Source organism: Paenibacillus taichungensis (genome assembly GCF_013359905.1).
Classification (GTDB): domain Bacteria; phylum Bacillota; class Bacilli; order Paenibacillales; family Paenibacillaceae; genus Paenibacillus; species Paenibacillus taichungensis.
Genome location: NZ_JABMCC010000105.1, coordinates 1 through 57,671, shown reverse-complemented (window position 1 = coordinate 57,671; position 57,671 = coordinate 1). Strand labels below are relative to the sequence as shown.

General features: G+C 46.1%; 53 protein-coding genes (1 of these 53 running past the window's edge). 41 read left to right on the top strand and 12 right to left on the bottom strand.

What is annotated here, in order from left to right; translation table 11 throughout:
• A protein-coding gene (locus HP548_RS09970) for a Ger(x)C family spore germination protein (protein ID WP_099853420.1) crosses the window boundary here: on the bottom strand, positions 1–16 show its beginning. It extends 1,136 nt beyond the left edge of the window; the window shows 16 of its 1,152 coding nt (coding positions 1–16); it begins with the start codon at positions 14–16; its stop codon lies beyond the left edge, outside the window.
• On the bottom strand, positions 13–1,458 hold the full coding sequence (locus tag HP548_RS09965; protein ID WP_076289443.1) for a spore germination protein: 1,446 nt from the start codon (positions 1,456–1,458) through the stop codon (positions 13–15). The genes HP548_RS09970 and HP548_RS09965 overlap by 4 nt, the downstream gene beginning before the upstream one ends.
• 210 nt (positions 1,459–1,668) lie before the next feature.
• Here HP548_RS09965 and HP548_RS09960 point away from each other — a divergent pair, with 210 nt between their 5' ends.
• Complete coding sequence (locus tag HP548_RS09960) at positions 1,669–2,148, top strand: GNAT family N-acetyltransferase (protein WP_099853418.1); 480 nt, start codon at positions 1,669–1,671, stop codon at positions 2,146–2,148.
• A gap of 53 nt (positions 2,149–2,201) precedes the next feature.
• On the top strand, positions 2,202–2,822 hold the full coding sequence (locus tag HP548_RS09955; protein ID WP_246318013.1) for a TraX family protein: 621 nt from the start codon (positions 2,202–2,204) through the stop codon (positions 2,820–2,822).
• Positions 2,823–2,928: 106 nt separating this feature from the next.
• Here the strand turns inward: HP548_RS09955 and HP548_RS09950 are convergent, their stop codons facing one another.
• Together HP548_RS09950 and HP548_RS09945 are read right to left on the bottom strand one after the other, a co-directional pair.
• Positions 2,929–6,636, bottom strand: a complete 3,708-nt coding sequence (locus HP548_RS09950; protein WP_175381567.1) for an amino acid adenylation domain-containing protein — start codon at positions 6,634–6,636, stop codon at positions 2,929–2,931.
• Between the two features lie 46 nt (positions 6,637–6,682).
• Positions 6,683–8,425, bottom strand: a complete 1,743-nt coding sequence (locus HP548_RS09945; RefSeq protein WP_175381646.1) for a methyl-accepting chemotaxis protein — start codon at positions 8,423–8,425, stop codon at positions 6,683–6,685.
• 631 nt (positions 8,426–9,056) lie between these two features.
• On the opposite strand from HP548_RS09945, the gene rpiA reads away from it, so the two are divergent.
• The 13 genes from rpiA (at position 9,057) to HP548_RS09880 (ending at position 21,123) form a co-directional block, all read left to right on the top strand.
• Positions 9,057–9,725 carry a ribose-5-phosphate isomerase RpiA gene (rpiA, locus tag HP548_RS09940; protein WP_175381566.1) on the top strand — a complete coding sequence of 223 codons (669 nt, stop codon included), beginning with the start codon at positions 9,057–9,059 and terminating at the stop codon, positions 9,723–9,725.
• A 27-nt stretch (positions 9,726–9,752) separates the two neighbouring features.
• The gene (locus tag HP548_RS09935) at positions 9,753–10,352 is read left to right on the top strand and encodes a GNAT family N-acetyltransferase (protein ID WP_175381565.1); all 600 of its coding nucleotides are present in this window, start codon (positions 9,753–9,755) and stop codon (positions 10,350–10,352) included.
• A 14-nt stretch (positions 10,353–10,366) separates the two neighbouring features.
• The gene (locus HP548_RS09930; protein WP_024630132.1) at positions 10,367–10,825 is read left to right on the top strand and encodes a MarR family winged helix-turn-helix transcriptional regulator; all 459 of its coding nucleotides are present in this window, start codon (positions 10,367–10,369) and stop codon (positions 10,823–10,825) included.
• A gap of 174 nt (positions 10,826–10,999) precedes the next feature.
• On the top strand, positions 11,000–11,509 hold the full coding sequence (locus tag HP548_RS09925) for a response regulator (protein WP_175381564.1): 510 nt from the start codon (positions 11,000–11,002) through the stop codon (positions 11,507–11,509).
• Positions 11,510–11,567: 58 nt separating this feature from the next.
• Positions 11,568–12,539, top strand: a complete 972-nt coding sequence (locus tag HP548_RS09920; protein ID WP_175381563.1) for an alpha/beta hydrolase — start codon at positions 11,568–11,570, stop codon at positions 12,537–12,539.
• A gap of 56 nt (positions 12,540–12,595) precedes the next feature.
• Positions 12,596–12,946, top strand: coding sequence for a C1 domain-containing protein (locus HP548_RS09915; RefSeq protein ID WP_099853407.1), 351 nt, complete (start codon positions 12,596–12,598; stop codon positions 12,944–12,946).
• 18 nt (positions 12,947–12,964) lie between these two features.
• Positions 12,965–13,678 (top strand): class I SAM-dependent methyltransferase, encoded by a 714-nt coding sequence (locus tag HP548_RS09910; protein ID WP_175381562.1) that lies wholly within the window; start codon positions 12,965–12,967, stop codon positions 13,676–13,678.
• Positions 13,679–13,800: 122 nt separating this feature from the next.
• Entirely contained in the window at positions 13,801–14,787 is a 987-nt protein-coding gene (locus tag HP548_RS09905) for an N-acetylglucosamine kinase (RefSeq protein ID WP_175381561.1), read from the top strand.
• Positions 14,788–14,850: 63 nt separating this feature from the next.
• The gene (locus HP548_RS09900; protein WP_175381560.1) at positions 14,851–15,288 is read left to right on the top strand and encodes a GNAT family N-acetyltransferase; all 438 of its coding nucleotides are present in this window, start codon (positions 14,851–14,853) and stop codon (positions 15,286–15,288) included.
• 213 nt (positions 15,289–15,501) lie between these two features.
• Complete coding sequence (locus HP548_RS09895) at positions 15,502–15,960, top strand: MarR family winged helix-turn-helix transcriptional regulator (RefSeq protein ID WP_175381559.1); 459 nt, start codon at positions 15,502–15,504, stop codon at positions 15,958–15,960.
• Positions 15,957–19,124: an MMPL family transporter gene (locus tag HP548_RS09890; protein WP_175381558.1), complete on the top strand. Its 3,168-nt coding sequence runs from the start codon at positions 15,957–15,959 to the stop codon at positions 19,122–19,124. Before HP548_RS09895 ends, HP548_RS09890 begins: the two co-directional genes overlap by 4 nt.
• Positions 19,125–19,319: 195 nt before the next feature.
• Entirely contained in the window at positions 19,320–19,946 is a 627-nt protein-coding gene (locus HP548_RS09885; protein WP_076289455.1) for a GDSL-type esterase/lipase family protein, read from the top strand.
• A gap of 121 nt (positions 19,947–20,067) precedes the next feature.
• A complete protein-coding gene (locus HP548_RS09880) occupies positions 20,068–21,123 on the top strand; it encodes a phosphotransferase (protein ID WP_175381557.1) in 1,056 nt (351 codons plus the stop codon).
• A gap of 169 nt (positions 21,124–21,292) precedes the next feature.
• On the opposite strand, the gene HP548_RS09875 is transcribed toward HP548_RS09880, so the two are convergent.
• From HP548_RS09875 to HP548_RS09865, 3 genes are all read right to left on the bottom strand, one after another.
• On the bottom strand, positions 21,293–21,970 hold the full coding sequence (locus HP548_RS09875) for a tetratricopeptide repeat protein (RefSeq protein WP_175381556.1): 678 nt from the start codon (positions 21,968–21,970) through the stop codon (positions 21,293–21,295).
• A 17-nt stretch (positions 21,971–21,987) separates the two neighbouring features.
• Complete coding sequence (locus HP548_RS09870) at positions 21,988–23,976, bottom strand: GTP-binding protein (RefSeq protein ID WP_175381555.1); 1,989 nt, start codon at positions 23,974–23,976, stop codon at positions 21,988–21,990.
• Positions 23,977–24,112: 136 nt separating this feature from the next.
• Positions 24,113–24,994, bottom strand: coding sequence for an AraC family transcriptional regulator (locus HP548_RS09865; protein WP_175381554.1), 882 nt, complete (start codon positions 24,992–24,994; stop codon positions 24,113–24,115).
• Positions 24,995–25,195: 201 nt separating this feature from the next.
• Between HP548_RS09865 and HP548_RS09860 the strand changes: the two genes are divergently transcribed.
• Together HP548_RS09860 and HP548_RS09855 are read left to right on the top strand one after the other, a co-directional pair.
• Positions 25,196–26,710 (top strand): tagaturonate reductase, encoded by a 1,515-nt coding sequence (locus HP548_RS09860; protein WP_175381553.1) that lies wholly within the window; start codon positions 25,196–25,198, stop codon positions 26,708–26,710.
• Positions 26,710–28,224: a UxaA family hydrolase gene (locus HP548_RS09855; protein WP_175381552.1), complete on the top strand. Its 1,515-nt coding sequence runs from the start codon at positions 26,710–26,712 to the stop codon at positions 28,222–28,224. The genes HP548_RS09860 and HP548_RS09855 overlap by 1 nt, the downstream gene beginning before the upstream one ends.
• A gap of 110 nt (positions 28,225–28,334) precedes the next feature.
• Here HP548_RS09855 and HP548_RS09850 read toward each other — a convergent pair whose 3' ends face one another.
• The 3 genes from HP548_RS09850 to HP548_RS09840 form a co-directional block, all read right to left on the bottom strand.
• The gene (locus HP548_RS09850; protein ID WP_246318012.1) at positions 28,335–29,021 is read right to left on the bottom strand and encodes an AlkZ-related protein; all 687 of its coding nucleotides are present in this window, start codon (positions 29,019–29,021) and stop codon (positions 28,335–28,337) included.
• A gap of 18 nt (positions 29,022–29,039) precedes the next feature.
• Positions 29,040–30,011 carry a helix-turn-helix transcriptional regulator gene (locus HP548_RS09845; RefSeq protein ID WP_175381551.1) on the bottom strand — a complete coding sequence of 324 codons (972 nt, stop codon included), beginning with the start codon at positions 30,009–30,011 and terminating at the stop codon, positions 29,040–29,042.
• A 413-nt stretch (positions 30,012–30,424) separates the two neighbouring features.
• A complete protein-coding gene (locus HP548_RS09840) occupies positions 30,425–32,452 on the bottom strand; it encodes a beta-galactosidase (RefSeq protein WP_175381550.1) in 2,028 nt (675 codons plus the stop codon).
• Between the two features lie 133 nt (positions 32,453–32,585).
• Here HP548_RS09840 and HP548_RS09835 point away from each other — a divergent pair, with 133 nt between their 5' ends.
• The 14 genes from HP548_RS09835 (at position 32,586) to HP548_RS09770 (ending at position 51,224) form a co-directional block, all read left to right on the top strand.
• Positions 32,586–33,419 (top strand): AraC family transcriptional regulator, encoded by an 834-nt coding sequence (locus HP548_RS09835; RefSeq protein ID WP_099853385.1) that lies wholly within the window; start codon positions 32,586–32,588, stop codon positions 33,417–33,419.
• Positions 33,420–33,619: 200 nt separating this feature from the next.
• Complete coding sequence (locus HP548_RS09830; RefSeq protein WP_099853383.1) at positions 33,620–34,408, top strand: alpha/beta hydrolase; 789 nt, start codon at positions 33,620–33,622, stop codon at positions 34,406–34,408.
• Between the two features lie 99 nt (positions 34,409–34,507).
• On the top strand, positions 34,508–35,170 hold the full coding sequence (locus tag HP548_RS09825; protein WP_090895847.1) for an SGNH/GDSL hydrolase family protein: 663 nt from the start codon (positions 34,508–34,510) through the stop codon (positions 35,168–35,170).
• A gap of 15 nt (positions 35,171–35,185) precedes the next feature.
• Entirely contained in the window at positions 35,186–36,088 is a 903-nt protein-coding gene (locus tag HP548_RS09820) for an SMP-30/gluconolactonase/LRE family protein (RefSeq protein WP_175381549.1), read from the top strand.
• A gap of 363 nt (positions 36,089–36,451) precedes the next feature.
• Complete coding sequence (locus HP548_RS09815) at positions 36,452–39,535, top strand: X2-like carbohydrate binding domain-containing protein (RefSeq protein ID WP_175381548.1); 3,084 nt, start codon at positions 36,452–36,454, stop codon at positions 39,533–39,535.
• 282 nt (positions 39,536–39,817) lie between these two features.
• Complete coding sequence (locus tag HP548_RS09810) at positions 39,818–41,365, top strand: response regulator transcription factor (protein ID WP_175381547.1); 1,548 nt, start codon at positions 39,818–39,820, stop codon at positions 41,363–41,365.
• 19 nt (positions 41,366–41,384) lie between these two features.
• A complete protein-coding gene (locus HP548_RS09805; RefSeq protein WP_076289469.1) occupies positions 41,385–43,151 on the top strand; it encodes a cache domain-containing sensor histidine kinase in 1,767 nt (588 codons plus the stop codon).
• A gap of 366 nt (positions 43,152–43,517) precedes the next feature.
• Positions 43,518–44,810, top strand: coding sequence for an ABC transporter substrate-binding protein (locus HP548_RS09800; RefSeq protein WP_076289742.1), 1,293 nt, complete (start codon positions 43,518–43,520; stop codon positions 44,808–44,810).
• A gap of 152 nt (positions 44,811–44,962) precedes the next feature.
• On the top strand, positions 44,963–45,850 hold the full coding sequence (locus HP548_RS09795) for a carbohydrate ABC transporter permease (protein ID WP_072733438.1): 888 nt from the start codon (positions 44,963–44,965) through the stop codon (positions 45,848–45,850).
• On the top strand, positions 45,843–46,673 hold the full coding sequence (locus tag HP548_RS09790) for a carbohydrate ABC transporter permease (protein WP_076289470.1): 831 nt from the start codon (positions 45,843–45,845) through the stop codon (positions 46,671–46,673). Before HP548_RS09795 ends, HP548_RS09790 begins: the two co-directional genes overlap by 8 nt.
• Before the next feature lie 174 nt (positions 46,674–46,847).
• A complete protein-coding gene (locus HP548_RS09785) occupies positions 46,848–49,895 on the top strand; it encodes a glycoside hydrolase family 2 TIM barrel-domain containing protein (RefSeq protein WP_175381546.1) in 3,048 nt (1,015 codons plus the stop codon).
• Positions 49,896–50,035: 140 nt separating this feature from the next.
• Entirely contained in the window at positions 50,036–50,341 is a 306-nt protein-coding gene (locus tag HP548_RS09780) for a hypothetical protein (protein WP_076289472.1), read from the top strand.
• Positions 50,342–50,447: 106 nt separating this feature from the next.
• Positions 50,448–50,738: a hypothetical protein gene (locus HP548_RS09775; RefSeq protein WP_076289473.1), complete on the top strand. Its 291-nt coding sequence runs from the start codon at positions 50,448–50,450 to the stop codon at positions 50,736–50,738.
• A gap of 69 nt (positions 50,739–50,807) precedes the next feature.
• Entirely contained in the window at positions 50,808–51,224 is a 417-nt protein-coding gene (locus HP548_RS09770; protein ID WP_175381545.1) for a hypothetical protein, read from the top strand.
• A 232-nt stretch (positions 51,225–51,456) separates the two neighbouring features.
• Here HP548_RS09770 and HP548_RS09765 read toward each other — a convergent pair whose 3' ends face one another.
• Positions 51,457–52,719 carry a tyrosine-type recombinase/integrase gene (locus HP548_RS09765; RefSeq protein WP_079694770.1) on the bottom strand — a complete coding sequence of 421 codons (1,263 nt, stop codon included), beginning with the start codon at positions 52,717–52,719 and terminating at the stop codon, positions 51,457–51,459.
• A 14-nt stretch (positions 52,720–52,733) separates the two neighbouring features.
• The gene (locus tag HP548_RS09760) at positions 52,734–53,669 is read right to left on the bottom strand and encodes a LexA family protein (protein WP_175381544.1); all 936 of its coding nucleotides are present in this window, start codon (positions 53,667–53,669) and stop codon (positions 52,734–52,736) included.
• 207 nt (positions 53,670–53,876) lie between these two features.
• Between HP548_RS09760 and HP548_RS09755 the strand changes: the two genes are divergently transcribed.
• From HP548_RS09755 to HP548_RS09710, 10 genes are all read left to right on the top strand, one after another.
• Positions 53,877–54,143: a helix-turn-helix domain-containing protein gene (locus tag HP548_RS09755; RefSeq protein ID WP_079694768.1), complete on the top strand. Its 267-nt coding sequence runs from the start codon at positions 53,877–53,879 to the stop codon at positions 54,141–54,143.
• 16 nt (positions 54,144–54,159) lie between these two features.
• Complete coding sequence (locus tag HP548_RS09750; RefSeq protein WP_079694767.1) at positions 54,160–54,477, top strand: helix-turn-helix domain-containing protein; 318 nt, start codon at positions 54,160–54,162, stop codon at positions 54,475–54,477.
• Positions 54,470–54,703, top strand: a complete 234-nt coding sequence (locus HP548_RS09745; protein WP_175381543.1) for a hypothetical protein — start codon at positions 54,470–54,472, stop codon at positions 54,701–54,703. The genes HP548_RS09750 and HP548_RS09745 overlap by 8 nt, the downstream gene beginning before the upstream one ends.
• Positions 54,700–55,194: an ORF6C domain-containing protein gene (locus HP548_RS09740; RefSeq protein WP_246318019.1), complete on the top strand. Its 495-nt coding sequence runs from the start codon at positions 54,700–54,702 to the stop codon at positions 55,192–55,194. The genes HP548_RS09745 and HP548_RS09740 overlap by 4 nt, the downstream gene beginning before the upstream one ends.
• 5 nt (positions 55,195–55,199) lie before the next feature.
• Positions 55,200–55,451, top strand: coding sequence for a hypothetical protein (locus HP548_RS09735; protein ID WP_175381541.1), 252 nt, complete (start codon positions 55,200–55,202; stop codon positions 55,449–55,451).
• Positions 55,448–55,606, top strand: a complete 159-nt coding sequence (locus HP548_RS09730) for a hypothetical protein (protein WP_175381540.1) — start codon at positions 55,448–55,450, stop codon at positions 55,604–55,606. The genes HP548_RS09735 and HP548_RS09730 overlap by 4 nt, the downstream gene beginning before the upstream one ends.
• A complete protein-coding gene (locus tag HP548_RS09725) occupies positions 55,603–56,025 on the top strand; it encodes a hypothetical protein (protein WP_175381539.1) in 423 nt (140 codons plus the stop codon). The genes HP548_RS09730 and HP548_RS09725 overlap by 4 nt, the downstream gene beginning before the upstream one ends.
• 14 nt (positions 56,026–56,039) lie before the next feature.
• Positions 56,040–56,414, top strand: coding sequence for a hypothetical protein (locus tag HP548_RS09720; RefSeq protein ID WP_175381538.1), 375 nt, complete (start codon positions 56,040–56,042; stop codon positions 56,412–56,414).
• Positions 56,407–57,372, top strand: coding sequence for a DnaD domain-containing protein (locus HP548_RS09715; protein WP_175381537.1), 966 nt, complete (start codon positions 56,407–56,409; stop codon positions 57,370–57,372). Before HP548_RS09720 ends, HP548_RS09715 begins: the two co-directional genes overlap by 8 nt.
• On the top strand, positions 57,369–57,671 hold a 303-nt coding region (locus tag HP548_RS09710; protein WP_175381536.1), incomplete at its 3' end, for a Holliday junction resolvase RecU. The genes HP548_RS09715 and HP548_RS09710, both read left to right, overlap by 4 nt.

Here is a 57,671-nt window from a genome sequence, read left to right as displayed (position 1 = left end):
TCATTAACCTTTTCATGTCTTTTGCCTTTTCTTATTAGCATCTTCGTAAGCTGCAGGTCGCTTCTTCATTAAGAACCAGGGCACACGAACGATCGTATCTTTGATATCACGCAGCACGAGGGGGGCAAATGGCTGCATATATGGCACGCCAAATGAACGGAGACTAACCATATACCAATAAATCATAAAGATTGAAATCACGATGCCGAACAGACCCAATGTTCCACCCATAAAAAGCACCGGAAAACGAAGCAGCCGGAATGCCAGTCCGAGCTCGAAGTGCGGGATGATAAAGGCGGCAATCCCTGTGATGGACACCACAATGACCAGTGGAGCTGAGACTATTCCAGCCTGTACGGCCGCCTGACCAATAACAATCCCGCCAATAATGGACACCGTTTGCCCCAGCGGCTTCGGAATACGAATCCCCGCTTCGCGCAAACCTTCGAAGGTCACTTCCATAATGAGCGCTTCAATCAGGGCAGGGAAGGGAATGTTTTCTCTCGCAGAAGCGATCGTAATCAGCAGGTTGGTCGGAATGATTTCCGGGTGAAATGTAGTAACGGCGACATAAAAGGATGGAAGCAGAAAAGCTATAAAGGCAAACAAGAGACGAATAATCCTGATAAAAGAGGCAGAATAAAATCGTTGATAATAGTCTTCCGAGGACTGCATTAAAGAGAAAAAAGTAACCGGAATGAGCAGGGAGAAAGGTGTTCCGTCCTGCATGACCCCGATCCGCCCTTCAACCAGTGCAGCTGCAACCGTATCGGGACGTTCGGTATATTGATATTGTGGAAAAGGAGAGAGGGGATGGTCCTCCAGAAATTCAGATAGATAACTGACGCCCAAACTACTATCCATATCAATATTACCAAGGCTCTCCAATACATTTTCCAAAATGTCTGGCTTGCATAATCCTTGGATATAGACTACAAACACCTCGGTTTTGGTATATTTTCCAACGGTGAATTTGATCATCTTTAAATCAGGGTGTTTAATTTTGTGCCGAAGCAGAGACATATTCACATGAATATCTTCAATAAAGGCTTCCTGAGGGCCAACAATTACAACTTCGTTGGTTGATTCCGCTACGGAACGCCTTTGATAATTTTGAAGTGCAAAATGAATCATTCCCGAAATACCTTCGATGTATAAGGCTGCATTGCCCGATACGATATCAGTAACGATAGCTTCTGGTGAATTCGAGTGATGGCTGTTCAGTGTGAAAAATGATCCGGTCACGACACGAGTAATGAATTGATGATCTATTTCATTTCGAGAGGCTTCCTCAAGCAATGGTTTAACGATGGCTTCCCGCATAGTAGGGGTATCCACAATGGACTGAATATAGATGAGTTCACAATGAAAAGGTCCAATTTGAAAAGGCTGATAGATCATGTCGGCAACACCCAACAGACTAGCTCTAACCTGTTCATAGATATTGTCTTTTTCCATTTCAGTTTCGCCTCCCTATGCTGTAATGCTGAGCCTGTAATCTGACTATAGTGTGCGACGCTTCCAATGAAATATACTTTTAAGTTTAGATTATCGAAATATATTACAAACTTTGATGCAGAAGATGAATGGGGAGATCGTGAAATCTGCTTTAAAATAAGAGGGTGGAATTAAGCAGGGAGACGTTTTATATAAGGAGTTGAGTTAAAGATGGCGTATCGGATTAGACGTGCCGAGCTTAGCGATGTTAACGGAGTAGCACAGTTGTTCAATGAGTATAGGATGTTTTACGATCAGCTTACTGATTTGAACGGAGCGAATGAATATATTAGAGAACGTATGGAACGCAATGAATCCGTTATTTTAATTGCAGAATCGGAAGTGGAGTGCAGTTTGACGGATAAACTTTTAACGGGTGATTTTGGTGGATTTGTACAGCTGTATCCCAGCTTTAGTTCAGTGTCCATGAGGACAATCTGGGTACTTAATGATCTGTACGTACATGCGGATTATCGACAGAGGGGAATTGCGCGTAAGCTGCTGCAAGCTGCAAGACGATGGGGAAATGAGAGTGGAGCTGTGCGAATAGTGCTCTCTACGGCGATCAGCAACAAGAAAGCTCGGGCATTATATGAGTCGGAAGGCTATACGCTGGACACCAAGTTCATGTATTATGAACTTCAGATATAAGAAAGACTTGGAGAACCCTGAAGTTCAGGATAAGCAGGAGGGATTAGCACAAAATGATGCAATGGATAGCCATGATCACGATGTTGATCGATCATATAGGGGCCGTCTTTTATCCACAGGTGGGGGAGCTAAGAATCATAGGGCGGATTGCTTTCCCAATCTATGCTTTTGCCGTTTATATCGGTTATAAACATACTCGCAACGTACAAAAATACATATGGCGGTTGTTCTGGATAGCAGTGATCTCTCAATTACCTTTTATGGCGGCTTTTAATCATTTTTCGCTGAATGTGGTATGGACATTATGGTCTGCTCTACTTGTATTGCTTGTGCTCGATAAACTTCCGGTCCGTTTGCTGGGAATTCCGATTGTGATCGTGGCTGGTTTGGTCATGGAGATGACCCATATGGATTATGGTATGTATGGCTTACTGCTTGTATTGCTATTCCGTTACTTCCAGGGCCCAGTATTGGTAATGGCTCATTTGCTCTTAAATGTGCTCTATATTTACCTGCACAGCAGCTCTATTCAGATGTACAGCGTGATTGCTACAGCGGGAATTGCATTGGCCCAGTATTATAACGCAGGCTTCCGCCTGAAGGGTCCGCGTTGGATTTGGCGTTATTTCTATCCTGCACATTTGGCTGTCATTGCTTTGATCCGCTTGATTTGAGAATTCTTCACGAAGAAAAGAAGCCACCTTATCCGTCATCACTGACGTTGAGGTGGCTTCTTTATATTCATTAATGGATGCAATATAGGCATTCACTTTATTGAATTTATTCCATCGTTGGAGAAGTGCCAAACTGCGGTCGAACGGCCTTAGGGAAATAACCAATCTCGATGGCATGTTCCAGCATTTTTGAGATGAAACGGTCATCTGTTTTTGCACATATAATGCCGGCTGGTTCCACATAAGCAGTTGTTACAGGAGAGGCATACACGTATGCAGAATCCTTTGCACCGTCTCCTTCAAGCTGGGCGATAGCCAGTTGAAGCGCCTCAGGGTCCTTGCTGACACTGCCATCGAACAACCAGTTGGTATACTCTGCAAAAGGCAGAGTCTCCACTTCATAACCGGCCCGATTCACAGAACGAATCAGATCATCGTAGCTGATAGGCTCCGGATTACAGATGTGGAATACACGTCCTGCTGTATCCTGGCGTAATGCCAGATGTACAATGGCCTGACTTGCATAATTAATAGGTGTAAAATCAACCATCCAGTCGGCTGCCGGTGCTTTACCCAGCAATAACATTGCTTTAATCATACGATAAAAGGCATTACTATCGATATTAGATTGGAAACGACCCGTCTCGGAATGACATGTCAGGTTACCTGCACGATAGATGCTCACAGGTACACCTTCTTCAGCAGCAATCATAAGCACTTTCTCAGCTTCAAGCTTGCTGTCGGAGTATAGGTTTTCCACATGCAAGTCGGCTGGGAAGCGATCGTATTGCAATGAGGATTCCCACTGTCCACTGAGTGCAAGATCTTCCGGTATGCCCATCGTGGATACATGGTGGAAGGAGGCACCTGGCTTGCTACGAACGAGCTTAAGCAATGCGGTGGTTCCATCCACATTGGTTTTGGCGAATTGTGCTGCATCCCCGAAATGTCGTACATCCGCAGCACAGTGTATTACACGGTCAATTCGTTCTTGTACGTAAGTTGTCTGCTCGACTGAAAGACCAAGATTCGGTTGCTCCAGATCGCCTTCGATAATCTCGACGCGGGATACGAGGAGGGGTAGCAGTTCTGCTCCAAAGTAACTTTTCATAACGCTGCTCAGTCGTTCCATCGCAGAGCTTCCATCTGCTGGGCGGCGAACAAGAGTATAGATGCGTGTATTCGAAGTTAGAATCAACTGTTGCAGCACATGGGATCCAAGATATCCGGTAGCCCCGGTCAGGAGTACATGCTCGGGATTCAGAATTTCAGGATATCCAATCTGGGATTTCAGCTCTACAGGATGTTCAGACAATTGGGTAATTACGCCGTTATTCCCTGAGGAATGGGCAGTTTCTTCTGTAGTTTGAGCCAGCTTCTCCACGCGTTGCGCCAAGGCACGAATCGTCTTCTCGGCAAAAAAGTCGGCAATTTTCAGCAACGGATAATGCGGTTTAAGAATGACCAGCACATGGATGACCCGAAGAGAGTCACCGCCAATGGCGAAGAAGCTATCCTCCACACCAAAGTCATCGTGCTGAAGAATTTCTTTCCATGCTTCCAGAATAATCGCTTCGGTTTCCGTCTCTGGCAGTACCCGATCAGGTCGATCTTCATGACGCTCTACGTGAGGCAGAGCTACCATCGCTTTGCGATTGATTTTGCCTGTCGGTGCAATCGGCATTTCATCAAGCTGGCAGATCCATTTGGGTACAAAATAGGAAGGAAGCTTCACCGTTAGCTCCGCTTTAATGTCCGCAACGGAAAGTGTACTGCCATCTTTAGAAGTAAAGTATCCTACGAGCATGTTTTGACCATCAGATTCCTTCTTGGGAATCACGGCAACATCCTGAACCTGATCCAGACGGGCAAAATGATCCTCGATCTCTCCAATCTCAATCCGGTGACCCCGGATTTTTAACTGAGAGTCGCTGCGTCCTACATATTCCAGCAGTCCGCTATCGAGCATTTTGGCAATATCGCCAGACTTATAGATTTTCTCATCGATTGCAAATGGATTATCAACGAATGCCTGTTCTGTACGCTCCGGCTGGTTCAGATAACCTTTGGCCAGAGCGGGTGTTGCTATATATACCTCGCCAGGAACGCCTACCGGGCATAACTGCTGTTCTTCATTAACGATATACACTTTATAGTTATGAATCGGTCTGCCGATTGGAATGTTAACAACACTTTCCGGAACTTGCTCGCTAATTCGGTGAGTCGCTGTTGCTACTGTACATTCCGTAGGTCCGTATACATTGACGATATCAATTTGGTTGCCGAATTTGCGCTGGAAGGCGCGAACCTGCTCACCATACAGTGCTTCTCCAGCCACGGTAATGATTTTGACTTTGGCCAGCTTGTGGAAGCCTTCATCAGACAGGAAGGAAGCAAGCTGGTTGAAAAAGATGGTAGGCAGTATTGTAATAATCGTTGTACCTGTGCGCTCAATGGCACTTGCAAATTCTTCAACGGATACACGTTCTTCCGCCGACAACAGGTACAGTTCTGCTCCGTAGAACAAGGCGCCAATCGTATCCCACACTGATGCATCGAAGCTGTATGTAGCAAACTGGGTTAATACGTCACCTGGCTGAATATCGCAATCCCGTTGCACGACACTACCAAGATTGGCAACACCTCGATGGGCGATCAGTGCACCTTTCGGTTTGCCAGTAGATCCCGAGGTATAGATGATATACGCCAGGTCGTCTGGTTGAATATCCAGATTGGGATTGCTTGCTGCGAATCCGGCAAGGCGTCCATCCACGGCCAGGATTTGGCGAACGGTAGTAATTCCTGAGAATAACCGTGAAGCTTCAGGTAAAGAGGACTCTTTGGTTAGGACAAAGGATGAAGCTGTATCTTCGACAATATAACTGTTGCGTTCTTGTGGATGCTCAGGATCGACAGGGACGTATACTCCGCCAGCTTTAAGAATACCGAGCAAAGATATAATCGTTTCCAGACTCCGCTCCATAAAGATGCTGACGAATTCTCCTTTTTGCAATCCGTTGGATAACAGCACACGGGCTACCTGATTGGCACGTTCGTTCAATTCTCTATAGGTGTACCGGCCAGTTGGTGAAGTAATTGCTGGAGATTCAGGATATTCGGCTGCTGTTGCTTCGAACCAGCCATGAATTGTCTGATGCTCTGGTTCGAGAACGGCGGTATCATTCATTTCTCGGTATAGCAATCGGTCTGAAGCGGATAAAATGTCCACTGTACCGATGGCCTTGTCTTGGTCACGCAGCATAGCCAAAAGAAGAGTCTGATAATACTCTGCATATCTTGTGACCGTAGATTCATTTAGAAGTGAACTGTCATAGAACAGATCCAGTGTGAGCATATCCTGATCATCACGGATATTCCAATTTAACAATTGAGGAGCTTTAGGCAGCTGTACACTGTTATACATGAACAGCGTTTCCGGATTTCCTCCCGCTTGCAGCGTGTAATGAAGCTGGAGTTGATCGGAAATCTGATGAATCAGTTCATTAAAGGTTAATTTGCCTTGAATTTGCAATAACACAGGGGAAGCTGCCTGATCGGGAGCCAGCGTGCCGATGGCAAGTTCCTGCTCAGCTGATAAACGGAACAACAGGGCTGCGTAGGCAGACAATAATGCTGGATACACACCCTCTGACCCGAATTTTTGTTTCAGTTCCCGACCCAGGGACGATTCCAGTGAAAGATGAGCAGACTCATAAGTGAATGATTGTTGACGGCGCCCAAAATCCAGTGGAATCTGAAGAACCGGCAGGCTAGATTCCACTGTTTGGGGAGATGATGATTGATTTTCGACCACTTCAGTTGTTCCTCCTTGGTTCAAACCGTTCAAGTTGTGGGTTGAATTATTGTTTACTTACATTAAAATGTGAAATCAGTTCTTGCAGTTCCTCAGACATGCTGTTCAAACGGGTAGAGGAATCAACAAGTGTAATCAGTGATGCTTTTTGTTCATCAACAGATGAAGAAATCCGTTCACTATTGTCAGCTGTCTTACTCACACTCGCAGACAAATCATCCGCAGTTGCGGTCATTTCTTCTGTACCTGCAGAAATTTCTTCTGTAGCACTGGATACTTCCTGGATCTGATTCGATACTTTCTTGGCTGCTTCCAGAATCTCTTCGAACAACTGACCCGTTTGATCAGCTACGCTGAGCCCTGTATCCACTTCAGACGTTCCTTGTTCCATCGCACGAACGGCTTGTCTAATTTCAGCCTGAATCTCCTGGATCAGTACGGCAACCTGGCTCGTGGATTCTTCAGACTGCTCAGCAAGCTTACGTACTTCACCTGCTACAACCGCGAATCCTCGACCTTCTTCACCAACACGTGCTGCTTCAATCGATGCGTTGAGTGCAAGCAAGTTCGTCTGGCTGGAAATGCCTGAGATGATATTCAGAATATCGCCAATTTCCTGCGAGCGGCTCTCCAGAACCTGAATGGCCGATGCGGTGTTTTTAACAGATTCCGTAATCAGATTCATCTGTTCGGATACCTGACGAACCACACTGTTTCCTTGTTGAGATCGACGTTCCATCTCATAGGCCTCGTCAGCTACACTCGCTGAACTGCTGGCAATAGTCTGAATGACGACAGCCATCTCGGACATCGCACGGGCACTATCGCGGGTTGCCTGTTCCTGCGCACGAATGTTGGATGTAATCTGAGTAACATTACTATTAATAGTATCAGCATTCTCGCTGTTTCTCTCGGAGACTTCATACAGTTCCTTGGCAGACTCGTTAACTTCTTGCGAAGTGATTTGTACTTTGACGATGGTATCGTTGATCTTGCGAACCATGGTATTGAACTTTTCGTTCACAATGCCCAGATCGTCTTTGCCTGTCGGAATTTTGACATTCAAATTACCCCGGCTTACGTCATCAATCCCTTTGATCAGGTGACGAATAGGGGAGAGCGTGTTTTTGACAACAAGATATTGGATAATCAGGAACAACAGCAGGAACGCTACCAGGATGATTATTCCGTTCTTAAGCAATTTGTTCAGTCCGGCAGGTACTGCTGATGCGTCTGCATCGACTGCAAAGTAAGAGTAAATCTTGCCATTACTATCCTTGATCGGATAAGCAATGGTTGTCCAGGTTCCGAAGTCGTCGGAATAAAATGTGGTGAACGTTGGGCGATCCGTATTCACCATTTCTTTCAGTGCATTTGCCACAACGACAGGCTGTTCATACATGTCGCCGATATTTACATTTTCACTCTGGAAGGCTTCCTTCAGATTGGTTGGCATGGCAACCAGGGAAGTTAACCGCTTGTTATCTCCACCCAGCTCTACACCAAAGATGTAGGCTTGTGCAATGTTGGGATAATATTGTTGCATTTCATCGAAATAGGCACGCAATTTGGTTTGTGCTTTTCCATCGTAATTGGCTTCTGTAATAGCAGCCTGTACTTCGGTGGAATCAATGCCCTCTGCCCATTTTTTGGTGATTTGTTCTACTTGACCATGTAGCTGGTCAACGAGAATCGTTTTTTGAAAGTAATAGCTGCTGGCAATAAGTGCCACGCCGATAATAATGATGTTAGTAAATGAAAGTAACAGATTTTTGGAGAAAAAAGACATGCTTTTCCAACTTAATGATTTCACTAAAGTCCACTCCTGATCTTCTTTGAATTGATAATATGCTGAAGTCTTCATGATGCAAATTAAGTCATTCCCGTATCCCCTCCAAAGGTATAATATGCGACCATGGTCTTGGGTTTCTAGTCGCTATGTAGAGATATTTTTACCTAGATACCCATGGGTGTCTAATTATTAAAACACATCTATACTTAATATGTCGTATAAAATGTCGTCAAATTGAATAGTTTTGTTAAAACTTTTTTAATATTTTACGTATTTATGGACATATGAAGGAGTGATTTAGGTATTTAGAACTGTTTATTTAAAATAATTCCCATTTTTTAGTTTCATTCTGTATTCTATAACATGGTGGGTTAAAAAACATCCTAAAACATTGAAAAAATAGTGAAAACGACAGAAAACGGACTTTCTTCTGCCACACAAATCAGATATCAGGGAGGAGAAGCTAACCAAGAATGTACATAAGCAACATCAATGATACATGTGAAGCGGAGAAACAGGCCAAGTTTTCCAGTTCAACAAGTCATGCACAGATATACATCGGAAGCGGTTTTATCTATAATAACTACAGTATGCATTTCTCAAATCATGAGCAGGCGGGGGTTTATAGATGAATCTTAAACAGATAGCAGCTGAGCGCGCGGCAGAATATGTTCAAGATGGAATGAAGGTTGGATTGGGTACAGGATCAACGGCGTATTACGCTATTTGTCGAATTGGTGAGCGAGTACGTGAAGGGTTGAACATTCAGGCTGTAGCTACTTCGGAAGCATCGGACAAGCTCGCCAAAGAGTGGGGAATTCCGATCGTTCCATTTGATCAAATTGGACGTCTGGATCTTACCATTGACGGTGCAGATGAAGTTGATCCTGAGTTTAACCTGATCAAAGGTGGCGGCGGGGCGCTTTTGCGTGAGAAAATTGTAGCTGCAAACAGTGACAAACTGATTATTGTGGCCGATGGCAGCAAAGCCGTACAAAAGCTGGGGAAATTCCCGTTGCCAGTTGAAGTGGTTCCGTTTGCTTCAGAATGGACCTTTCAGGCGCTGGAGAAACTCGGATGTCATCCGGAATGGCGTATGGATGGGGATCAACGTTATCTTACGGATAATGGAAACCTCATTGCAGATTGCCGCATGGAAGCCATAGAACATGCTGCGGAGCTTAACGTTCAGTTAAATATGCTCCCAGGTGTTGTCGATAATGGATTGTTTATCAAAATGGCGGACACCGTCATTCTTGCGAAGGATGATGGCAGCATCGATGAGCGTCATCGTTAATGAACGGAAAGTGAGGTCATTGCATAGATGAGGGAAAACCCGTTAGTGGATGGTGAGATTGTTCTTCGATGTGTGGAGAAAGAAGATCTGACTGAACTCTATGAATTGATCTACAGTGAAGACGTACCGGAATGGAAGCAATGGGATGCGCCATATTATGCCCTTGAACATGAGAGCTACGAAGACTTCGAACGGAGCATGTTAAGAAGACTTGAAGCAACTCAGAGCAATGCTGATCCGGACTCCATTCGAATTATTGAGCTGAATGGACGAATCGTCGGTACAATCAGCTACTATTGGGAACATCGTCCATCCATGTGGCTGGAAATGGGAATAGTGCTGTATCGTTCAGCCCAATGGGGGCACGGGATCGGCACGCGAGTACTTCAGATATGGTCCAGCTACTTATTCGAGCAATTGCCCCTGGCCCGGGTTGGGTTGACGACCTGGTCAGGCAATGAACGGATGATGCGTTCAGCTTCGAAGGCGGGACTGCAGGTAGAAGGACGCATGCGCAAATGCCGCATCGTGGATGGCAAGCATTATGATTCGATTCGTATGGGAATGCTGCGCGAAGAGTGGGAGCAGATACGATCTTCAGGCGCAGGTCGAAATGTAAACAAGTGATGGAGGATTAAGAAATGCCGAACAACGAGGACAATCGGGAACTGTCTTTACAATTATTTGTGGTTCTCGCTCGCGCATATAATTCCGTTACATCCAGATCCAATCGGGATATCCAGAGTCATGGACTGAATACAACAGAATTTGGCGTGCTTGATTTGTTATACCATAAAGGGCCGCAGGCGTTGCAAAAGATCGGTGAAAAAGTGTTAATGTCCAGCGGCAATATCACGTATGTTGTGGACAAGCTTCAGAACAAAAATCTGCTGATTCGTCGAGCATCCAAGGAAGATCGGCGTGTCATATACGCTGAATTGACGGAGGAAGGAAGACATCTGTTCACACAAATCTTTCCTCAGCACCACCAGGTGATCATTGATGCGGTGGATGGGCTGGAACCTTCGGAAAAGGCGGATGCGATTCGTTTGTTAAAAAAGCTTGGTCTCGCCGCAGAGGGGAAAACTGACTTGCGTTAATAACGCAGGTCAGTTTTTTTATATGAATGTATGCCATTCGTCGTTCATGTATAATGAATAAATAGGTTGTATTTGAACGGGGACGATCGAGGCTGCTGAAGCTGCTGCAAGAGATTGAGAAAGCCTTTGTATAAGCAGTAGGGCTTAATTCGCGATTAGGAGAGTGATCATGTGATGTCTAATGAACATGGAGAGACGAACTCATCGCACAAAACGATTGAACCGTTATCCAATCAGATGGTTCACGGCAAGGGGAGCCAAGAGCAGAGTTGTATATCTCTTCCGATATCAATCTTGCTTGCAGATGATAACGCCATCAATCGGCAAGTTGTGAAGATGCAACTCAAAAGGCTGGGCATGACGCAAGTGGATGCCGTCTCTAATGGGGAAGAGGCTAGCGAGGCCTTTCTTAGCAATAAGTATAGTATGATCCTGATGGATAACATGATGCCTGTAATGGATGGACTGGAGGCTACACGTCATATCAGAGCCATAGAACAGGATAAGATGTGGCACCCTATTCCGATTATTGCGATGACAGGAAATGTGATGGATGGAGAGAAAGAGAAATGTTTTGAAGCCGGGATGAATGATTTTATTGGTAAACCCTTCACGCTTGAAGCTTTAAACAACGTGATTCAGAAGTGGCAACAAGCATCACAGCCCAGAGAAATTACGAAATGATAGATAGTATACATACTTGTTTCACGTGGAAGATCGACTGAAAGAGAGGGGGATGTTCATGTTATTATACAGCCTTGCGGTTCTGGTGCTGATCGTTCTTGCCTTACTATGGTTAGGTGGACTTTACTTCTTCAAAACCGCCATTCGGCGTGCTCCAAAATCATTTCTGGTTGACAATCCGAATCTGATGCCCGAACCGGATAACGAAATAATAAGCAGTGCGTCTGACTTGACGTGGCTTGATACGCAGCCAATCGAAGATATGTATGTTGAATCCCATGATGGATTAAAGCTGCATGGAACATGGCTTCCTTCCCCCAACGGATCGCAGCATCCAACGGTTATCCTGGCGCATGGTTATTCGGGAAAAGGCAGAGAGATGGCGGGCTTTGCCCGCTTTTATGCTGAAAAGCGGGGCTACAATGTGCTGATGCCGGATGATCGGGGTCATGGCCAAAGTGAAGGCAATATCATCGGATTCGGCTGGCTGGACCGTAGAGATTATGTTCAGTGGGTCCATTGGGTTCTGGGCAAGGTTGGCACAGAGACGGAGATCATCTTGCATGGAATTTCGATGGGAGGCGCTACAGTATTAATGACAGGTGGTGAAGCTCTCCCTGATCAGGTGAAGGCCATCGTATCGGATTGTGCGTATACCTCAGTGAAGGATGAACTGACCTTCCAGCTCAAGCAGCTATACAAGCTGCCCGCATTTCCGTTTATACCCGTTACCAGTCTTATCTCTAAATGGAAGGCAGGTTACTTCTTTGGGGAGGCATCGGCACTCAATCAACTCACCAAAGTTCAAGTTCCTGTTCTTTTTATTCATGGTGAGGCAGATAGGTTTGTTCCGACAGAAATGGTTTACAGACTATATGAAGCTTGTCCGACAGAAAAAGAACTGTTGACTATCCCCCGTGCGGGTCATGGAACAGCGTTTCAAGTGGATCGTCCCCGATACGAGGAGGTGCTGGAATCCTTTTTGACAAAGAACCTATCGAATTCTTCTGCAGTATCATCATTCATCTGATTCCAATAAAGCAACCTGGGTATTAAGTAGAAGATGTCCTTAAGGGGAGGTGCGAGATGCCATATACACCTAGAGTTTGTTCATATTGTCATGAAAAAATGGCAGAGAATGAGTTCAAATGCAAATCTTGCGGCAATCTGGTTACTACCAAAACGGTTCAGCCTGAACAACCGCACATGATTGAAAATGATGAATTGATATTGGATCGATATTCAATTGTGTTGCTTGTTCTGATGACACTGTTTCTTCCTCCGGTAGCCATGACCATCGGCGGCGTGATGTTATTTAGTGACAATACGTATAAGCAGGATACAGGTAAATTACTCGTAACTGGGGCATTTGTAGTGATGGTCATTCTCACCATTATTCTGTTTGCAGGTTCGGGGACATTGACGATTAATATCTAATCTATTGGAGGTGCTTTTATGGCAAATGAACAATTTGAGGCTGCACGGAAAGCAGAGGAAGGTTACCATTCTAACTTCTATCAGAATAATGAATTATTCGCGTCCGGTACCTGGATGGCGAGGCCCATGCCTATGGTTATGGATATGTTGGAGCGTCTACTTGCCCATAAGACGGAACTGCGAGTTCTCGATTTGGGATGTGGTGTAGGCAGACATACGATACCCATTGCACAGCGTCTCGGGCAAACAAACAGTGAAGTGATCGGGGTGGATTTGCTGGATGAGGCTGTAGATGGACTTCGCAAATATGCGAAAGAATATCAGGTTGATCATATCGTGCAAGCAGAGAAAGCAGATGTTGAGCATTACGCTATCGAGCCGGATCATTTTGATTATATTGCGGCTTGCTCTTGTCTGGAACATGTATCAAATAAACAAGCTTTAGTGGAAGCTATTGAACGTTTGCAAGCGGGAACCCGTACAGGCGGCATTCATTGTATCACGATGAGTACAAGTGTAGAGGAAAAGGAAATCAACACAGGACGGGAGCTTGAGCCGTTGATTGAATTGAATCTGCCCACAGCGGAGGCTATCGCATTACTGGAGAAGGCTTATACGGATTGGAATATTCTTCTTCAGGAACATGTAACACAGACGATCGAAGAGGAAAAATATGATGAACCGACACAGTTCCGTTGTGAACTGCTTCGTTTCGCTGCACAGAAGCAGTAGCAGCCTGCCGGGATCGCGTAGTAAGGTCCCGGCAGTTCGTATTACTCGGTAGCTTAATAGGAACATCACGAGAACCATCATGGGACAGGAGACATCATCACACCAGAACATGGGGGATCAGAATGAGTACATATGTGATTGGGATGGATGGCGGGGGAAGCCATACACGTGTAGCATTAGCCGATGAGAACGGAAAGGTTTTGACTTATGTGCAAAAAGGCGGTTGCAACCGCTATCATGATGCCAATGCAGAGCAGAATGTATTGGAGGGCATTGCTGAAGCCATTCGCGGAGCTGGGTTAGAAGTGAATCAGATTGCTTCCATTCAGGCGGGGATGGCAGGCCTGGATCGGCCTGAAGATACAGTCTGGGCTGAAGCGTTACTCGCCCAAACCGGTATATTAGGCAGAATCAGCGCAGTAAATGACACACATATTGCACATACGGCAGCTTTTGACGGTGAGCCGGGCATTGTAGCTATTGGAGGCACAGGCTCTCTGATTCTGGGTAAAACGGAACAAGGGACCTGGCTCCGCAATGACCAGTTTGGCCACTATGCGCCAACAGCAGCTCGCTTTTTGGCTTATGACGCGGTGCATTCCATCCTTGCGGGACGTTATGGTCCGCAGGACCAACCCTGGATCGAACAGCTATTAGCCTATTGGAATGTAACTTCGATTCCGGAGCTTGCTGCACTGGGCGTATCAGGTTTTGCTGAAAATAGACAGGCCATCAATCGGATATTTGGTCAAATGGCTCCTTTAGTTACCGAAGCAGCAGCCGAAAATATTCCCCTTGCGGTCAGAGTATGTGATTCAGCAGCGGATACGGCCGTTGTGGGTATTCTCATGCTAGCATCATGTTTTGAAGATCAACAGGTGCGCATGACGCTTACAGGAAGTTGTCTGAGTACACCTTATATGGTGGAGGCTGTTCGAAAGGGGCTGGATGCAGCCTATAAACCGGGTGGACAACAGATTCATTACATTACCAGCCATGTGCCGGCAGTCGGAGGTGCGCTGCTGGATGCATATCATTTGGCAGGAATTCAGGTGCCGGAAGGCATCACGTCTGATCTCCAATCGGAACTGAAACGGCATACGACTTGAACTTTTAAAGGCTAACGACTACAATACGATAACGGAATCAAGCAAGGTATAGGAGGAATCAGGGTGTTAATTCAATTGAAATCACGCATACAGGAGCCGGAAGTACAGGAGCTGTTGTCCTACTCGGTCTTTCCCGACCCGGATCACCTGAATCGTGCGTTAAAACAGTATGTTGATAAGGAAGAGCTGCATTTGGACGGTTATGAAGACGAAGGCCAGCTGATCGGTCTGATTGGATATGAATCTACAGGAACGAGTGAGATCACCATTCATCATATTGCAGTTCTGCCTGAGAATCGTTTTAAAAATTATGGTCGTGGCATGATATCACAGGTGCTGGCCAAATATAACCCCGACAGACTGATCGCAGAGACCGATGTGGAAGCTGTGGAATTTTATCGAAATACCGGATTCGTAGTGTACAGCCTGGGTGAGCTGTATCCGGGTGTGGAGCGATTCCGCTGTGTGCTGGAAAAAGACGAGGAGCAAGACGAAGACTAGTAACTGTCTACTACTGTGTAACGTAAAGAGAGCATAATCATAACAGGATGTTGGATTTGGCGAAGCAGCTGAGTCGGACGTCCTGTTTTTTGTCGTTTGTTTAAAAAAAAATAGGAAAAACGTATTGCTTTGCAATATAGTTTCATTATAGAATAGTTTCATTGGAGAATAGTTCTATAAGTGAACTATATTTTGAGGGAAGGAGAATGAAGAATGAACACACCAGATGCTAGAAGTTTGGTTAACCGCTATTTGGATGCTTCTTTCCTGGTAACCAAACGGTTTGATACCCAGATACGTGAACGCTTGGGGCAAACGATTACTACTGATCAGTTCTGTGCACTTCGTTTGATCGAAGAGAAGCCGTTATGCACGCCCTCTGATCTGGCAGAGCTTTTATGTGTGGGCAAGAGCAGTATCACTGCTCTGGTTAACAAGCTGGTGGATCGGGATCTGGTCCATCGGGCCGGGGATGAGCGCGACCGTAGAGTGGTCTATTTGACTCTGACAGACAATGGACGTGAAGTATACAAGGAAACGGAACAGGAAATACAGCAGCTTCTGGAGCCGTATTTGGTCCATTTCAAACCGGAAGAGGTTCAGAATTTCATTGAATCTTTTGAGAAGCTGGCAGCTCTACTAACGCATGAAGGAGGACAGGTGAACGAATGAGAACGATTTTGAAAGCGCGATGGTGGTTGATGGGGCTATGGGTTGTTGTGGCTGCTGTATTAATGTTCACCGCCCCTAACATGAGTGAATTGATTCGGGAAAAGGGGCAGTTTTCGGTTCCTGAAGGACACTCTTCCACCCAGGCAGCGGCGATTTTGGAAGAAGCTGCAGCACAAAAGGGTGAGCAGCAGGGCAGCCAGTTGGCTCTTGTCTTTTATAATCCGGATGGTTTGGGTGCCGAGGGTAAAGAAGAGGCAGAACAGGCCGTTAAGAAACTGGAGGCAGAAAAGGAGAAGCTTGGCATTCTGTCCATACTGGAGCCTTTCTCTCAGCCTGAATTATCAGACAAAATGATCTCTGCGGATGGCAAGACGATCTTGACGTCGCTTTCTATTGATCAGGGAGACCGTACAGTCAAGGAAATGCGCAAAGACCTCAATGAAGCTTTGTCATCGGTCAATGTGGAGCATTACATAACCGGTAAAGGTTTGATTGATGAGGATACGGTGGAAAGTTCCCAAGAAGGACTCAAAAAATCGGAGTACATTACTGTAGTATTTATTTTGCTCATCTTGTTTCTTGTATTCCGCTCTTTTGTCGCTCCATTTGTTCCACTGCTTACGGTGGGGATCAGCTACATTGTTTCACAGCAGATTGTCGCGTTCCTTGTGGACGGACTTGACTTCCCTATATCGACGTTTACGCAGATCTTTATGGTGGCAGTCATGTTCGGGATCGGTACGGACTATTGCATCCTGTTGATTAGCCGGTTTAAGGAAGAATTGGCTCATCATGAAAATACTTGGGATGCCATTATTGCAACGTACCGCACAGCAGGCAAAACGGTATTCTTCTCAGCACTGGCCGTGCTGGTTGGATTCATTGCCATTGGTTTTGCGCAGTTTATGTTGTATCGTTCCGCGGTAGCAGTTGCTGTCGGTATTGCCGTGATGATGCTGGCATTAGTCACGATTGTTCCATTTTTCATGGCAGTACTGGGCAAAAGGTTGTTCTGGCCTTCCAAGGGTTCACTGGAACATGCCGAGAGCAAGATTTATGGTGCAGCCGGCCGTTTCTCCCTAAAACGTCCATGGGCAGCCCTTCTCATCGTTGCAGCGGTATGTGTGCCTTTGCTAGCAACTTACGATGGCAAACTGTCGTTCAACAGTCTCGATGAGATTGGTGAGAAATATGATTCGGTCAAAGCATTCAATATCATTTCGGACAGCTTCGGTCCGGGTGAATCCTTACCGGGTCAGGTCGTGATCCAGAATGATGAAGCTATGGATAACGCCAAGTACATGGCGCTCGCTGAAAAAATCAGCCGGGAAGTGGAGAAGGTGCCAGGGATCTCTGGTGTCCGCAGTATGACACGTCCAACCGGTGATGAGATCAAGGATTTTGAAGTGACACAACAAGTAGGGACATTGTCTGATGGTTTGGGCGAAGGTAAAACGGGTCTGGATAAAATCCGTGATGGCCTGAGCGAAGCCAGCAGTCAGTTGAGCAAAAATGAACCACAACTTAAAGAAGCTGCGGATGGGGCTGGAGAACTGACCAAAGGTACTTCCCAATTGCAGTCTGGTATTACACAGTTGTCGGAAGGACTTCAGCAGATTGAAAAAGGAATTCGTGACGGCTCCTCGGGCGCCGGTGATCTAAAAGCAGGTCTGCAGAAAGCCAAAACGAGTGCAGATCAACTTGCACAGGCCAACAATCAGCTGCTTCAAGCCTATCGTCAGGCAGGAGCAGGTGTCGCAGCGCTGGGTGATGGTGTAGGTGAACTGCAACAACAACTCAAAGGTGTATCTACAGCGTTGACCAGCTTGAATGAATCGTTCACAGCGCTTGAAGAGCGCTATCCTGATTTGCTGCAAGACGCCGATTATCAGCGGGTCAAAGGCACCCTTGGTGAAACAGGTACCGGCACGGCACAGCTTGCTCAAGGTTTGGGTCAAATTCAAACCAAGCTGGGAGAAGCCGCGGCTGGAATTAATCAGGCGAACGTTGGCTTTGCCTCCGCAGCTTCCGGACAGAAGGCACTTGCCGATGGTCTGGGTCAGATTGTGACGGGAATCAGTCAGTTGCAATCCGGTCTCAAACAGGCCGCTGACGGTCAAGGTAAAGTGATTAGTGAAATTCCTTCAATTCAGAAAGGACTTGGTCAGCTTCAGGGTGGCCAAGAGAAAATTCAGCAAGGCTTCTCGGATCTGAGTGGTCAACTGACTCAATTGACAGATGGTCTTAATCAGAGTGTAGATGGAATCGAACAGGTTTCAGGTGGACTCGATTCAGCACAGGACTACCTGACACAATTGCAAAACTCTCCTGATTCCGATCTGGCAGGCTGGTATGTTCCTGAAGAAGCACTGAATAGTAAAGACTTTACACAGGTATTCGATACGTATCTGTCCAAAGATCGGAAAACGATGACGATTGACGTTATTTTTGCGGAAAATCCATATGGAACTGAAGCGATTGATCGTGTTCCGGATATTGAAGCTGCTGTACATCGTGCCGTACAAGGTAGTTCACTTGAAAAAGCGGATATTGCAATTGGTGGGGTAACCAGTACCTTTGCAGATCTGCAGGAAGTCTCCAACAACGACTACACGCGCACAGTTATGCTGATGCTTGCAGGAACGTTTATCATTCTGGTTCTGCTGCTCCGTTCAGTTATTATGCCGCTGTATCTGATCGTTTCGTTGTTGCTGGCGTATTTCACATCGATGGCCCTGACTGAAGCGATCTTTGTGAATATACTTGGGTTCTCGGGTATCAGTTGGGTTACGCCGTTCTTCGGCTTTGTCATGCTGATTGCACTGGGTGTGGATTACAGCATCTTCCTGATGGACCGTTTCAATGAGAACAAAGGTATGAGAGTCCAGGATGCCATACTGTACGCCATGAAAAACATGGGTACGGTCATCCTGTCTGCAGCCGTCATTCTGAGTGGTACCTTTGCCGCAATGTATCCATCGGGAGTTCTTTCGATGATGCAAATTGCGACGGTTGTACTCAGCGGACTGATCTTGTATTCTCTGCTATTCCTGCCATTCTTCGTTCCTGTAATGGTGAAAATGTTTGGCCGTGCCAACTGGTGGCCATTCCCGAACAAGGAACAGGCAGATTCCGTTGATTCGGATCGTAATATAGGCATGTAATGTAAAATGATATATGAAAGCCCCGCTGGATCCCCGGCGGGGCTTTCTGTGTTGTTTTGAACAATCTTTTATGAAACGGACAAATAAATGTGTATGCCTACGGACACCATCCCGCGCCTTGTCTCCGTTACTCTCATACGATATATAGGAATTGTATATGGAGTGGTTTATAACACAGCAGAGAGGGGCGGCGGGATGGTATATCGATATGTGGCTATAGGAGATTCATTAACGGTAGGTACAGGAGCGCTGCTGGGCACCGGCTTTGTTCCTTTATATCGGAGAATGGCAGAAACGAATGTGCGTACGTTTGTATCCATGGAGAATTTGGGCGTGAATGGACTTACGTCAGGGGAAATGCTGCAGATGATATCCAACAATCCAAGAGTACGCCAATCACTGCGTGAGGCGGATATTATTACGTTGTCCATTGGTGGGAACGATCTCATTCGTACATTCAAAGCAAGTGGCGGGATCCCGAATGCAAGTAAAATGACACAGGTGCTTGGGGATACTCGCAGTAACGTGTCCCAGATTATGAGGCATATCCGGCAGTTGAAAGGAAACAGTGTATATATGGTCCGTACGATTGGGTTGTACAACCCGTATCCGCAAGCGGCGGAAGCTGCATATTGGGTGCGGCAGTATAATTCCTTTCTGAATAGTGCAGGATCGGGGAACTATGCCTGTGCTCAGGTCTATGACCGGTTTGAAGGGCGTGAACGTGAACTGTTATTTTGGGACAGGGTTCATCCAAATGCAAAAGGCTATCGCGTGATTGCAGAACAGCTGAATCGTACAGGGTACTATCCATTTGCCTGATCAGCAGGCAGTTAAGCTTAGAATGACTATTCACTTGGAGCTGACTAGACCGTAAGAAATACTTCCGTTAAGATGAGGACATATAGAGGTTGTATTATGTGAGGTAAAGGAGTTATTTTTGGTGCACATCATCGATTCAGGTTCCCTAAATGATTCAGAACAGCAGCTCATATCCAAAGTTTTATCCTCATATGGCTTCACGTCCAACTGGAAAGCTCAGCGTGGAAAGGGAGGCATGAACAACTCTACCTTCATGGTAGAGATAGACGAAGAATGTTACGTGCTGAGGCAGTATGAAACGCATAATGATCAAATGAAAATTGCTTTTGAACATGAGGTGCTGTCTGCCTTGTCACGTTCAGAGTTTGAGCTTCATGTGCCTGCGCCCGTTAGCCTTCCTGATGATAAGCATGCAACATTTCTAGCTGTGCAGGATCGTTCCTCGGGCCGGAGCAAAATTGTGACGTTGTTCCATTATCGTGAGGGACATAATCCCGTGTGGAATACACCAGAGCAGCTGCGCGGACTGGGCAGGGCGGCTGGCATGCTGTCTTCCGTTATGGCGCGCCTTCCCATATCCCTGGCCCCCGTCTATCCGCCCTATTATCAGATTCAGGAGGCTTACCCGCTCTGTTCACCGGAGAAATTGTTACAACTATGCACCTCACCCCCGGATACGCTGATGGCATGTGCAGATGATCTGCAGAAGCTGAAAGTTGTATTGCCAGACTTATTCAATACGCTGCGAGGTATGGAGCTTTTGCCACATCAATTGGTCCATGGAGATTTAAATGCATCCAATGTATTGGCAGACTCTCAGGATATCATATGTGCTATTTTGGATTTTGAATTTGCCACATGGGATCTGCGGGTAATGGAGCTTGCTGTGCCCATGTCTGACCTGCTGACGATGGACAAGGAGCAGGCATGGATGTGGGAGGCTTTGGAGGGAATGATTCAGGGATTCAGGCAACAGGTCAACTTGGAACCAGAGGAGCTGAACGTGATTCCAGCGCTTATTTTACTTCGAAGTCTGGATGTGGTGATGCATTTTATCAGTCGATTGTTCGAAGGTACAGATGGGCCTGAAGTGGCTGTGCAGCAAATCAGGAAGCTGAGGGATCGGATAGACTGGATGAAAGGTAATGAGGAACGGCTGCGTAAGCTGCTGATTTAACTCTGCAACATGTGGATGTATAACAAAAGAGCACTGATTTCTGCCTTGAGGCAAGAATCAGTGCTCTTTTTATTTGGTGAAATATTTATCACGAATGAATGGAAGGGATGCGTACATTGCAAATTCACGACGTCGAATCCAATGTCCAATCTAACGTAATCAAGTACCCTTACAGTCCACGCTTGCGGAACCAGCTGCGTACAGCCCAGCGACGCTCCTGCCGCTTCTTATATTTTGGCAGGGAGCGATACACGTTCAGTGATTGCTCATAGGCTTGCTTGGCATCTGCGGTACGTCCAAGGGAGCGGTACACCGAGCCGAGCAGATAATACGCTTCACTGGATGAGGAATGAATCTCCTGGAATTGCTGAACGTATGCTAGCGCTTTGTCCCGGTGGCTATCCTTGAATGCACCTGCAAGTGTCAGATAAGGACGCCCATATTTCACTCTTGGATTAATATCCAGTGCCTGTAAAATATGACGCTCCCCTTCTTCCGTTTGGCCCAGATGAAGTTCAGTTGTGCCCAGCGCCTCCCAATATTCGGCTGATTGCTCGTAGGGACGTTCCAGTTCGAGCAACAAGGAATGAGCTTCGCTATAACGTTTGCGTTCAATCAACAGACGGGCCAGATCCAGCTTGGAAGAGACTTCATTCGGACTCATGGCAAGCTGCTGCCGGAGCCGTGAGATGTTACGCATACGTTTAAGTGGCTTCATGAAGCTTGGCATCACCCCAACATAGCGACGATCCAGGAAATACAGAATGATGAGGAAAATAATAACCGCCAAGAATGGATTGCCTACAATCCGCCACAGCAGGCCAAAGATTAGAAATTTAATCAGCACGACAAAGTCAACTCCATTTATGATGTAATCGCATTTCGAACACTTAAAATATATTTGGATTGGTCCAGCGGGTTAACTCCTCTGCGCTTCCGCGTATGGGTCTGATCCGAAGGACAATTCTGGTACCCGGCAAAAGAAGTCGTGAGTACACCGCGTCCGCTCGTCTCTGAACGCAGCTTCACCGGATAATCCATGGAGCTTGCCAGAGGCATACGTCCTTCAACGATGCATCGTCCGCCTCCGATGATCGGCGCTTCAAAGGTTGCTCGCATATGTACCAGATCACTAAGCGCTTTGCCGCCGTACTCCTCCGGAACCGTTAACCGGAAATTCAGGATGGGTTCCAGCAGGGTTGTACCTGTGTTTGCCAACCCATCCATAATTCCCATTGGCGTAGCTACTACAAAATCCAGGGGATGGGTATGCCAGACATGGTGCTCTCCTTCGATTAGCGTAATGCGCAGGTCGGTAACTTCCCATCCCAACAATCCCTGAGATAGCGCTTCGGGAATACGGCGTTCTACTTCATTCTGATAACGGAGCAGGAGATGATCCGTCCGGACAGTGGATGAGTAGATCAGACCGCTGCCACGTGGCAAAGGCTCAATGCTGAATCGAAGAATGGCCCAGCAGGGCTTGGGCATCGTATATGCGATGAATCCTTCCCCGGAAGAACGAGGGGTTTCCTTATAGATGACGGACGGTGGGTCAAATACGACATCCAGTCCGAAACGACTCATCAACAGGCTGGACAGAATCTCAAGCTGAATGGTTCCCATGACTTTAAGATGCAGTTCCCGTTCTTCAGGCAACCATTGCAAATCGAGTAGAGGATCTTCATCCGTCAGCTCTTGCAATGCCGCTACAAGGTCAGGATAACGAGCTGTGTCTTTACCATGGACCTGCACGGTCAACAAGGGAACAGCCAGCTGGGGTACAGGAGGCACACCTTCGGGGCTGCCAATAATATCACCAACATGGGTTTCGCTTAGTCCGTACAGTGCGGCGATCTGTCCGGCATGAACAGCACCGGTATCCGCCCATTTCCGACCATCCATTCGGCGAATCTGTGTCACTTTCTCTTCCAGCTTCCGAGTGGAGTTATAGATCGTATCCCGATTATGCACGCTGCCACCATACATGCGAACATAGGCTGTACGGCCCATCGTTTTATCCCGTTCAATTTTGAATACAACCCCGGATACTGAAGGTTCTTGAGGCTGTGCAGGTGCAGGAAGAAATTCGATGATGGCATCCAACAGTTCGGTTACGCCGATCCCTTTGCCAGAAGCACCATAACAAATGGGGAACACTTCGCCCTGATGCACCTTTTTGCGAAATGCTTCATCTAGCTGGTCAGCAGGTAGCGTTTCACCATTAATGTAGGCTTCCATCAGATCTTCGTCCAGTTCGGCAAGTAATTCAAAAAGGCCAGGGATAGATGAAGAAGAACCCTTCACTTGCGTTTGGCTATCATTCCATAAGGAGTCAATGCCCTCAAATACATCTTCATTCATACGAAAGGATTGGACCTCGCATACGAAAGGAGATAGGCTGGAGCGGATCTGATCAATAACCGTCTCAGCAGAGGCACCAACCCGATCCATTTTGTTCATATAAATCAGGGTAGGAATTCCAAGCGAGCGGAGAGCATGCCAGATGGTCTCGCTTTGGGATTGGACCCCTTCCACGGCGGACACAATCAGTACGGCTCCGTCCATAACACGCAGGGCTCGCTCTACCTCAGAGCTGAAATCGATATGTCCCGGCGTATCAATCAGATCAATAATCGTATCTTTCCAGATCAAAGAGGTCATAGCTGCCTGCACGGAAATGCCTCGTTCCTTTTCAATATCCAGAGAGTCTGTGGCTGTAGTTCCGTCATCTACGCGACCTGGAATGCGTACGACACCGCTTTGAAATAACATATGTTCTGTCGTTGTTGTTTTCCCTGCATCGACGTGTGCGAAGATGCCGATATTTCTGCGATTCAATTCGTTTAACATGGGATGTAAGGCTCCTCTGGCAGCAGAAACGCATCGTTTCCGACATTGTAATTCAGTATTATAACATACCACACGAATCGTATGGAAGAATATGTTACACACAGACAAATCTCTACATTTCAGGATGTCGTGACAATCACGTTTGATCCTGATTCTTCATGGTTTTACGGTAGGCAGCGGGTGTGGTACCCGTCAGTTTCTTGAATTGTCTATAAAAATGGGGCAGGCTCTCAAAACCGCAAGCATCGGCAACAACGGCCATCGTCTCATCACTTCGAAGCAGATGCTCTTTTGCCATAATGACCCGGCGGGCCAATGCATAGTCAGTTAGTGTCATGCCGGTATACCTTTTGAAGGCACGGCTGAAGTGCGCCGGGGATACGGCTGCTTGCCGTGCCAGTTCCGGCAAGGAAAGGCCACTGCGCAGCTCTTCATCCATATGAGCCAGTGTAGAGGAGAGCCAGCTTGGTCCAGGAACAGTTCTGGCAGGACTTGCAGGACCAACTGCCTCCAATCGCTCCAGATATATAAGTAAGAGCTGCAACCGCAGCAGAGCGGCGTGGGCACTCAGGTGATGTTCTAACTGGAATTCTGCATGAATGTCGTCAATTAATGCAGCCACCTGTGCTTGCTCCGTGGCTTCTAGATGCCTCTTGTACACTCTGCGTTTGCGGCAGCGTTCAAATAGAGAGAGCATGGCTGACGCACTGCCTCCCGCTGTGGAGGCCAGTAATCCTGGACTGAAGAACAGGGCCGACGAAGTCACCGGATTCCCGGCATCCGGTAATGCGCGGTGTACCGTGCTGCCAGGAATGATAAACAAATCGCCCTCCTGCATGTCTTCAAGACCAGTATCAATGAAAATGGTGCCCTGACCCCGATATACATAAATAATTTCATGCCAGTCATGAAGATGATCCGGCAACTCGTTCTGGGGGGACTTGGTATCTGCATACACCAGACGAAAGGGAATCCCCGATTCCGCCTGAATGGTTGTACGAACGGGCGAACGTTCCATTCGATCTCCTTTCAAAACAGTGCTAACAAAAAAGTGGTTACATCTGATCATGAAAGAGTACATTTACCGCAATATAAGCAATTAAATTTCCTTTTATTGATGATACAATGAATTTAAAGCGTTTTCAATGGAAGTGTAAGCAGCTGTTTCTGTGCAGCGGGACATCTGATATTGACAAATAAAACGATGAGGTGAGTGTTCATGTCGGCGAGCACGAAAATACCACGGCTAAAGCTGAATCTGCTTGGAAGTGATAACCAGCGCAAATGCAAAGAAGTGATGGAACGTCCCGTAAAGGTACTACAGATTGGGGAAGGCAACTTTTTGCGTGGGTTTGTAGACTGGATGCTTCATGAGAGTGCCAGACAAGGCAAATTCCATGGCAGTGTTGCCGTGACCCAACCTCGACCTGGGGGAAAGGCAAAGCTGGAACAAATTCGTGATCAGGATGGATTGTACACGATGATTACCCGGGGACTGTCACAGGGAAAAGCAGTGGAGCGTACAGAAATGATCTCGATTTTTTCACAGTGTATTAATCCGTACGAAGAATGGCAGGATTTTCTGAAACTAGCGGAATTGCCCTCCCTAGAGTTTGTCATCTCCAATACAACCGAATCGGGATTGAAATATACGTATTCAGAGTACACGCAGGGTGAGCCGGTACAATCATTTCCAGGTAAACTGACAGTCTTCTTGCATCAACGTTATCTGCGGTTTGATGGGGACCCTTCCCGAGGATTGATTCACCTGCCGTGTGAGTTGCTTGAGGGCAACGGGGATGTACTGCGCAGTTGTGTGCTGCGGCATAGTGAGGATTTTGGTTATTCTGAAGGCTTTCGTTCATGGATTGAGAACCATAACTTGTTCCTGAACAATCTGGTTGACCGGATTGTCACGGGTGCACCGACTACGGAAGAAGCCGATTCCCTGACCAATCGCTGGGGATACGAGGATCGACTGGTCAATACGGCTGAGCCATATCATTTCTGGGCCATTCAGGCAGATGAAGTACTAGACAAGAAACTCCCCCTGAAACAGGCGGGGCTCAACGTACATTGGGTGAAGGATTTGAAACCTTTTCAGTTGCGCAAAGTTCGTATTCTGAATGGTGCTCATACTCTCATGTCATCGCTCGGCATTCTGCAAGGCAAGGAATATGTGAGAGAGACGATGGAAGACCCAGAGTTTGGCTCTTGGGTCAGAGAAGCGGTACATCAGGAGATCGTGCCTGCACTGGATATGCCGGATCATAATCTGGATCAGTACGCAGGGGAAGTGTTTGAACGTTTCCTCAATCCGTATATTAATCACAAGCTGCAGGATATTGCATTAAATACAGTAGGAAAGTTCAAGGTCCGTGTGCTGCCTACACTTTTGGCCTATGAGCAAAATCAGGGAACCTGGCCTGACCGGCTCGTAAAGGGGTTTGCGGGATTATTGTGTCTGTATCGTCCAGTGAACACGCCGGATGGTTATATGGCACAGCGACTGAATGGTGAATCTGTCCTGCTTCGGGATGATGCGGATGTACTGGCTGCACTCGCCAAGCATTGGGATAGTTATGATCCTTTGAAGCGGGATAAGCAGCAATTAGACCAGAGTGTCGCTGCTGTATTATCTGATGTATCGATCTGGGGAGAGAATCTGGATGATCGAGAGGGGCTTCGCGAAGCACTCGTTCACGAAATTGGTTTGCTGGAAGGTGAGAGTTAATGAACACAACACGTACAGTTAATGACTGGATCGCGATTCAACCGCAGGATGATGTCATTATAGCTCTTCGGGATTATGTAAAAGGGGAACATATTACCCTGCCAGACAGCACTGCTTTTACATTAAGGGAAGACGTACCCAAAGGCCATAAAATTGCTGTGCATACCCTCGCACCGGGTGAGGATGTGATGAAATATGGTTTTTCCATTGGGATAGCCAAGGAACAGATCGAACAGGGTAGCTGGATTCACAGTCACAATCTGAAAACAGGACTTCACGGTTTACTTGAATACCAGTATCAGCCGGGACCACCTGTCCAGACGGACATGCCTCCTGAACATCTGCGTTCATTTGATGGATATCTGCGCCCTAACGGTGAAGCAGGTATTCGTAATGAAATCTGGATTGTAAATACGGTCGGCTGCATTAATAAAGTGTGTGAGGCTTTGGCTCGGATGGGCCAGTCTCAGTTCGGCAGCAGGGTGGATGGCGTATATCATTTCCCACACCCGTTCGGCTGCTCGCAGCTTGGAGATGACCTGAAATATACGCAGCAGGTATTGGCTTCCCTGGTGGAACACCCGAATGCTGGCGGCGTGCTGGTCATTGGTCTGGGTTGCGAAAATAATCAGGTAGACCAGTTCCGCGAATGTATCGCACCGGAATATCAGGGGAAAGTCCGTTTTCTCAAAGCACAGGAAACAGATGATGAACTTGAGGAAGGACTGCGTCTGATGGAAGAGCTCGTGGAGCTCGTCGAACATGAACAGCGTCAGCCGCTACCTTTGAGCAAGCTCAAAATTGGATTGAAGTGCGGCGGTTCGGACGGTCTGTCCGGGATTACGGCGAACCCGCTCGTAGGCTCCGTTGCGGATATGCTGGTTGCTGCCGGAGGTACGGCCATATTGACCGAAGTTCCCGAGATGTTTGGTGCAGAGACCATTCTGATGAATCGGGCGGCCAATGAGCAGGTATTTGATGATTTGGTAGACTTGGTGAACGGTTTCAAACAATACTTTGTGAACCACGGTCAGAATATATATGAAAATCCTTCACCAGGGAATAAAGCAGGCGGGATTACCACGCTGGAAGAAAAGTCTTTGGGATGTACGCAAAAGGGAGGACGTTCTTCGTTAGTTGATGTACTTCGTTACGGCAAACGTGTCACTCAAACCGGCCTGAACATTGTGGAAGCTCCGGGGAATGATCTCGTGTCTGTTACAGCACTGTCAGCTGCGGGTGCGCACATTGTTCTTTTCACGACAGGTCGCGGAACGCCGTTTGGAGGCCCGGTACCTACCGTCAAAATTGCAACCCAATCTGACCTCGCAAATCGGAAAAAGCACTGGATCGACTTTAACGCGGGTCAACTGCTGGAAGGGAAGACGATGGAGGACGTGAAAGTGCATCTGTTCAGCCAACTGATCGATATTGCTTCAGGACGGGCGCATACACTCAGCGAGCAGCATGGATTTCGGGAGATTGCGATATTCAAGGATGGAGTCATCCTGTAATTGTATTCGTTCGTTGCTTTATATCTGTTGCATGTATGGTAAAATTATATACAATAAATCCCGGTGGCCCTCTTCGGCTACCGGGATTTGTTGTTCAAAGGGCGTTTCAATCACTTTATGGCAAAGGATTTTTTGATTTTGGTCAGTGCGGCAGCAGAAGTGTGTTTCTCCAATTGTTGTACCAGAAGTTCGCTCGCATCTGCAACGCTGCCCTCAAACGGTTCAATACCTTGACGCTTCATCCAGCAGCCTGAGGTCTCATAAGCAGAGCTGTTCCAAGCCACCTTGCCTTCAGCGAGGCCTTCTTTTTCTTTGGTGCCGCAGATGACAATGGCACACATGCTTTGAAGGTCCAGCAGCCCCTGATCAAATGCTTTTTTGTCCTCTTTGGCTCCAAAACCTGCCAGTGAACGTAATTTCCGTCCATCAATCCCCTCCTGCTTCTCGATTATCTCATACAGTTTGAATGCTTCTCGAGAGAGGAGACCCGCGTCATATTGTTCTTCCATGACTCTGGAGTCCGCTAGCAGACGGTGCACCCATGGGAAGTATTCGCGTGAGACAAGAACGGCTTTCTTTTTGAGAAATTTGCCGTAGGCAGCGATCCCTTCCTCAGCCAGACGTGAACGCCACAACCAAGGATCAAGCTCGTTATCCTTGTGCCAGTTTTCTTGAGGCGTTATAGAGGACAATGAAGGGTATTCAGGAAATAAAGGGGCGAGTGGGAGCAGTCCCACAGCCTCTATTCGCTGCACAGCTTCTTCGTAAGTAACGATCGATTCATGCTCATTCATCATGATTTGGCAGGCTCCTTTTTAGCGTGTGTTACAACGATTATTGTTGGAAGTAAGATACTTCTGGTAGACTTCCTCGGCATGTTTGCGAATATCGCAGCGGAGGTTCTCGGGTTCAAGTACTTCTGCTTCACGTCCAAGTCGATAAAAGAATCGTACAGCCCAGGCCCACTCACCAGGAGGGCAAAGAAAGGACAGTTCCCAGACATCCGGAGCAATCTCGGTCATCCGTTCTCCAATATGCTTGTCCTGTTCTGCCTCGATCATTCCGCTGTAACTCAGACGTGCGGTAACACGGGTCGGAGAAGGATCGGGAGATTTCGGTTTGCTGCGCTGTCGCTTTGCCTTTTCTGCCAGCTGTTGTGATTCAAGCAGCTCAACTGGCGTAACGTCCAGAATGCGGTCTGCCCTGAACAGGCGCTGTTCACCGTGCTCCTCCGAATACGCTTCACAATACCAGAAACCGGCTGAAGCATAGACTCGAATGGGGCAGATTGTTAGCCAGCGTTGACGGGAAGCAGAGCGGTACAACATACGCAGCCACCCTTGTTCCGGGATACAAGCCAGAAGCGGTTCCAGATGATGAAGGATGTAGTTTCGCTCGGGAACATCATGCTGCAGTTGTTTGAGCATGGGGTCCATCCTTGCTTTGACATCCTCCGGAATAATGCTTTTGATTTTGTCCATTAATGTCCAGCGCTTCTCTTGAAAAGGGGTATCTGCATAATGGCTTAGGCCTTCGAGAGCAAAGATGAGAGTAGCTGCTTCAACCGGGTCTAATTGCAGTGGGGGCAGTACATACCCCTCCATAAGTCTGAAGCCGCCTCCGGGACCGGAGATAGCAATAATCGGGACATTCATCTCTGAGAGAGATTGGATATCCCGCAGGATGGTACGGCGGGAAACTTCAAACTTTTCTGCAAGTGAATGTGCCGTTTCGTGACCGTGCTGCAATGCCATAACGATGGCGGCAAGCCGATTTGTTCTATTCATGTCAGCCACTCCGTTTCGAGGGTTGCGCCGCCGGAAAGGATGCTGGAGTATTCCTCTCATTGTAGCAGTGTATAAGTGACATCATGATTGTCACCAATATTTCGCAGCATTATATTATTTATTTTTTACAGTGCAGCGCCTACTTTAGGAGGGTCGCTTCCTTTTCCCGGCGGGGCGTCGTTAAATTGTGTGTCTCGTCCAATTCGCTTCGCTTCTCGGTATTTCCTTCTAACCGATAGCCTCACAAATAATGACAAAAACCCGTATCCGGTCTAAACGGATACGGGAAGTAGCAGATTGAAACAAGTTCAATCATATAATACTTTAAATTTTAACAATTGACACGTTTTTAAGCCACGGATAGTGATCGGTGCGATTTCCATGTAACATGTTGTATCATTAATTTTCGAATATTATTTCATTTCAAGCAGCTGCACACCACGTCCTTCAATCTCGATCGTACCTGAAAGTGACCGATCTGTGAGCAAATCATGAGCCTTAGCTTTGCCCAAATCATAGGATTGAGTGGTAGCATTGTGATTCATGACAAACAGGTACTGTTGTCCATCCTTGGTACGAGCAGTCACTTCAACACCTTCTGGAGTATCCAGAAGAGAAGCAATATTTTTGTTTGCAGCCAGTTGTCCCAGCAAGCCGTCCAGGAATCGATCTTCCGGATCGGAAGCTACATACCAGGCTTCACCTTGACCAAAGGTGTTACGGGTTACCGCAGGCATGCCTTTGTAGAAATCGTCCCCGTACTCGGCAATGATATCTGCACCTTCACTGTGCAGCAAGTCACACAACATGCCGCAACCAAATTCTCCTTCAAGATCCCCATAAGCCTCTTTCATGACAATACGGTTTCTTTGCTCAGGCAGCAGTGCATCAATTTCTTCGACCCAGATACCGAGCAGTTTGCGAAGTTCGCCAGGATAACCACCGGTTGTTACGATGTCACTCTCATTGACGATACCACTGAAGAAGGTTGTCAGGAATGTACCGCCTGCTTCAACAAACTTCTCCAGCTTGGCCGCAAAGCCTGGTTTAACCATATAGAGTACCGGAGCGAGCACGATGTCGTATTTGCTGATATCGGTATCCACACTAACGATGTCCACCTGAATGTTGCGGCGGAAGAAGGCAGCGTAGTATTTGTGAATTTGATCTACATAGTTCAGTGCAACCGTAGGCCCGCTGGATTTCTCGATTGCCCACCAGTTATCCCAGTCAAACACAATCGCCACTTTGGCATCCACGGTAGCATCCAGCGTTTTGTCTCCCAGCAACTGCAATTCCTTGCCCAGCTCCGCGACTTCACGGAATACACGGGTATGTTCATGGCCGACATGTTCAATAACTGCACCGTGATATTTCTCGCAGGCGCCAACCGAACGGCGGAGCTGGAAGAACATGATCGTATCCGCGCCATGAGCAACGGACTGGTAGCTCCACAGGCGCATAACGCCTGGGCGTTTCAATGAGTTATAAGGCTGCCAGTTTTGCTGGCTTGGTGTCTGCTCCATGAGCATGAACGGCTGTCCGTCCTTCAATCCACGCATCAGATCATGAGCCATAGCTGTGAAACTTACCGGAGTCGCAAGACCCGGATAGCTGTCCCAGGAGACGATATCCATATATTTAGCCCATTTGAAATAATCCAGCTGTTTGAAGAATCCCATCAGATTGGTTGTAACGACCGAATCCGGGATATGTTTTTTGATCGCATCATATTCCAGACGGTAACAATCAAGCATACTGTCGGAGTTGAAGCGGGAGTAATCAAGCGAGATGCCCTGGAAGGTGGAATTGTTGTTTCCCCAGTGCTCACTCAGATTGCTTGGCAGTACAATCTCATCCCAATCGTAGAATGTGTGCCCCCAGAAATTGGTGTTCCATGCCTTGTTGAGCTGCTCCAGGGTCTGATAACGTTCTTTGAGATACACGCGGAACGCTTTCTCGCAGTTATCACAATAACAGTCGCCGCCATATTCGTTGGAGATATGCCATACAAGCACAGCCGGGTGATCCTTGTAACGTTCCGCCAGCTTGTCTGCAATTTTCTCGGAGTATTTGCGGTAGGTTGGGCTATTCGGACAGGAGTTATGCCGTCCACCGAATTTGCGTTTGCGTCCATCGGCATCCACACGCAGTACATCCGGGTATTTCTTCGCCATCCATGCTGGATGGGCAGCAGTGCTTGTCGCGAGACAAATGTAAACACCGCTTTCATAGAGACTGTTAATTAACTGGTCAAGTCCTTCAAAATTATAAGTAACTTCATCAGGCTGAATCAGTGCCCATGAAAATACGTTGATGGTCGCAATATCAATACCTGCCAATTGGAACATGCGCAGATCTTCAAGATGTGTCTCATGATCCCATTGTTCAGGGTTATAGTCGCCGCCGTAGAACATTTTGGGTAACTTGCTGCTAATCAAATGTGTTCACCTCTTGTATAAGAATAAATCTATACTATATGATGGATATGACTTTTAAAATATAAGAAAAGTAATGAAACATATAAGAATATGGAACTGTAATTTTGGTTTTTGTTCAAAGGAGAGAATCCCTATGCTCATCACACCCGATCATCGGCGCTATTTTATGACCCCACGCGATCAGCCGCTTCCGCTCTACATCGAAAGTATAGGGTATAACGGCAATCAGGAGAATGTGTACAGACCTGCCGGATATCCTTGTTATCACTGGCTTCAGACGGTGAAGGGAGCTGGAGAGTTCAAGTTTGCAGGTTCCACTGTACTGCTGGGAGAGACTTCCGGCATTTTGCTACCGCCGAATGAGCCGCACGAGTATGTACGCTCGCAAGGAGAATGGGAGACACTTTACATTACATTTGGTGGCGGCCAGTGCCCGGCCATTACAGAGTCGCTTGGTTTGGGGGAGGCAGCCCTTCACCAGTGGGATTCACAGAGCCCGCTTGAATACTATGGCAGGGAAGTGCTGGGTTCCATCAGCAGTGACCAGGATTTATCCGGGTTGGAAGCGTCAGCGGACATGTATCGATTTCTGATTTTGCTCAAAAAACATGGCATGACGGGCAGTCGTTCTTCAATTTCCCATGCCGTGGAACGGCTGGCTCCGTTAATTTCGTTTATGAATGAACACTATGCCGATCCCGAAATCGGTCTTGAACAGATGGCCGCCATACCCGGCATTACGCCCAGGCATCTGAATACTCTTTTTAAACAATCTTTTGGTATGACCGCCTACAGTTATTTCATTCTCCTCCGTATTCGCAAATCGAAAGAATGGATGACAGGGGACAGCAAACTGACCGTCAAGGAAACGGCAGCGAAGGTTGGTTTTCGGGATGCGAGTCATTTTGTGGCTACATTTCGGCGGATTGAAGGCGTAACTCCGGAGCAGTATCGAACGTTATATTAATCCGTCTGAGGTACAAATGTGCTATAAAACACTGTTCAAGCATGAGGATTCCGTGTAACCTGTTACAAATTGAACAAAAAGTGATGCCAGGAAGGTATTGATGCGCAAGGGTGCTACCCGTTATGATGATATCGATTCCTTAGATTGGAAAATGACTATACGGATCAACGTATCCGTTCAACTTAGAGAGGATGATTGAAGTGACATCAACTATACCATTGTGGGACCATGCAGCACCTTATGCGGCCAAGGGTCATGAGGATGAAATGCCCCATCTGATTCCATTTATTCAGCCTGGTTCCGAGAGCGCTGTCATTATCTGTCCGGGTGGAGGCTATGGATTTTTGGCCGATCATGAAGGAGCTCCAATCGCTGAATTGCTGAACCGTGCGGGAATTAGCGCATTTGTGCTGAAATACCGTGTGGCGCCTCACCAGCATCCGGCACCCATGACAGATGGTCAGCGTGCGATCCGTTATGTACGGGCTCATGCCGAGCAATATGGCATTCAGCCTTCCAAAATTGCCGTGCTTGGTTTCTCGGCGGGCGGTCATCTTACAGCCACGTTGGGAACCTTGTATGACGAGGGCCAACCAGATCATGAAGACCCTATTGAACGGGAGAGTTCGCGTCCGGATCGGGTTATTCTTTGTTATCCGGTAATTACGATGGACTCCTATGGACATGCCGGTTCTCGTGAAAATCTGCTTGGGCCAGATGTGTCTGCTGAACAGATCAAGGCTTTCAGTGCGGAGCAGCAGGTGAGAGCCGACGCTCCTGAAGCATTCATCTGGCATACGAGTGATGATCAGGCGGTCCCTGTAGAGAACAGTTTGCGTTACGCGCTTGCCCTGGGTGCACACGGCATTCCTTATGACTTGCATGTATTTGAAAAAGGTTCACATGGTTTGGGATTGGCAGAGGATGACCATGCCGTTCGGGCCTGGTCTGATCTGTGCCTGACCTGGCTTAAGAATCAAGGGTGGTAACCCGGCACCTGGCTGATCTATGTCTTTCCTGAATATGAAATATGAATACGAGTGAACTCACATATTTTAACGCTTATGAGAGCGAAGGAGAAAACGATAATGAAATTGCAAAAGAATGATAAGCTGCTTTTTATCGGAGATTCAATCACGGATTGTGGCCGTGAACATCCTGTTGGTGAAGGTAGTTCTGGACTGGGGCATGGCTATGTGGCGCAAGTGTATGCCTTGCTGCGTTCCATCTACCCGGAATTGATGTTACGGATTCAGAATGTGGGTAATAGTGGGAATACGATCCGTGATTTGAAGCAGCGCTGGGACCGAGATGTGCTAGATCTCAAACCAGATTGGCTAACAATCATGATCGGGATCAATGATGTATGGCGTCAATTTGACAATCCGTTATCCACAGACTCGCAAGTTTTTCTGGAAGAGTATGAATCCACACTACGAGATCTGGTTGCTTCTGTTCGTCCTGGGTTGAAAGGACTTGTTCTGATGTCTCCTTATTATTTGGAAGCCAATCCGGAAGATCCGATGCGGGCTACGATGGATATATACGGTGAGGCTGTTCGTAGAGTAGCCGCTGAATATGACGCCATTTTCGTGGATACACAGGCTGCATTTACTCCATTCTGGGATCATTTCTATACGTCTGTGCTGACTTACGATCGGGTTCATCCCGATGCAACAGGCCATATGGTGCTTTCCAAAGCGTTCTTGGATGCTATTGGTTTCGAATGGTCAGGCGGCGTCAAATCTTAAAAAGGACGTGATGGCATGAGCGATTTGAACATTGCAGTACATACCCCGGCACTGCTGGGCGAAGGTCCAAGCTGGGATACTGAACACAATCGATTATTATGGGTGGATATTGAAAGCTATAAGATCCATGTATACGTTCCGGCTACAGGAGAGGATCGGACTTATGATGTTGGCGAGCATGTAGGTGCGGTTGTGCCATACCATGATGATGAGGTTGTCGTTGCTTTGCGAAGTGGCTTCCACACCTATAACTTGCTCACGGGAGAGTTACAGCCGATTGAAGATCCGGAGAAAGGCAAGGACAACAACCGTTTCAATGACGGGAAGTGTGACGCTCTTGGACGCTTCTGGGCAGGGACGATGAGTATGAACAATGAAAGCAAGGCGGGGGCATTTTATTGTCTGGAGGAAGGACAGAAGCCTGTTCGAACGTTGTTCAGGGATGTATCCACATCCAATGGTTTGGGCTGGAGCCCGGATCAACAAAATATGTATTACATTGATACGCCGACACGATCCATTGACCGTTTTGATTTTGATTTGGCTGCTGGAGAGATAACGAACCGGACAAGTGTAATTGCTATACCGGAAGAATTTGGCTATCCGGATGGAATGACTGTAGACAGTGAGGGAATGCTGTGGGTTGCCCACTGGGGCGGAGGAAGAGTCACTCGTTGGAATCCGCATACAGCAGAGCTGATGCAACAGATTGTGGTACCTGCAGATCAGGTGACATCCTGCTGTTTCGGAGGACCTGAATTGGAGGACTTATATATTACGACTGCTCGCATTGGTATTCGAGAAGAGCGGCTGACAGAGACGCCGAATGCTGGATCTCTATTTGTAGTCAGACCGGGTGTGAAAGGGCAGAAAACCTACGCATTTGGCGGGGGAGCAGCAAAGTCGGATACGAAATGAGAGAAGGACCGTGTTACTAGAACGTTGTTCTTCGTCTATAAAATATTTATCAATGAAGAAGGATGCTGTTTTAAACAGCATCCTTTTTTTATATTTTTAAAAGCGATACGCAGAAAAAATCACAAAAAATAAATTGGAGCAGAAGGGGATTTTTAATTGCCATCGAATGTTATTTATTGCAAGTATAATCCAATGGATGGTAATCGTAATTTGATTTATGAAAGCGTTTTATAAAATTGGAGAGGAGGTGGGGCTGGTTGTCTGATCCAATGCATTAAATGTCTGACACTGCACTCATCAACATGATGACACAGCGGGGTTTACCGGATGCGATGAACATATTGAAGAGGAGGCTAAGTAATTATGAAAACGTTTTTGGGAAAGCTGCGGGTGATGAGCCTCACGGTTGCTGTTGCAGCAGTTTCGTTGGGAGTACTCGCAGGAACAACACATGCGGCACCTAGTGATCCATACCAGTGGAAAAATGTCGTGACCGGGGCAGGTGGAGGTTTTGTACCGGGGATTATTTTCAATGAGTCAGAGAAAGATTTGATCTATGCCCGGACGGATATTGGGGGAGCCTATCGCTGGAATCCTGCGAATGAGAGTTGGATTCCACTCACCGATTTTGTCGGCTGGGATGACTGGAACAAAAACGGAGTCGATGCGCTGGCAACAGACCCGGTTGACCCCAATCGAGTGTATATGGCTGTCGGCACGTACACGAATTCTTGGGACAAAAACAACGGTTCCCTCCTGCGCTCTACGGATCGCGGTGATACTTGGCAGACAACAACTCTTCCGTTCAAAGTCGGAGGTAACATGCCGGGACGTTCCATGGGGGAACGCCTAACCGTTGATCCGAATAAAAATAGCATTTTGTATTTTGGTGCACGCAGTGGCAACGGACTCTGGAAAAGTACGGATTACGGCGTAACGTGGAACAAAGTAACGAGCTTCCCGAATCCGGGTACGTATGTGGAAGATCCGTCTTATGAGTATACGAGTGACATCGTGGGTCTTTCTTGGATCACATTTGACAAATCAACAGGTTCTGCTGGACAGGCAACACAGACCATCTATGTCGGGGTAGCCGACAAAAATCAAAGTATATACCGCAGTACGAATGGAGGCGCAACGTGGACTGCTGTTGCTGGACAGCCTACAGGGTATTTGCCTCATCACGGAGAACTGGATGCCAATGGAAATCTTTATATCTCTTACAGCGATGGTGCGGGCCCTTATGATGGGGAAAAGGGAGATCTCTGGAAATTAAATACAACTACAGGAGTATGGACCAACATTAGTCCAGTACCAAGCAGCAGCACGGACAATTACTTTGGATACGGCGGACTGGCTGTAGATGCTCAGCATCCTGGTACACTGATGGTGGCAACCCTCAACTCCTGGTGGCCTGATGCCAATCTGTTCCGCAGTACGGACAGTGGAGCTACTTGGACCCGCATTTGGGAATTTGAAGGATATCCAAACCGTAAAATGCGCTATACACAGGATATTTCGGCCGCTCCTTGGTTGACCTTTGGGACGAATCCTGCACCGCCTGAAGTTTCTCCAAAGCTGGGCTGGATGATTGGCGATCTGGAGATTGACCCGTTTGACTCTGACCGCATGATGTATGGAACAGGTGCGACCATCTACGGAACGAAAAATCTGACAGACTGGGATGACGGGAACAAAATCAATATTTCAGTAATGGCCAAAGGGGTCGAGGAGATCGCAGTTCTGGATCTGATCAGCCCGCCAAGCGGAGCACATTTGTTAAGTGGGGTAGGGGATGTCTCGGGATTCCGTCATAACGATCTGGATCAGGCACCAGCTACGATGTTTACCAGTCCCAACTACTCTTCTACGGAAAGTCTGGATTTTGCAGAATTAAGTCCCAACACCATGGTTCGCGTAGGGAAAGCAGACTACAGTGCTGATCCGAACGCAAAATCTATTGGTTTATCCAGCGATGGTGGGACCACGTGGTATAAGGCGAACGCAGAGCCTGCCGGTACAACCGGAGGAGGAACCGTAGCTATCTCTGCAAATGGTAACCGACTTGTATGGAGCACGTCAGACAAGGGAGTGCATTATTCTACTGGCGGCAACTCATGGACAGCGAGTTCAGGTATACCTGCACAGGCAAAAGTGATCTCTGACCGCGTAAACCCGAACAAATTTTATGGATTTGCTGCCGGTAAAGTCTATGTGAGCACCAATGGTGGTGCCTCCTTTACTGCATCTGCGGCTACCGGGCTTCCGGTAGAAGGAAATGCAGATCTGGACGCTGTTCCAGGTACGGAAGGCGAACTTTGGTTTGCAGGTGGCAGTGAAGAAGAAGGGCCATATGGTCTATGGCATTCCACCGATTCAGGAGCGACCTTTACCAAGCTTGCAAATGTGGAGGAAGCGGACAGCATCGGTTTTGGTAAAGCGGCACCTGGGAAGAATGTGGTCGCGCTGTACACGATTGCAAAGATCGACGGAACACGTGGATTTTTCCGTTCCGATGACGGTGGGGCGAATTGGGTACGGATTAACGATAATCAGCATCAATATGCACGTGTGACCACGATTACAGGTGATCCACGTCTATATGGAAGAGTGTATCTGGGTACAAATGGACGAGGCATTTTATATGCTGACCGCATTGGTGGGAACAATGGTGGTGGAGAAGGTGGAGGCGAGACTCCGGTGACCAGTTCGGCCATCACACCAGTGAATGCGGAATTTGACAAGAATACAGGCAATCAGGTAGATATTCCTGTAACGCTGACACTGAACGGAAATACGCTTAGTGCAATACGTAATGGCAATACAACGCTGGTTTCAGGTACGGATTACACATTATCGGGCAATCAGGTTGTGTTGAGTAAAAACTATTTGGCTTCGTTGTCCAAGGGAAGCGCAGCGTTAACCTTTCATTTCAGTGCAGGCAATGATGCGATCCTAAATCTGAATATTAAGGACACAACGGCTGTACCTGCGGGAGCTATTCGAATTGAGATGTTTAATGGAACGACTTCAGCAACGGGTAACTCCATTAATCCCAAGATCAAATTAACGAATACAGGCACTTCGGCCATTAATCTTTCCGATGTCAAAATTCGTTACTATTATACGATCAATGGAGCTCAAGCCCAAAACTTTTTCTGTGACTGGGCAACAGCTGGAAACGACAATGTTACAGGCATGTTTAGTGCGCTGCCGACCCCAGTAACCGGAGCAGATTCCGTGCTGGAGATTGGCTTCAAAACTTCTGCGGGTTCATTGGCAGCGGGGCAAAGTACTGAAATTCAGGCACGGTTCTCCAAAACAGACTGGACCAACTACACTCAGACGGATGATTATTCGTTTGCTCCAAGTCACACAGCCTATACTGACTGGAACAAGGTAACGGGATATATTGCCGGAAGTCTTCAATGGGGGATCGAACCTTAGACCTGAACTTAAGTTAAGTTGGAGTTAATCTAAACGGACATTGATAAAAAGTCCTGGCTCGCCGAAAATGATTCATGGCGGACCGGGGCTTCTTATTTTGTCGAAATATAGTGTACACTAAAGAGAGTTTCCATTGCTTAAACGTTCGTTTTGAGATATAAAAAGAAGTACAAAACTTTTAAATTAATGTAACCGCTAACACGGGGAGGCCATTCTATTCGATTTATGATGGTGTAACCTGCACAGACATAGAAGAGAGATTAGACAAGGGGGTCAAGGGTCATGAACCGGTTGTGTAAGGTGCTGATTGTTGACGATGAGTTTCTTGTAAGGCAAGGCATTAAGCACCATATGAACTGGGAAGCTGAAGGTTTTCAGATTGTAGGTGAAGCTTCCAACGGGGAAGAAGGGCTTGCACAGGTACAATCGTTACAGCCGGATATTGTCATTACGGACATCGTGATGCCTGTGATGGATGGGGAAACGTTTGTCCGGACGTTAAAAGCCAGTCACCCGCAGATTGAGGTTATCGTACTTAGCAGCTTCAGTGAATTTGAATATGTACGTTCAACGCTCCAAAATGGAGCAGCAGACTATATTTTGAAACCTAAACTGGATACCAATGAATTATTACAAGTACTTCAGCGTACGGCTGGCAAAATTCCCGAATTGCAGTTTGAGCCTTCACATGATGGGTGGAAGCTCGGACAACTGATGGAGAAGATGCTGTCCGGTTTTACGTTGGATGAAGAAAACGAGATGCATATGATAAGGGAGACGTTTCCTCACCGATGTTTCCGTCTACTCGTATATAAGCCGCAGGATACGCAAGTACATGTGCACAAGCTGGATAACGAGCAGTTGGAGTCCAGGTTACGAGACCTGCTCCCTGATGTGGAGTGCGCAATCGTTCCGGCCGAAGGCACGTCGCCAGTGGTGCTTCTTAATGTTGAGCTTGCGAAGGATGAATGGATGGTGCAGCGAATTAAGGAGTTGGCGAGCCAGAATAAGGATGGGCAGGACGGACCTTGCTGGGTGCTGAGCGACAGTTTCTCTTCATTTGAAGAGATGGGGGACGTATATCGAACACGTCTGATCAAGCTAATGGAGTATCGCTTTTATTATGAGGACCGATCTATTCTGGTGTATGGCGAACTTCCACCTCTTCACCCTGCCGGGTATCAGTTTAATGTGAACATGTTTTTGCAGCATGTGAAGCGAAGTCGAACCGAAGCGGCAAGAGAATATTTGCAGGAGCATGCCCTTACGTTGGGACGGGATTATATTGCGGATGTGTTTGAAATTAAGTCCTTTCTGGGCAATCTGATTTTTAACGTAACCATTACGTTGGCGGATATGGATGTGCAATCTGCTGCGTTGGAAGAGAGCAAGTATGCCTATTTCAAACATGTGGATGGTGCTTCAAGTCTGACTGAAGCGATGAACGTACTTGATCAGTTTATGGCTGAGGTACAGGAGTGCACGACTGGAGAGGGCGCAAAACGAAGTGATCCGAATATGAAAATGCTACTGGAATATATGCATCAGCACTTTGATCAGCCGCTCGGACTTGCCGAAGTAGCCAAGCATTTTCATTTTAATCCATCGTACTTGTCCAGTTATTTCTCTTCACACAAAAAAGAAGGCTTTAATGAATATTTGAATAAAATTCGGATTGAAAAGGCAGAGGAACTTCTGCGCTCGGACGATGTCACCATCTCCGAAATTAGCAGTATGGTGGGGTATTCCGATCACAGTTACTTTTGCAAGGTGTTCAAAAAATTTACCGGACTGTCACCGAGCCGATACCGACGAAAATTCTGGGCATAACGTCAGAAGGAAGAACTAAATGAAGAAATGGATGAATGCATTTTCAAGGCTAGGACTTTTCCCTAAACTGTTCCTCGTTATGTTCGTTAGCATCATTCTTGTCTCCGTGCTCATCCTATGGACATCGATTCATATGTCGACCAAGCTGTTTACCGAGACGTTCAGTATTACGAACTCCAAGGTACTTAGCCAGATCAAAACGAACTTTGAATCTTTTAACGATGCGATTGCTGCTGTATCCAATAATGTTAGCCAAAGCGGGGCAATTCGTGGTTATCTGTCTGAGGGGGAGGGGGACTCCCTCACGATGGCAAAATCCTACTACAATATGAGGGAAACGATGGATCGGATTCAATCGATTACAGAGTCCTATGAAGTCGGTATAACGATTAGCGGTATTAATGGGCGTACGTATTCCACCGATCGGTCTCATCTTCGTTTATCAGCGGATGAATTGAAAGAACAACCGATTACGCTGGAAGCAGCGGCCAGTCCGAATCGCATCATTTTTGACGATTATCAGACGAATGATGAGACTGCCCAGCAGATGATCTCAGCGACCAAGGCATTGACGGATCGTGCCCAAAACCGACTCTATGGTACGTTGTATGTCACCATGAGAGAGAACGCATTTCGTCAGTTCTACAGCAGCTTCACGAGCAGAGGCAATGATGTGGTTATTCTGAATGATGCAGGTGAGATTGTATCGTCCAATCGTGAAGAATGGATCGGTACCACTCAACTCGAATTGCTGACCTATGCCAGAGAAATGAACAACGAAAGTGTAAAAGGTGTAAATGCACGGGTCATGGATCAGGACAGTGTGGTGCTGTCCGAGTACTTGCCCTTTTATCGGTTTTATATCGTAAACGTCGTCGATAAGGATCTCGCGATGGGGCAGCTGATTGACATGAAGACGATTGCCCTGATCTGCGCAGCCATTGTAGCCGGAGCGCTCATACTTGTGTTCCTTATTACGAATCAGATCACCAAGTCGCTGCGCCGACTTGTGAAGCAGATGTCCAATATAACCAAAAGTGATCTGGACAACTATATTCCAGTCAGTGGGAGTTATGAGAGTCGACAGTTAGGTCACGCCTATAACTACATGCTGGACGAACTTCATGACTATGTGGATCAGCTAGTACTTACACAGCGGGAGCAACGAAATGCCGAGCTGGCGGCGCTGCAAAGCCAGATTAATCCTCATTTCCTGTACAATACCCTGGCTTCCGTGAAAGTCCTGGTTCAGCAAGGCAACAAGGATAGGGCTGCCGAAACCATTAATGCGCTGATTTCCTTATTGCAAAATACGATTAGTAACGTGAGTGAGACGATAACGGTGGAGCAAGAGGTCGAAAACCTGAAGAACTATGTATTCATTAATCATGTCCGATACGGAGGGCGTATTAAAGCAGCCTTCTACGTAGCTCCGGATTGTACGCATTATCATGTGCCCAAACTGGTGATTCAGCCTTTTATCGAGAATGCTTTCTTCCATGGATTCATTTCCAAGGAAACTGGCACCATTCATGTAATGGTCTCCAGAGCCGGAGAGTCATTGATATGCGAGATTATGGATAATGGGGACGGGATCGAAGGATTCTCCATGGGGGAGTCGCTACCTAATCCGAAGAATAATCGGCAATTGTTTAGTGGCATCGGTATTCGGAATGTACATGATCGCATAGAGCTTTTGTATGGAGCACCTTATGGTGTAACCATAATGAGCAAACCGGGAGAGGGGACAAGAGTTACTGTTACACTCCCGTTGATTACAAGCTGAGCAATAGGATTGGATTGAAAGCAAGCTCGTTATTTTTATGAAAAGATGGCTTTAATAGAAGGTCTTCCTAGGTTGTCGATGACAACACGGGAAGGCCTTTTTGGTGCTCAGAACGTAAGAATTCAGCCAGACTTGTAAAATATTCAGATCAAAAAAATACAAAATCAAAAGAAATTACAAAAAAACAAATTTAATGCAAGCGGTTTCTGTAAAGGTTTTCATTGTGGCAATAAGATGACAAATCCACACAAAATTATTACTAACGAATGAAGATTTGGGAATGATAAGATGACTATATCGAAAGCAACCGCTTTCAGAAAACGCAAACAAATTACACATAAAGAGGTCGAAGGGGAGTTGAATCTTTTGAAAAAAATGTGGGTACTTATGCTCGTTACTGTCCTGCTGTTGTCGGCATGTTCTTCCGGTGGTGGAGGGAACACGGCAAGTGAGGGTGAAAAAACCTCCAATGAAATTACGATTTGGGCTTGGGATAAGGCGTTTAACGTCGCTGCGTTAGAAACAGCAAAAGAAGCTTATCAGAAACAAAACCCTGATCTGAAAATCAACATCATTGAATATGCTCAAGCTGACATTATCCAAAAGCTGAACACAGGTTTGAACTCAGGAACAAGCAGCGGCCTTCCGAACATCGTTCTGATTGAAGATTACCGTGCGCAAAGTTTCCTGAACGCTTACCCTGATGCGTTTAAAGATATGTCTTCTACCATTAAAGCTTCCGATTTCGCGGAGTACAAACTGGGACCAACTGCTTTTGATGGCAAACAGTTCGGTGTTCCGTTTGACTCTGGTGTAACAGGTCTCTATTACAGAACAGATCTGCTGGAGCAAGCAGGCTATAAAGCAGCTGACCTTCAGGACATCACATGGGATGATTACATCAAAATCGGTAAAGATGTGAAAGCCAAAACAGGCAAAGATCTGATCACACTTGATCCTAACGACTTGGGTCTGATCCGGATGATGATCCAATCCGCAGGTTCATGGTATTCCAAAGAAGATGGCAAAACACCTGATCTGGCTGGCAATGCAGCACTGAAAGAAGCATTTGTAACTTATAAAGCAATGATGGATGCAAATGTCGTGAAGTTGAACTCCGACTGGAGCCAATTCGTGGCAGCATTCAACAATGGTGATGTGGCTACCATTCCTACAGGAAACTGGATTACACCATCTGTTCGTCAAGAAGCATCCCAATCCGGCAAATGGGCGGTAGCTCCGCTTCCTAAAATGGCTGGACAATCGAATTCTGTACACGCATCCAACTTGGGTGGTAGCTCTTGGTACGTCATGAATAATGTTGCTGGTGCAGACCAAGCTGCTGATTTCATGGGTAAAACATTCGGTTCTGACAAACAATTGTATCAAGATTTGCTGAACAACATTGGTGCGATCGGCACATACAAACCGGCAGCAGAAGGTGAAGCGTTTGATAAAGCCGACGAGTTCTTCGGTGGACAAAAAGTGTTTGCTGATTTTGCAAAATGGACGCAAGAAATCCCTAGCGTAAACTACGGTATCAACACATATGCCATCGAGGACATTCTGGTTGTTGAAATGCAAAACTTCCTGAACGGCAAAGCGATTGATGACGTTCTGGCTGATGCACAGAAACAAGCTGAAGCACAATTAAACTAAGATGATCCACGGTAACTTATAGAACCCAAGGAAGCATCGGAGCCGTTCCACTGTCTGGCACAAGCAACAGCCGACCCGGACATGGTAGAGGCTCCCTGGGTTCTATCCATGTTACACGGAGAGAGAGGAGCCACACTGTGAAAGCCAAAGCCATGAATACAGGAGACAGTCTGCAAAAGAAAAATAATTTGACTGGATGGGCTTTTATATCGCTCGCTGTTATCGGGATCGTTGCATTTTACTTTTATCCGATGCTGCAAGCGCTGCTCTTATCGTTCAAGTCGGGTGTAGGAGCCAATCTTGAATTTACGGGCCTAGCTAACTATAAAAGATTATTCATTGATACAACGTTCCGTACTGCCGTATCCAATACATTTCTGTACTTGATTATTCAAGTGCCTGTCATGATTATTCTCGGTTTGTTTATTTCCGTTTTATTGAATGACAGTACGTTGCGCTTCCGCAGCTTCTTCCGTACTGCCATCTTCCTGCCTTGTGTAACCTCATTGGTTGCCTACTCTGTCGTATTCAAATATCTGTTCTCTTCTGACGGAATGGTTAACCAATTCCTGATGAATCTGCACGTGATTGCTGAACCGATTCAATGGATCACTGACCCGTTCTGGGCTAAAATTACGATTATAATCGCCGTTACTTGGCGTTGGACCGGATATAACATGATTTTCTATCTGTCATCTCTTCAGAACATTGATCAGTCGATCTATGAAGCTGCACGGATTGATGGCGCGAATGCTTTCACGCAATTTTTCAAAATTACCGTTCCATTGCTCAAACCGATTATCCTGTTCACCTCCATTACATCGACGATTGGTACATTGCAAATTTTCGATGAGATTATGAACATTACCAAAGGTGGTCCGGGTAATGCGACGATGTCCATTTCCCAGTACATCTATAACCTTTCGTTCAAATATTCACCGGACTTCGGATATGCGGCAACCGTTTCGTATTCCATCGTGCTGATGATTATCGTATTGTCCATTATCCAGTTCAAAGTGGCAGGTGAGAGAAATGGCTAAAGCAAAAGCAAAACGTATATTCACATATGTCTTTCTGTCCATCGTTGCATTTGTGTCCATCTTCCCGTTCTTCTGGATGCTTGTCAGTTCGACCAATGCTTCTGTAGATGTCACCAAGGGCAGACTGCTTCCTGGATCGGTTTTCCTTGATAACTTCAACAAATTGCTGGATTCAACGAATCTGGTACAGGCTCTTGGAAATTCGGCGATTGTTTCTGTTATTTCCACGATTCTTGCCCTATTGATTGGCTCTCTGGCCGGTTATGGATTCGAAGTATATCGGACGAAATCACGTGATATCGTATTTAACATTCTGTTGCTGTCCATGATGATTCCTTTCGCAGCGCTGATGGTTCCCTTATACCGGATGTTTGCTACGATCTCTGGTTTTGCACCGTTCATTGGAATCAACACCATGGCCGCAGTTATTCTGCCGACCATCACAACGGCGTTCCTGATCTTCTTCTTCCGTCAGAACACCAAAATGTTCCCGAAAGAAATGCTTGAAGCAGGCCGGATTGATGGTTTGAGCGAAATAGGCATCTTCCTGAAGATCTACATGCCTACGATGAAAACAACATATGCAGCTGCTGCGATCATCACCTTCATGAGCAGCTGGAATAACTACCTGTGGCCGCTCGTGGTGCTGCAAACGCCAGACCAACAGACAATACCGTTGTTAATCTCAAACCTCGGTTCCAGTTATTCACCGGATTATGGTGTCATCATGACCGCCATCGTCATCGCAACATTACCGACAGCCCTTGTATTCTTCATTATGCAAAAACACTTTGTGGCAGGTATGGTTGGTTCCGTCAAATAATGCATCATCAACAAACCGTCTGAATGGACGTCAATGCAGAAAAGAGAGAGGAGGGCGCCTGAATTGGTGTTCCTCTGTCTTTCTGTTTGTTTATGTTTGTTTCGTAAAAGGAAAATAAGAATCTGTACTGAATAAGTAATAAATATATTTGTTTTAAGAGGGAGAGAGAGCCGAATGAAAGCAACACATGCAGATATTAACTGGCTGGGCGATGTGAGCGTATTTGAAGTAAACCGCCTTAACGCTTACTCGGATCATCGCTATTACCGTACTATGGAAGAAGCGAAAGCATCCGGTGCAATGGCTATGCGCTACAATCTTAACGGAACGTGGAAATTTAATTATGCGATCCGACCGGATTGCCGCCCCGAAGCTTTTTACAAGCAGGAATTCTCCAGTGCCGGTTGGGATGATATTGAAGTGCCGGGGCATATTCAGCTCCAAGGGTACGGTCAGATCCAATACGTAAATACACAGTATCCTTGGGATGGGTTAAACGATCTGCGTCCACCTGCATTGCCGCAGGACCAAAACCCGGTAGGCAGTTATATTCGCACTTTCCATTTGCCAACAGGCTGGCAGAACAGCCCGGTATATATTTCGTTTCAGGGCGTGGAATCTGCATTCTATGTATGGCTTAACGGACAATTTGTTGGATATGGAGAAGACAGCTTCACGCCATCCGATTTTGATCTGACACCATTCCTCCAGGACGGAGAGAATAAACTGGCTGTGGAAGTGTATCAACGCAGCACAGGCAGTTGGTTGGAGGATCAGGATTTTTGGCGGTTCTCCGGCATTTTCAGAGACGTATATCTGTATACAGTGCCAGCTGCGCATATTCGCGATGTGCGGGTTGTGACGGATCTGGACAAGTCATATACCAATGGTACGCTAAACGTGGATCTAAAACTTGAAGGAAAAGCTGTTGCTGGAGCCAAAGTGGAGGTTGAACTGCGGGATGCTGTAGGCAACTTGGTGAAAACATTTGGTGGTATCGAAGTTACCAATGGTCTGGTGAGTCTTCGTGAGGAGATTGGCCAAGTAAACCTGTGGAGTGCGGAGATTCCTTATCTGTATCGTCTGTATATTCAAGTATATGATGCAGCGGGCGAGCTGGTGGAAGTTGTACCTCAGGCCGTTGGCTTCCGTACATTTGAAATGATCGATAAAGTGATGCACATCAACGGTAAACGTATTGTCTTCAAAGGGGTAAACCGTCACGAATTCAATCCACGTCGCGGACGTGCTGTAACCAAGGAAGACATGCTGTGGGACGTTCAGACGATCAAACAAAACAATATGAACGCTGTTCGTACATCTCACTATCCAAACCAAAGCCTATGGTATGAATTGTGTGATGAATATGGATTGTATGTGATTGATGAAATGAACCTGGAGACACACGGATCATGGCAGAAACTGGGTGCAGTTGAGCCTTCGTGGGTTATTCCTGGCGACCGTCCAGAGTGGCATGATATCGTTATGGATCGTGCGGTGTCGATGGTAGAGCGGGATAAAAACCATCCGTCCATTCTGATCTGGTCTTGTGGTAACGAGTCCCATGGTGGTGAAGTGATCTATAAAGTGTCTCAGTACTTTAAAACAGCAGACCCGACTCGTCTCGTCCACTATGAAGGAGTCTTCCATGACCGTCGTTTTAACGATACGAGTGATATGGAATCACGCATGTATGCCAAACCGGCGGACATTGAGGAATTCTTGAACGCAAATCCGGAAAAACCGTATATCAGCTGTGAGTACATGCATGCCATGGGTAACTCCATTGGCGGTATGCATAAGTATACGGAACTCGAAGACAAGTATCCAATGTACCAAGGCGGCTTTATTTGGGATTACATTGATCAAGCCATTTACAAAAAAGATCGTTACGGCAAAGAGTTCCTTGCTTATGGTGGAGATTTCGGTGATCGTCCTTCGGACTATTCGTTCTGTGGAGACGGCATTGTGCACGCAGACCGCAGAGTGTCTGCCAAGATGCAGGAAGTCAAATTCCTGTATCAAAACATCAAGCTGTTCCCGGATCGGGAAGGTGTGAAAATCGTTAACGGTAATTTGTTCGCGGACACGTCTGAATTCGAACTGGTATACAGTCTGGACCGTGAAGGTCATGAAGTGCTGCGTGGAACGCTGGAGGTAAATGTGAGCCCACAAAGCGAAACCGTTGTGAAACTTCCACTTGATGTGGAATCTCTTGCTGGTGGGGAATATGCAGTGAATACCGCGTTTGTATTAAAAGCAGCAACATTGTGGGCAGAAAAAGGCGAGGAAGTTGCCTTTGGACAGTTTGTATTTGCTCAGGAGAAATCGGAAACTGCGGTGTCGGATCTGAACCTGACAAATGAAATTCAGGTTGTTGAAGGGGACGTTAATATCGGGGTAAGGGTAGGCCAGACCCATGTCCTGTTCTCCAAGGCTTTTGGAACATTGGTATCCCTTAAGCTGTCAGGTCAGGAGACGATTTCACAGCCTCCAATGCCGTTGTTTTGGCGTGCGACCACCGATAATGATAAGGGTACTGCCTTGGGCTTCGAGCTTGGGGCTTGGTATGCTGCAAGTCTGCTGCCTAGATGTGTGAACTGGAAAGCGGAACAAAACCCGGATCAATATCGGATTGAATTCACATACAAACTTAATATTTCGGCAGATGTACAAGTGAAAGTGGCTTATACCGTGCGTGCAGATGGTAGTGTGCATGTGCATAATACGTATAAAGGAGCGGCAGGTCTGCCAGATCTTCCGATTCATGCGCTTTCCTTCAAGACATCACCGGAGTTTGAAAATGTAGAATGGCTGGCGATGGGACCGGAAGAAAATTATGCGGACCGTGCATTTGGAGCTCGTCTGGGTATCCATGACAGCAAGGTAGCAGATACCGTTGCTCCATATCTTGTACCGCAGGAGTCGGGCAACCGTACGGGGGTACGTTGGGCTAAATTGACCGACAACGCGGGGCGTGGCTTCAAAATTGAATCTGCTGCCGCTCCAGTCGAGCTGAATGTATCACCATATACGGCATTTGAGCTGGAGAATGCACAACATGCGTATGAGCTGCCTCCGGTGCATTATACGGTTGTAACGGTAGCCGGCAAACAAATGGGCGTTGGTGGTGACGATAGCTGGGGCGCACCGGTTCATCCAGAATATCGCATTGCCTCGGACGGCGAACTGCAATTTGAATTTGTCATTCGTGCACTGTAATAGCGCTGTATAAGATGTAGCTAAGGATAGAGGTCTCCAACACTGGGGGCCTCTGTTTGCTGTTATCAGATGATGATCTATGAAACCGCTACCGTATCTGTCTCGTACTGTACTGGACATGGATAAAGGAGGGGCTTATTTTGAGCAGAAAAGCAAAGACAGGTGTATGGGTAACGATTCTCGTCATACTAGGCATCATCGTAGGATGCTTAATCTGGTATTTCAACACGGCTTCAGGTGAACGTGCGCTAAAAACGATGCGATCCAACAACTCCGGGGGTCTGGAGCGTGTGGTCAACGTATACAGTAATTCGGGAGAATTGATTCATACGTATGAGGGTAAGATTGATTTGCAAGATACGGAGTATGGAAATAAGGTGCTTTTTGATCTGGATGGCAAACGGATTGTGATCTATAACGCGACAGTGATTAGTGAAGAGAAGTAAATGAGGGGCGGTGCAAGAGTTCAGGCAGGAGCATTCCGATGACACTCTTTCGCTCTTATGGTAAAATTAAGGGGATTAAGTTGAGTGGAGTGAAGGAGGGAAAATCTTGGGCAATGCTGCTTTAATCATATTCATTGCCATTCTCGGAATGGCTGTTTTCTATAGTACCGTTGCCTATTTCCTGATTCGGATGATTTCCAAAAAGGCTTTCAAAAGGAATTTGGACAGATACCAGATTATACAGATCATTATGCTGATGGCGATTGGTTTGATGATCATTCAATCCGTGAGATATCAGTCCTGGAATATGGCCTTGCCTGCCCTGGGTTTATTGATGCCGCTGTTGAGTTTGAATGTATCCATGCGCAGGAGAAGAGAATCCAATAAGGTGGATTGAGGGAAGAAACATGTCTCTACTGCCTGACGTTGTGTGCATCGAAATTAGCTAGAAGAGAGGGCATGTGCCATGATACTGGATAAATCAACCGACACCTCTGGATTAACGCAGGTAGCCGCACTTTCGGATGAATTGCTGCCTGTGTTTGATAAAGCAGAAAGTAAGTATCAAGCGTGTGGCATTGAGCTGTTCTTTGTTTTCAGATGTCTGCCTGAAGAATATGAGAGGAAATCGACGGTCAGATACGCTAAGAAGGACAATACGATTTACTTTGATATGACAGTCAGTGAGGATCAGTATAAAACGTTTAGCAAAAGCAGACAGCGATATGAGCTGAGTCATTATTTCTATGCTTATCTGAGCGACAAACTGAAGAAATATAAGATCGAACACTTGATTCATACGGAATTTATGAATGACATGGAAGAATGGCTGAAAGATATTGGATGGTTACAATCCGAATTCGAGGTCAGTATGGATGAATAAGGGGAATAGTGCTGTCTGAGGGCAACATTTTTATAATTGGTCAATGCGGTTATGGTACATAATATTGGATAACAAAAAGAAGCCCTCTTTCAAGAGCTTCTTTTTCATGGGAGAGGAGAGTTTAGAACTAATCCACTTCATATGAATTTGTGTAATCCGTTTATTATCAAGGGTTTTTCGATATTGGTCCTATGTGTATTATTTGTAATGTTATGAATCACAATGAATTCCGTCAACAATCCGTCAACAACTCGTCAACAACTTTCGAGTGCGTACTTACGTCGGTTTTTGTTTTGTCCGTAAAAAGACCTTGGAACTTTTCTGCTGCTGTTTTATCGGCAGAGTCAATTACATGACCATACACATTCATTGTTGTACCGATCTTAGAGTGACCAAGCCGGTTTGAGATGATTTTAGGGTGGACACCTTCATTGATTAGAAGGGTTGCGGAGGTGTGTCTGAGGTCGTGGAATCTAATGTATTTCAAACCGTGTTCACTATTACGCTTGTGGAACGATCTCCATTTATCTCCGATGGTTTTTGGATAAAACGGCATGCCATTTTCATTAGAGAACAAAAATCTATAAGAGCCTCCTAACCATGTATCTTCGCTGTTGAAATGATCCTTCTTCCACTGTCTTTCAAATTCACGCAAAGTCTCTAATGCTATTTGCGGGATTGCAACCTTTCTTCTTGAGCCTTTGTTTTTTGGACCTTTGATTACTGGTTGTCCATTTTTATACTTAGGAATACTTTGATTAATATTAATTATGCCATTCTCGAAATCCACATGCTTCCACTCTAAGCCTAATAACTCTCCTCGCCGCATGGCTGTTGTAATCGCTAAAATAATCAAAGACTTGAAAAGTACAGGTTCCGGTTCTAATAGTCTGAGAATCAAAGAGACTTCTTCTTCACCGTAAACCTCAACTTCCTTTTGTTCTTCTTTGGGTTTTTTAACTCCATCCAAAGGATTTTCTTTGATTATTTTCCATTCCTTTGCTTTGGTAAAAACACTTCTGAGAACGCGGTAGTTATAGACAAGGGTAGCAGAGCCCAGTTTTTCTCCTGTAGACTTCTGATGTTTCTCTTTTTCGCTTTGGGAAAGATCATCTAGATAAGTTTCGATGTGGAGAGGTTTGATTTTTTGCATTAACATATGACCAAAGTAAGGTAAAATTCGTTTTTCGAGGTGGAAAAGGTAGTTTCCCTGGCTTGTTTCCTCTAGATGTTTTTCTGCAAACTTCTTTTTCCATTCCGGTACAAAATCAGAGAATTTCATATTATCAGCTTTAAAAAAAACACCCGTCTCCACTTCGATTTTAAATTTAAGTAGCTCTTCATCTAAATGTTGTTCGAGTTTTTTTGGCGTTTTAAGCAATTCCTCTGGAACTCTAATTGTTTTCGTTTCCTTATCCCTGAACTTATCAGAGTCAGCACCAGTCTCGACGACAAGTAACCAACTTCGCAATCCTCGCTTTTGATAACTAGCCATTTATGTTCACTCCCTTATGCAGGCCAAAATTTAACTTCAACCACCTTGCCGATAATATGAATTTGATTAGCAGGAACCAACTGGGCTTCATATTGCGGATTTGATGGTAGCAACATAACCATGTCATTTTGCCGTTTAACTCTTTTGAGGGTTGCTTCCTCACCGTTTACAGACACAACAGCTATTTCGTGTGGATGGACTTCGTTTTGCACTGCTACAATCACCAGATCGCCTTCATGTATACGGTCTCCTGTCATGCTATCTCCTTTTACTTTAAGAGCGAACCCTTCATTGCCTTTCAGCAGATTTGGATCGACAAGAGTGTAACCTTCGTTATACTCTATACGGTCTATTGGAAGCCCTGCTGCGACTTGGCCCAGTACAGGTATCCTGGTCATCGTATTACTGTTGTAGGTAGCGCGTGATTCTGCTATTAACCCCTCGTTTTTCCCTAGAGAAACTACAAGTTTGTTATATGCATCCTTATCGTTCTTGTACATATCTTCAACAACATCATTTAGAAGGTTGTTTAATTCACTTTCAGAAAGGGATGCGAAAAATTCTGGTGAGTTTACATAATCTTCTGCTTCTTTTCTCTCTTCATCACTTATGTTCTCTTCGCCTTCAAACTCAACATTCAACGGTTTATTAATTAAGATGTATCTTAAAAAATTCTCATAAACAGAGACTTTTCGTAATGAACTTTTAACCTCTTCTGGAGCTTTATCGATGTATGCAGCCATAACTAATTTCTCAGGATCTCCACCTGTCACTTTTGCGAGTGCTCTGTTTATCTCATCGGAAGCAGGATATTTAGGGTTATTCCGTAGTTTCGAAATATAAGACCGATCAATAGGGATGCCTTCCTCACCTTTAATACGTTCAGCAATGGTCGCTAAACTCAGTCCACTACTTTTTATATATTCATCAACCAGTTTTGAATAATCCATGTTATTTAGCATCCCTTCATTCAAAAATAATTCTTATGTATGACTATAAGATTAACATAGTGTTGAAGAATTATTCAACGTTTTTTTGCCTGTGGTGAATATTTAGTCATTGACTTGTTCGAAACAGCTTGATAATATTTAGGCATAGTCACTGTGACTAAAAATTCAACACGTGATTAAATAATCAACACCGGGTGGTGATGAAAGATGAGCTATGCCGCAATACTCAGCGAAGGTATTGCTAAAGCCGATCTAAAATTGGCCCAGATTTGCAGAAGACTTCATAAAAAGGGTTTTTCCATGCACACATCTGTCCTATCCAAGATGAAGAACGGAAAAATGCCACCAGGTAAGGATGCACTGAACATTGCTTTGGCTGAGGTACTCGGGTTAGAACCAAAAGAATTGAGGATTGCCGCAGCAAAGGAAACAATCCCGGGACCTCTCTACAACTTGATTAGGGAAGTGGGCTAATGAGGAGGTCTTGCGAATGAATGTAGAAGATATGGCAGGACGATTCTTTGCGGAAGTAAGAGAGCAGCTACTTTCTGAATTAAGAGCCGAAATCGAACAGGACATTCCGAAGATGCTGGATCGGAAAAGGTTGACTGTAAGTGAAGCTGCTAAATATTTAAATGTCTCCGAACCGGCAATTTATGCAATGTGCAAAGAAGGATCATTACCGCACTATAAAATCGGAACACAAACTTCCACTAAACCAGCAATTAGATTTCGTATTGAGAAACTCGATGAATGGATTGTTAAACAAGAAAAAATGAACTCGAGGGAGGAACCCGATGATGAGTAACTTGATCAATATCCAAGACGTTCGGGTATACATCGACGAAAGAGGAACAGCTCAACTTAATTTAGAGGATGTTGCTCGCGGACTTGGTTTTACCACCGTAGCCACAAGTGGCAACGAAGTTGTTAGGTGGTCAAGGGTGCATGGATACTTGGAAGAAATGGGTTTTCCCAACAACCTGGGAAAGAGGGGTTCATACCAGAAAACACTTTCTACAGATTGGCAATGAAGGCTAAAAATGCTGTTGCTGAGATATTTCAAATTAAAGTAGCTGATGAAATACTGCCTGAGATTCGTAAGACTGGTCAATATTCTGTTCAAGCCTTAGATAAGGATGCCGCTCTGGCTATCGCTCTTCGCAAGACGGCCGATGTTATGGAACAGTTGCCGCAGATACAAAGTCGCCTGGAGCGCGTTGAAAATAACACAACAATCAATTACGGGCAGCAACGTCAATTAGCACAAGCGGCTAACCAAGTTGTTCTATCCATTCTTGGAGGGGATGAATCAGCCTCATACCGTAACAGGAGCTTACGAAATAAGACGTACTCAGCACTGTGGAGAGATCACAAAGATTACTTCCAGACTAACTCCATGCGTGACACCTTAGTCAAAGACTTTGATAGAGCATTGGAACGGGTAAGCGCATGGGCACCGCAGGGTAGACTGCTTCGGGAAATTGAAGAAGCTAATCGACAATTAACATTCTTAGGAGGTTGAAATAGATGAATGAATTGTTAGCAGAAAACACCGTTTCGTGGATTTTCCCCGGAGCGGTATCGCTCCAATCGTTACAACACTATCGCAAGACGTTGGAAAAAGATTTCTCCAATGCCGAGTATGATTATCCTGAAATTTACGGCATGCAAGCGAACACCATCATGAAGATGGATTGGCCGAACGAAAACAAATTTCAATACATTCAGGTCTTGGATGATGTGTATACAGAATTTATGGATAAGGCGGGACGCTTATGACACTTGAGAGATTGTATGAACGGATGGAGATTCGCAAGCGGATCGTTGAACTGGAAAGGTTGAAGGCGAAGGCTCAGCCTAGTACAGCCGATTGGTTTGACGAGGACATTGAGTTTTTGAACTATAAATTGCAACTCCGGGAGGGACAAGCATGACAGAAGCAAAAAAAGAAAGCATGCGCCGGGCGTTACGCGCGCAACTGCTTCAAACATATAACAAAATGCTCGATACAAATGACGTTGAAAAACAAGCAGATTACCGTTTAAAAACCTTTCGTATTCAGAAGTTGCTGAAAAGAGTGGAAAATCCTGTGGATGATCGGGAGTATACAACTCAAGGTATGACAGTTGGGCATTGCATGAATTGTGAGGTCTCAATATCCCGGTATAGCATTTTGAAAGTGGAGGATAAGGGATCAATGTTCTGTTGCGTGGGATGCCGTATTCATTATGACGAGCTTTGCGGGCATAAAAAAGCGGCTGCGTCTCGCGAACGCAACCGCCATTCAAACCACTTCTTCAATTCAATTAATGTAATTTTACCAAATACTCAGCGGCAAATCAAGTTGGGTTAAGGGAGGCTCAGTACATGACAGATTTCAGGTCATACCCTAAATCACAACAGGTAAAGAGTAAACGGGTAAAGCCGACACAGCGGCAAATGGGAGATATAAGTCACCCGGTGGATGTGTTGCTCAAAGAACGTTCCCAGGGAGTGTGTGAAGCGTGTGGTAAGGCTCGGGCAATTGATCGTGCCCACCTTACTGGGCGTCCACATATTGATCATCGGACACAGGTACATGATTTGGCACACCTCTGCAAAGAGTGTCACCAGATATTTGACGGTACGGTAGCTGGATTACGGATGCGGCGTTTACTCGCTGCAATAATCAATCACGCTTTGGAACTTCCGGGAAATTCCCGGAACTCCAAGGAAACGAACGGAAGTGTTTTCGATGGCTGACAGAAGAATGATTTCAAAAATTATATCGGTTAGTGAAAAAGTAAATAAGCTACCGGACATTTTTGATATGTTGCTTTTTACTTGGATGATTCCACACACAGACGACTTCGGTCGTCTCCCTGGGTCACCTTTTAAAGTGAAGAATTTGGTTGTGCCAAGCATTAAGAGAATAGATGAGCCTGAGATAGAGGTGGCGCTTGAACATTTGCAGGCAGCAGGCTTAATTCACTGGTATAAAGTCGGTGAAGACAGAGTGGTTCAGATAGTGAATTTCGAGGAACATCAGCAAGGTTTACACAAGAGAACCAAATCGAAATTCCCTGATCCACCCAGTGATGATTCCGAAACATTCCCGGAAGTTCCCGGAAGTTCTGAAGATGCCCCAAAGATTCCCTCTGAACTGAATAGAACTGAAGGGAAGGGAACTGAAGAGAACAGAAGTGAAGAGAAACGAAAACAACAAGAAAAGAAAGAGGAAATCCTTTCTGATGACGATCCTCTCTTTCAACCTCTTGGAACCAAAATCGATAGTAGTAGTTGTAATAAACCTGATATTAATCTTTTCGATATTTTTCAAAGAGAAGGATTCGGAACAATAAGCCCGTTTACTTCTGACGAGATTCAGACATTAGAAAAGGACTATGGGGCACGTTGGGTTCAAGAAGCTATGAAAGTAGCTGTTCTGAACGGAATACGGAAGCTCTCTTATGTCGATGGCATCTTAGTCAGATGGAAAGCCAATGGAATAGACGAGCCTTGGACCAAAGAAGCTCAGCCGAGCAATGGGAGCGGAAATGGCGGCAATAAATACAACAAACGCTCCGGGAAACCAAACATTGAAGTCGTTCAGCCTGTTACGGATCCAGAACAATCAGGAATCACTGATGAAGAGTACGAAGAAATGATGCGATATGCAGCGGAACTACAGGCTAATAAACAACAGGAGGTGCCACATTGACACGACTAGGCGGTAGAGGAATGGGATTCGAAGCAATCATAACCTTCTCCAATGAACGATATGACACGCTGGGATTGGCTGTAGTGAACAAACGGCCTACTCCAGTCAAAGTGACAAAGGCAGCTGGGGCGAAGGTGCTTGAGGGATTTTATGAAGAGCCTTCAACGGTGGACTATGACGGAATCATTCCTGGCGGCAGAGGGATTGTTTTTGAAGCAAAATCCATATCGGGCGACTTGTTCCCGCTAAGCAATCTCAAGGACCACCAGTTCGAATACTTGCTGAAATGTCATAAGATG

Bases quoted from the DNA above. Each gene is read 5' to 3' on its own strand.
- HP548_RS09965 (WP_076289443.1), bottom strand. From the start codon at position 1,458: ATGGAAAAAGACAATATCTATGAACAGGTTAGAGCTAGTCTGTTGGGT.
- HP548_RS09960 (WP_099853418.1), top strand. From the start codon at position 1,669: ATGGCGTATCGGATTAGACGTGCCGAGCTTAGCGATGTTAACGGAGTA.
- HP548_RS09955 (WP_246318013.1), top strand. From the start codon at position 2,202: ATGATGCAATGGATAGCCATGATCACGATGTTGATCGATCATATAGGG.
- HP548_RS09945 (WP_175381646.1), bottom strand. From the start codon at position 8,425: ATGTCTTTTTTCTCCAAAAATCTGTTACTTTCATTTACTAACATCATT.
- rpiA (WP_175381566.1), top strand. From the start codon at position 9,057: ATGAATCTTAAACAGATAGCAGCTGAGCGCGCGGCAGAATATGTTCAA.
- HP548_RS09935 (WP_175381565.1), top strand. From the start codon at position 9,753: ATGAGGGAAAACCCGTTAGTGGATGGTGAGATTGTTCTTCGATGTGTG.
- HP548_RS09930 (WP_024630132.1), top strand. From the start codon at position 10,367: ATGCCGAACAACGAGGACAATCGGGAACTGTCTTTACAATTATTTGTG.
- HP548_RS09925 (WP_175381564.1), top strand. From the start codon at position 11,000: ATGTCTAATGAACATGGAGAGACGAACTCATCGCACAAAACGATTGAA.
- HP548_RS09920 (WP_175381563.1), top strand. From the start codon at position 11,568: ATGTTATTATACAGCCTTGCGGTTCTGGTGCTGATCGTTCTTGCCTTA.
- HP548_RS09915 (WP_099853407.1), top strand. From the start codon at position 12,596: ATGCCATATACACCTAGAGTTTGTTCATATTGTCATGAAAAAATGGCA.
- HP548_RS09910 (WP_175381562.1), top strand. From the start codon at position 12,965: ATGGCAAATGAACAATTTGAGGCTGCACGGAAAGCAGAGGAAGGTTAC.
- HP548_RS09905 (WP_175381561.1), top strand. From the start codon at position 13,801: ATGAGTACATATGTGATTGGGATGGATGGCGGGGGAAGCCATACACGT.
- HP548_RS09895 (WP_175381559.1), top strand. From the start codon at position 15,502: ATGAACACACCAGATGCTAGAAGTTTGGTTAACCGCTATTTGGATGCT.
- HP548_RS09890 (WP_175381558.1), top strand. From the start codon at position 15,957: ATGAGAACGATTTTGAAAGCGCGATGGTGGTTGATGGGGCTATGGGTT.
- HP548_RS09885 (WP_076289455.1), top strand. From the start codon at position 19,320: ATGGTATATCGATATGTGGCTATAGGAGATTCATTAACGGTAGGTACA.
- HP548_RS09870 (WP_175381555.1), bottom strand. From the start codon at position 23,976: ATGTTAAACGAATTGAATCGCAGAAATATCGGCATCTTCGCACACGTC.
- HP548_RS09865 (WP_175381554.1), bottom strand. From the start codon at position 24,994: ATGGAACGTTCGCCCGTTCGTACAACCATTCAGGCGGAATCGGGGATT.
- HP548_RS09860 (WP_175381553.1), top strand. From the start codon at position 25,196: ATGTCGGCGAGCACGAAAATACCACGGCTAAAGCTGAATCTGCTTGGA.
- HP548_RS09855 (WP_175381552.1), top strand. From the start codon at position 26,710: ATGAACACAACACGTACAGTTAATGACTGGATCGCGATTCAACCGCAG.
- HP548_RS09850 (WP_246318012.1), bottom strand. From the start codon at position 29,021: ATGATGAATGAGCATGAATCGATCGTTACTTACGAAGAAGCTGTGCAG.
- HP548_RS09845 (WP_175381551.1), bottom strand. From the start codon at position 30,011: ATGAATAGAACAAATCGGCTTGCCGCCATCGTTATGGCATTGCAGCAC.
- HP548_RS09835 (WP_099853385.1), top strand. From the start codon at position 32,586: ATGCTCATCACACCCGATCATCGGCGCTATTTTATGACCCCACGCGAT.
- HP548_RS09825 (WP_090895847.1), top strand. From the start codon at position 34,508: ATGAAATTGCAAAAGAATGATAAGCTGCTTTTTATCGGAGATTCAATC.
- HP548_RS09820 (WP_175381549.1), top strand. From the start codon at position 35,186: ATGAGCGATTTGAACATTGCAGTACATACCCCGGCACTGCTGGGCGAA.
- HP548_RS09815 (WP_175381548.1), top strand. From the start codon at position 36,452: ATGAAAACGTTTTTGGGAAAGCTGCGGGTGATGAGCCTCACGGTTGCT.
- HP548_RS09810 (WP_175381547.1), top strand. From the start codon at position 39,818: ATGAACCGGTTGTGTAAGGTGCTGATTGTTGACGATGAGTTTCTTGTA.
- HP548_RS09805 (WP_076289469.1), top strand. From the start codon at position 41,385: ATGAAGAAATGGATGAATGCATTTTCAAGGCTAGGACTTTTCCCTAAA.
- HP548_RS09795 (WP_072733438.1), top strand. From the start codon at position 44,963: ATGAATACAGGAGACAGTCTGCAAAAGAAAAATAATTTGACTGGATGG.
- HP548_RS09790 (WP_076289470.1), top strand. From the start codon at position 45,843: ATGGCTAAAGCAAAAGCAAAACGTATATTCACATATGTCTTTCTGTCC.
- HP548_RS09785 (WP_175381546.1), top strand. From the start codon at position 46,848: ATGAAAGCAACACATGCAGATATTAACTGGCTGGGCGATGTGAGCGTA.
- HP548_RS09770 (WP_175381545.1), top strand. From the start codon at position 50,808: ATGATACTGGATAAATCAACCGACACCTCTGGATTAACGCAGGTAGCC.
- HP548_RS09765 (WP_079694770.1), bottom strand. From the start codon at position 52,719: ATGGCTAGTTATCAAAAGCGAGGATTGCGAAGTTGGTTACTTGTCGTC.
- HP548_RS09760 (WP_175381544.1), bottom strand. From the start codon at position 53,669: ATGGATTATTCAAAACTGGTTGATGAATATATAAAAAGTAGTGGACTG.
- HP548_RS09755 (WP_079694768.1), top strand. From the start codon at position 53,877: ATGAGCTATGCCGCAATACTCAGCGAAGGTATTGCTAAAGCCGATCTA.
- HP548_RS09750 (WP_079694767.1), top strand. From the start codon at position 54,160: ATGAATGTAGAAGATATGGCAGGACGATTCTTTGCGGAAGTAAGAGAG.
- HP548_RS09745 (WP_175381543.1), top strand. From the start codon at position 54,470: ATGAGTAACTTGATCAATATCCAAGACGTTCGGGTATACATCGACGAA.
- HP548_RS09740 (WP_246318019.1), top strand. From the start codon at position 54,700: ATGAAGGCTAAAAATGCTGTTGCTGAGATATTTCAAATTAAAGTAGCT.
- HP548_RS09735 (WP_175381541.1), top strand. From the start codon at position 55,200: ATGAATGAATTGTTAGCAGAAAACACCGTTTCGTGGATTTTCCCCGGA.
- HP548_RS09730 (WP_175381540.1), top strand. From the start codon at position 55,448: ATGACACTTGAGAGATTGTATGAACGGATGGAGATTCGCAAGCGGATC.
- HP548_RS09725 (WP_175381539.1), top strand. From the start codon at position 55,603: ATGACAGAAGCAAAAAAAGAAAGCATGCGCCGGGCGTTACGCGCGCAA.
- HP548_RS09720 (WP_175381538.1), top strand. From the start codon at position 56,040: ATGACAGATTTCAGGTCATACCCTAAATCACAACAGGTAAAGAGTAAA.
- HP548_RS09715 (WP_175381537.1), top strand. From the start codon at position 56,407: ATGGCTGACAGAAGAATGATTTCAAAAATTATATCGGTTAGTGAAAAA.